This is a genomic window from Brevibacillus fortis (assembly GCF_003013395.1).
GTDB classification, from domain to species: Bacteria; Bacillota; Bacilli; order Brevibacillales; family Brevibacillaceae; genus Brevibacillus; species Brevibacillus fortis.
Map to the genome: position 1 here is coordinate 1 of NZ_PXZM01000011.1, position 56,273 is coordinate 56,273.

The 56,273-nt window shown below is 47.5% G+C and carries 60 protein-coding genes and 1 pseudogene (1 of these 61 running past the window's edge); 34 read left to right on the top strand and 27 right to left on the bottom strand.

Going from position 1 to position 56,273, the window contains the following annotated elements; all coding sequences use genetic code 11:
- Positions 1–47: 47 nt before the first annotated feature.
- From C7R93_RS07665 to C7R93_RS07675, 3 genes are read right to left on the bottom strand one after another with little or no spacing between them, the layout of a single operon-like run.
- On the bottom strand, positions 48–1,994 hold the full coding sequence (locus C7R93_RS07665) for a TRAP transporter permease (protein WP_106838264.1): 1,947 nt from the start codon (positions 1,992–1,994) through the stop codon (positions 48–50).
- Positions 1,995–2,528 carry a DUF1850 domain-containing protein gene (locus C7R93_RS07670; protein WP_106838265.1) on the bottom strand — a complete coding sequence of 178 codons (534 nt, stop codon included), beginning with the start codon at positions 2,526–2,528 and terminating at the stop codon, positions 1,995–1,997.
- Between the two features lie 6 nt (positions 2,529–2,534).
- Complete coding sequence (locus C7R93_RS07675; protein ID WP_106838266.1) at positions 2,535–3,521, bottom strand: TAXI family TRAP transporter solute-binding subunit; 987 nt, start codon at positions 3,519–3,521, stop codon at positions 2,535–2,537.
- Between the two features lie 166 nt (positions 3,522–3,687).
- Here C7R93_RS07675 and C7R93_RS07680 point away from each other — a divergent pair, with 166 nt between their 5' ends.
- The 3 genes from C7R93_RS07680 to C7R93_RS07690 all read left to right on the top strand — a co-directional run bounded on the left by C7R93_RS07680 (position 3,688) and on the right by C7R93_RS07690 (position 7,095).
- On the top strand, positions 3,688–4,971 hold the full coding sequence (locus tag C7R93_RS07680; RefSeq protein ID WP_106838267.1) for an ATP-binding protein: 1,284 nt from the start codon (positions 3,688–3,690) through the stop codon (positions 4,969–4,971).
- Positions 4,972–4,975: 4 nt separating this feature from the next.
- Positions 4,976–5,917: a response regulator gene (locus C7R93_RS07685; RefSeq protein ID WP_106838268.1), complete on the top strand. Its 942-nt coding sequence runs from the start codon at positions 4,976–4,978 to the stop codon at positions 5,915–5,917.
- Positions 5,918–6,039: 122 nt separating this feature from the next.
- Positions 6,040–7,095 carry a tetraprenyl-beta-curcumene synthase family protein gene (locus tag C7R93_RS07690; protein WP_106838269.1) on the top strand — a complete coding sequence of 352 codons (1,056 nt, stop codon included), beginning with the start codon at positions 6,040–6,042 and terminating at the stop codon, positions 7,093–7,095.
- A gap of 11 nt (positions 7,096–7,106) precedes the next feature.
- Here C7R93_RS07690 and C7R93_RS30010 read toward each other — a convergent pair whose 3' ends face one another.
- Positions 7,107–7,280: a YlaF family protein gene (locus C7R93_RS30010; protein ID WP_007722723.1), complete on the bottom strand. Its 174-nt coding sequence runs from the start codon at positions 7,278–7,280 to the stop codon at positions 7,107–7,109.
- A 119-nt stretch (positions 7,281–7,399) separates the two neighbouring features.
- Here C7R93_RS30010 and C7R93_RS07695 point away from each other — a divergent pair, with 119 nt between their 5' ends.
- Both C7R93_RS07695 and C7R93_RS07700 read left to right on the top strand, forming a co-directional pair.
- Positions 7,400–8,020, top strand: coding sequence for a PilZ domain-containing protein (locus tag C7R93_RS07695; protein ID WP_106838270.1), 621 nt, complete (start codon positions 7,400–7,402; stop codon positions 8,018–8,020).
- Between the two features lie 617 nt (positions 8,021–8,637).
- Positions 8,638–9,750 (top strand): PQQ-dependent sugar dehydrogenase, encoded by a 1,113-nt coding sequence (locus tag C7R93_RS07700; RefSeq protein ID WP_106838271.1) that lies wholly within the window; start codon positions 8,638–8,640, stop codon positions 9,748–9,750.
- On the opposite strand, the gene C7R93_RS07705 is transcribed toward C7R93_RS07700, so the two are convergent.
- From C7R93_RS07705 to C7R93_RS07715, 3 genes are read right to left on the bottom strand one after another with little or no spacing between them, the layout of a single operon-like run.
- Positions 9,728–10,984 carry an MFS transporter gene (locus C7R93_RS07705; RefSeq protein ID WP_106838272.1) on the bottom strand — a complete coding sequence of 419 codons (1,257 nt, stop codon included), beginning with the start codon at positions 10,982–10,984 and terminating at the stop codon, positions 9,728–9,730. The two genes, C7R93_RS07700 and C7R93_RS07705, sit on opposite strands and share 23 nt — an antisense overlap.
- Before the next feature lie 57 nt (positions 10,985–11,041).
- The gene (locus C7R93_RS07710) at positions 11,042–12,184 is read right to left on the bottom strand and encodes a winged helix-turn-helix domain-containing protein (RefSeq protein ID WP_106838273.1); all 1,143 of its coding nucleotides are present in this window, start codon (positions 12,182–12,184) and stop codon (positions 11,042–11,044) included.
- Positions 12,175–13,899 carry a sigma-54 interaction domain-containing protein gene (locus C7R93_RS07715; protein WP_106838274.1) on the bottom strand — a complete coding sequence of 575 codons (1,725 nt, stop codon included), beginning with the start codon at positions 13,897–13,899 and terminating at the stop codon, positions 12,175–12,177. Before C7R93_RS07715 ends, C7R93_RS07710 begins: the two co-directional genes overlap by 10 nt.
- Before the next feature lie 210 nt (positions 13,900–14,109).
- On the opposite strand from C7R93_RS07715, the gene C7R93_RS07720 reads away from it, so the two are divergent.
- The 7 genes from C7R93_RS07720 (at position 14,110) to C7R93_RS07750 (ending at position 21,124) form a co-directional block, all read left to right on the top strand.
- The gene (locus tag C7R93_RS07720) at positions 14,110–15,030 is read left to right on the top strand and encodes a proline dehydrogenase family protein (RefSeq protein WP_106838275.1); all 921 of its coding nucleotides are present in this window, start codon (positions 14,110–14,112) and stop codon (positions 15,028–15,030) included.
- A gap of 238 nt (positions 15,031–15,268) precedes the next feature.
- Positions 15,269–15,493, top strand: coding sequence for a DNA glycosylase family protein (locus C7R93_RS30575; protein ID WP_244191470.1), 225 nt, complete (start codon positions 15,269–15,271; stop codon positions 15,491–15,493).
- Between the two features lie 119 nt (positions 15,494–15,612).
- Positions 15,613–16,947 (top strand): branched-chain amino acid transport system II carrier protein, encoded by a 1,335-nt coding sequence (gene brnQ / locus C7R93_RS07730; protein ID WP_106838276.1) that lies wholly within the window; start codon positions 15,613–15,615, stop codon positions 16,945–16,947.
- A gap of 194 nt (positions 16,948–17,141) precedes the next feature.
- The gene (locus C7R93_RS07735; protein ID WP_106838277.1) at positions 17,142–17,840 is read left to right on the top strand and encodes a response regulator transcription factor; all 699 of its coding nucleotides are present in this window, start codon (positions 17,142–17,144) and stop codon (positions 17,838–17,840) included.
- The gene (locus C7R93_RS07740; protein ID WP_106838278.1) at positions 17,840–19,276 is read left to right on the top strand and encodes a sensor histidine kinase; all 1,437 of its coding nucleotides are present in this window, start codon (positions 17,840–17,842) and stop codon (positions 19,274–19,276) included. The genes C7R93_RS07735 and C7R93_RS07740 overlap by 1 nt, the downstream gene beginning before the upstream one ends.
- A gap of 155 nt (positions 19,277–19,431) precedes the next feature.
- The gene (locus C7R93_RS07745) at positions 19,432–19,803 is read left to right on the top strand and encodes a hypothetical protein (RefSeq protein ID WP_106838279.1); all 372 of its coding nucleotides are present in this window, start codon (positions 19,432–19,434) and stop codon (positions 19,801–19,803) included.
- Positions 19,804–20,104: 301 nt separating this feature from the next.
- Positions 20,105–21,124: a S66 family peptidase gene (locus C7R93_RS07750; RefSeq protein ID WP_106838280.1), complete on the top strand. Its 1,020-nt coding sequence runs from the start codon at positions 20,105–20,107 to the stop codon at positions 21,122–21,124.
- A 66-nt stretch (positions 21,125–21,190) separates the two neighbouring features.
- Here the strand turns inward: C7R93_RS07750 and C7R93_RS07755 are convergent, their stop codons facing one another.
- The 3 genes from C7R93_RS07755 to C7R93_RS07765 all read right to left on the bottom strand — a co-directional run bounded on the left by C7R93_RS07755 (position 21,191) and on the right by C7R93_RS07765 (position 23,267).
- On the bottom strand, positions 21,191–22,150 hold the full coding sequence (locus C7R93_RS07755; protein ID WP_106838281.1) for a DMT family transporter: 960 nt from the start codon (positions 22,148–22,150) through the stop codon (positions 21,191–21,193).
- Between the two features lie 146 nt (positions 22,151–22,296).
- A complete protein-coding gene (locus tag C7R93_RS07760; RefSeq protein WP_106838282.1) occupies positions 22,297–22,815 on the bottom strand; it encodes a GNAT family N-acetyltransferase in 519 nt (172 codons plus the stop codon).
- Entirely contained in the window at positions 22,812–23,267 is a 456-nt protein-coding gene (locus C7R93_RS07765; protein WP_106838283.1) for a DinB family protein, read from the bottom strand. The genes C7R93_RS07760 and C7R93_RS07765 overlap by 4 nt, the downstream gene beginning before the upstream one ends.
- 140 nt (positions 23,268–23,407) lie before the next feature.
- Here C7R93_RS07765 and C7R93_RS07770 point away from each other — a divergent pair, with 140 nt between their 5' ends.
- Positions 23,408–23,818 (top strand): acyl-CoA thioesterase, encoded by a 411-nt coding sequence (locus tag C7R93_RS07770; protein ID WP_106838284.1) that lies wholly within the window; start codon positions 23,408–23,410, stop codon positions 23,816–23,818.
- A gap of 5 nt (positions 23,819–23,823) precedes the next feature.
- Here the strand turns inward: C7R93_RS07770 and C7R93_RS07775 are convergent, their stop codons facing one another.
- A complete protein-coding gene (locus tag C7R93_RS07775; RefSeq protein ID WP_106838285.1) occupies positions 23,824–24,099 on the bottom strand; it encodes a hypothetical protein in 276 nt (91 codons plus the stop codon).
- 98 nt (positions 24,100–24,197) lie between these two features.
- Here C7R93_RS07775 and C7R93_RS07780 point away from each other — a divergent pair, with 98 nt between their 5' ends.
- Positions 24,198–24,902, top strand: a complete 705-nt coding sequence (locus C7R93_RS07780) for an HAD family hydrolase (protein ID WP_106838286.1) — start codon at positions 24,198–24,200, stop codon at positions 24,900–24,902.
- A gap of 72 nt (positions 24,903–24,974) precedes the next feature.
- Here the strand turns inward: C7R93_RS07780 and C7R93_RS07785 are convergent, their stop codons facing one another.
- The 4 genes from C7R93_RS07785 to C7R93_RS07800 are packed head-to-tail and all read right to left on the bottom strand — an operon-like array spanning position 24,975 to position 26,984.
- Positions 24,975–25,163 carry a hypothetical protein gene (locus C7R93_RS07785; RefSeq protein WP_106838287.1) on the bottom strand — a complete coding sequence of 63 codons (189 nt, stop codon included), beginning with the start codon at positions 25,161–25,163 and terminating at the stop codon, positions 24,975–24,977.
- A gap of 30 nt (positions 25,164–25,193) precedes the next feature.
- Entirely contained in the window at positions 25,194–25,391 is a 198-nt protein-coding gene (locus tag C7R93_RS07790) for a hypothetical protein (RefSeq protein WP_106838288.1), read from the bottom strand.
- Positions 25,381–26,301: an ABC transporter ATP-binding protein gene (locus C7R93_RS07795; protein WP_106838289.1), complete on the bottom strand. Its 921-nt coding sequence runs from the start codon at positions 26,299–26,301 to the stop codon at positions 25,381–25,383. Before C7R93_RS07795 ends, C7R93_RS07790 begins: the two co-directional genes overlap by 11 nt.
- Positions 26,301–26,984: an ABC transporter permease gene (locus C7R93_RS07800; protein ID WP_244191471.1), complete on the bottom strand. Its 684-nt coding sequence runs from the start codon at positions 26,982–26,984 to the stop codon at positions 26,301–26,303. The genes C7R93_RS07795 and C7R93_RS07800 overlap by 1 nt, the downstream gene beginning before the upstream one ends.
- A gap of 138 nt (positions 26,985–27,122) precedes the next feature.
- Between C7R93_RS07800 and C7R93_RS07805 the strand changes: the two genes are divergently transcribed.
- Both C7R93_RS07805 and C7R93_RS07810 read left to right on the top strand, forming a co-directional pair.
- Complete coding sequence (locus C7R93_RS07805) at positions 27,123–27,839, top strand: response regulator transcription factor (protein ID WP_106838290.1); 717 nt, start codon at positions 27,123–27,125, stop codon at positions 27,837–27,839.
- Positions 27,836–29,575 carry a sensor histidine kinase gene (locus tag C7R93_RS07810; protein WP_106838291.1) on the top strand — a complete coding sequence of 580 codons (1,740 nt, stop codon included), beginning with the start codon at positions 27,836–27,838 and terminating at the stop codon, positions 29,573–29,575. The genes C7R93_RS07805 and C7R93_RS07810 overlap by 4 nt, the downstream gene beginning before the upstream one ends.
- A gap of 54 nt (positions 29,576–29,629) precedes the next feature.
- Here the strand turns inward: C7R93_RS07810 and C7R93_RS07815 are convergent, their stop codons facing one another.
- Together C7R93_RS07815 and C7R93_RS07820 are read right to left on the bottom strand one after the other, a co-directional pair.
- Positions 29,630–30,124 carry a GNAT family N-acetyltransferase gene (locus C7R93_RS07815; RefSeq protein WP_106838292.1) on the bottom strand — a complete coding sequence of 165 codons (495 nt, stop codon included), beginning with the start codon at positions 30,122–30,124 and terminating at the stop codon, positions 29,630–29,632.
- Positions 30,125–30,396: 272 nt separating this feature from the next.
- The gene (locus tag C7R93_RS07820; RefSeq protein ID WP_106838293.1) at positions 30,397–31,278 is read right to left on the bottom strand and encodes a YitT family protein; all 882 of its coding nucleotides are present in this window, start codon (positions 31,276–31,278) and stop codon (positions 30,397–30,399) included.
- Positions 31,279–31,519: 241 nt separating this feature from the next.
- Here C7R93_RS07820 and C7R93_RS07825 point away from each other — a divergent pair, with 241 nt between their 5' ends.
- The 3 genes from C7R93_RS07825 to C7R93_RS07835 all read left to right on the top strand — a co-directional run bounded on the left by C7R93_RS07825 (position 31,520) and on the right by C7R93_RS07835 (position 33,121).
- Positions 31,520–32,005, top strand: coding sequence for an SRPBCC family protein (locus tag C7R93_RS07825; RefSeq protein ID WP_106838294.1), 486 nt, complete (start codon positions 31,520–31,522; stop codon positions 32,003–32,005).
- A 125-nt stretch (positions 32,006–32,130) separates the two neighbouring features.
- Complete coding sequence (locus tag C7R93_RS07830; RefSeq protein WP_106838295.1) at positions 32,131–32,457, top strand: YnfA family protein; 327 nt, start codon at positions 32,131–32,133, stop codon at positions 32,455–32,457.
- Positions 32,458–32,476: 19 nt separating this feature from the next.
- Positions 32,477–33,121, top strand: a complete 645-nt coding sequence (locus C7R93_RS07835; RefSeq protein ID WP_106838296.1) for a DUF2625 domain-containing protein — start codon at positions 32,477–32,479, stop codon at positions 33,119–33,121.
- A gap of 39 nt (positions 33,122–33,160) precedes the next feature.
- Here C7R93_RS07835 and eutH read toward each other — a convergent pair whose 3' ends face one another.
- From eutH to C7R93_RS07850, 3 genes are all read right to left on the bottom strand, one after another.
- Entirely contained in the window at positions 33,161–34,432 is a 1,272-nt protein-coding gene (gene eutH / locus C7R93_RS07840; protein WP_106838297.1) for an ethanolamine utilization protein EutH, read from the bottom strand.
- 373 nt (positions 34,433–34,805) lie between these two features.
- The gene (locus C7R93_RS07845) at positions 34,806–35,006 is read right to left on the bottom strand and encodes a cold-shock protein (RefSeq protein WP_007725380.1); all 201 of its coding nucleotides are present in this window, start codon (positions 35,004–35,006) and stop codon (positions 34,806–34,808) included.
- 251 nt (positions 35,007–35,257) lie between these two features.
- Positions 35,258–35,857 carry a nitroreductase family protein gene (locus C7R93_RS07850; RefSeq protein ID WP_106838298.1) on the bottom strand — a complete coding sequence of 200 codons (600 nt, stop codon included), beginning with the start codon at positions 35,855–35,857 and terminating at the stop codon, positions 35,258–35,260.
- A 204-nt stretch (positions 35,858–36,061) separates the two neighbouring features.
- On the opposite strand from C7R93_RS07850, the gene C7R93_RS07855 reads away from it, so the two are divergent.
- On the top strand, positions 36,062–36,424 hold the full coding sequence (locus C7R93_RS07855) for a VOC family protein (protein WP_106838299.1): 363 nt from the start codon (positions 36,062–36,064) through the stop codon (positions 36,422–36,424).
- A gap of 52 nt (positions 36,425–36,476) precedes the next feature.
- On the opposite strand, the gene C7R93_RS07860 is transcribed toward C7R93_RS07855, so the two are convergent.
- Positions 36,477–37,262, bottom strand: coding sequence for a class I SAM-dependent methyltransferase (locus C7R93_RS07860; RefSeq protein ID WP_106838300.1), 786 nt, complete (start codon positions 37,260–37,262; stop codon positions 36,477–36,479).
- A 149-nt stretch (positions 37,263–37,411) separates the two neighbouring features.
- On the opposite strand from C7R93_RS07860, the gene C7R93_RS07865 reads away from it, so the two are divergent.
- Both C7R93_RS07865 and C7R93_RS07870 read left to right on the top strand, forming a co-directional pair.
- Entirely contained in the window at positions 37,412–38,074 is a 663-nt protein-coding gene (locus tag C7R93_RS07865) for a futalosine hydrolase (protein WP_106838301.1), read from the top strand.
- Positions 38,071–38,916 (top strand): 1,4-dihydroxy-6-naphtoate synthase, encoded by an 846-nt coding sequence (locus C7R93_RS07870; protein WP_106838302.1) that lies wholly within the window; start codon positions 38,071–38,073, stop codon positions 38,914–38,916. Before C7R93_RS07865 ends, C7R93_RS07870 begins: the two co-directional genes overlap by 4 nt.
- A 63-nt stretch (positions 38,917–38,979) precedes the next feature.
- On the opposite strand, the gene C7R93_RS07875 is transcribed toward C7R93_RS07870, so the two are convergent.
- A complete protein-coding gene (locus C7R93_RS07875; protein ID WP_106838303.1) occupies positions 38,980–39,516 on the bottom strand; it encodes a superoxide dismutase family protein in 537 nt (178 codons plus the stop codon).
- A 167-nt stretch (positions 39,517–39,683) separates the two neighbouring features.
- Here C7R93_RS07875 and C7R93_RS07880 point away from each other — a divergent pair, with 167 nt between their 5' ends.
- From C7R93_RS07880 to C7R93_RS07920, 9 genes are all read left to right on the top strand, one after another.
- Positions 39,684–40,361: a response regulator transcription factor gene (locus tag C7R93_RS07880; protein WP_106838304.1), complete on the top strand. Its 678-nt coding sequence runs from the start codon at positions 39,684–39,686 to the stop codon at positions 40,359–40,361.
- Positions 40,358–41,761, top strand: a complete 1,404-nt coding sequence (locus tag C7R93_RS07885) for a sensor histidine kinase (protein ID WP_106838305.1) — start codon at positions 40,358–40,360, stop codon at positions 41,759–41,761. The genes C7R93_RS07880 and C7R93_RS07885 overlap by 4 nt, the downstream gene beginning before the upstream one ends.
- Positions 41,762–41,911: 150 nt before the next feature.
- Complete coding sequence (locus tag C7R93_RS07890; RefSeq protein WP_106838306.1) at positions 41,912–43,000, top strand: Fe(3+) ABC transporter substrate-binding protein; 1,089 nt, start codon at positions 41,912–41,914, stop codon at positions 42,998–43,000.
- Positions 43,001–43,002: 2 nt separating this feature from the next.
- On the top strand, positions 43,003–44,658 hold the full coding sequence (locus C7R93_RS07895; protein ID WP_106838307.1) for an ABC transporter permease: 1,656 nt from the start codon (positions 43,003–43,005) through the stop codon (positions 44,656–44,658).
- Positions 44,655–45,296 (top strand): ABC transporter ATP-binding protein, encoded by a 642-nt coding sequence (locus C7R93_RS07900; RefSeq protein WP_106838308.1) that lies wholly within the window; start codon positions 44,655–44,657, stop codon positions 45,294–45,296. The genes C7R93_RS07895 and C7R93_RS07900 overlap by 4 nt, the downstream gene beginning before the upstream one ends.
- 135 nt (positions 45,297–45,431) lie before the next feature.
- Complete coding sequence (locus tag C7R93_RS07905; RefSeq protein WP_106838309.1) at positions 45,432–46,157, top strand: DsbA family oxidoreductase; 726 nt, start codon at positions 45,432–45,434, stop codon at positions 46,155–46,157.
- A gap of 414 nt (positions 46,158–46,571) precedes the next feature.
- Positions 46,572–47,066, top strand: a complete 495-nt coding sequence (locus C7R93_RS07910) for a YcdB/YcdC domain-containing protein (RefSeq protein WP_244191472.1) — start codon at positions 46,572–46,574, stop codon at positions 47,064–47,066.
- A gap of 16 nt (positions 47,067–47,082) precedes the next feature.
- On the top strand, positions 47,083–47,622 hold the full coding sequence (locus C7R93_RS07915; protein ID WP_167402446.1) for an RNA polymerase sigma factor: 540 nt from the start codon (positions 47,083–47,085) through the stop codon (positions 47,620–47,622).
- Positions 47,606–49,168, top strand: coding sequence for a YcdB/YcdC domain-containing protein (locus tag C7R93_RS07920; RefSeq protein WP_106838311.1), 1,563 nt, complete (start codon positions 47,606–47,608; stop codon positions 49,166–49,168). Before C7R93_RS07915 ends, C7R93_RS07920 begins: the two co-directional genes overlap by 17 nt.
- A gap of 137 nt (positions 49,169–49,305) precedes the next feature.
- On the opposite strand, the gene C7R93_RS07925 is transcribed toward C7R93_RS07920, so the two are convergent.
- From C7R93_RS07925 to C7R93_RS07935, 3 genes are all read right to left on the bottom strand, one after another.
- A complete protein-coding gene (locus tag C7R93_RS07925) occupies positions 49,306–49,878 on the bottom strand; it encodes a GNAT family N-acetyltransferase (RefSeq protein ID WP_106838312.1) in 573 nt (190 codons plus the stop codon).
- Between the two features lie 68 nt (positions 49,879–49,946).
- Positions 49,947–50,915 (bottom strand): phosphotransferase family protein, encoded by a 969-nt coding sequence (locus tag C7R93_RS07930; protein ID WP_158264011.1) that lies wholly within the window; start codon positions 50,913–50,915, stop codon positions 49,947–49,949.
- A gap of 32 nt (positions 50,916–50,947) precedes the next feature.
- Positions 50,948–51,739, bottom strand: coding sequence for a nucleotidyltransferase domain-containing protein (locus C7R93_RS07935; protein ID WP_106838314.1), 792 nt, complete (start codon positions 51,737–51,739; stop codon positions 50,948–50,950).
- Positions 51,740–51,892: 153 nt separating this feature from the next.
- Here C7R93_RS07935 and C7R93_RS07940 point away from each other — a divergent pair, with 153 nt between their 5' ends.
- Positions 51,893–52,819 carry a GNAT family N-acetyltransferase gene (locus C7R93_RS07940; RefSeq protein ID WP_106838400.1) on the top strand — a complete coding sequence of 309 codons (927 nt, stop codon included), beginning with the start codon at positions 51,893–51,895 and terminating at the stop codon, positions 52,817–52,819.
- Positions 52,820–52,882: 63 nt separating this feature from the next.
- Here C7R93_RS07940 and C7R93_RS07945 read toward each other — a convergent pair whose 3' ends face one another.
- Positions 52,883–53,326, bottom strand: coding sequence for an Lrp/AsnC family transcriptional regulator (locus tag C7R93_RS07945; protein ID WP_106838315.1), 444 nt, complete (start codon positions 53,324–53,326; stop codon positions 52,883–52,885).
- Positions 53,327–53,491: 165 nt separating this feature from the next.
- On the opposite strand from C7R93_RS07945, the pseudogene C7R93_RS07950 reads away from it, so the two are divergent.
- Both C7R93_RS07950 and C7R93_RS07955 read left to right on the top strand, forming a co-directional pair.
- Positions 53,492–54,529, top strand: a pseudogene (locus C7R93_RS07950) (alkene reductase); the annotation flags it as partial.
- 163 nt (positions 54,530–54,692) lie between these two features.
- A complete protein-coding gene (locus C7R93_RS07955; RefSeq protein WP_106838317.1) occupies positions 54,693–55,436 on the top strand; it encodes a suppressor of fused domain protein in 744 nt (247 codons plus the stop codon).
- A 136-nt stretch (positions 55,437–55,572) separates the two neighbouring features.
- Here the strand turns inward: C7R93_RS07955 and C7R93_RS07960 are convergent, their stop codons facing one another.
- On the bottom strand, positions 55,573–56,273 hold the 3' portion of the coding sequence (locus tag C7R93_RS07960) for a hypothetical protein (protein WP_106838318.1). Its footprint extends 379 nt past the window's final position; only the last 701 of its 1,080 coding nucleotides appear in the window; its start codon lies beyond the right edge, outside the window — the gene reads right to left on this strand; its stop codon occupies positions 55,573–55,575.

Consider the following 56,273-nt stretch of genomic DNA (forward strand, 5'->3'; position numbering starts at 1 on the left):
ACCTGAAGGGGAGCATATCAAACGCAAAGGAGGGCTTTTGTTATGTTTCACAGTGTTGTTTGCACAGATTGTTTTTGCTTGCGGGCTTTGAAATACGACAAGGAAAAAACGAGCCCCAGTAAAATAAAACCGGCGATATCCGTTTCGATTCCAGGGATGACCGCGAGCACGCCACCTGCAACTGCGAGGATACGTTCCAAGACGTTTAGCTTGGACATCCAGAAGCCGATTAACCCTGCTCCCACGCCAATCATCCCAAGCGTTGAAGTCAGCATAACCCAAATCGATTCCAGCAAGGTGGTATTAATCAGCAGCAAGGCTGGTGAGATGACGAAAATATAGGGAGCCATAAAAGCCGCGATTGATAGCCGCGTTGATTCTACGCCTGTCCGGATTGGTTTTGATTTGGCAATGCCTGATGCGGCGAAGGCAGCAAGCGCAACTGGCGGCGTGATGTCTGCCACGATTCCGAAGTAGAACGTAAACATGTGTGCAGCGATATCTGGTACACCCAATTGAATGAGCGCAGGGGCAGCGATGGTAGAAGTGATGATGTAGTTTGCCGTCGTAGGTGTTCCCATGCCCAAGATAAGCGATGCGATCATCGTGAAAAACAGCGTAAGGAAAAGCTGACCGCCAGCCAGATCAATCAAACCGTTTGCCAGCTTCAAGCCGATCCCGGTCAACGTAATCGTACCAACGATGATTCCGGCACACGCAGTTGCGGCCACGACTCCGAGAGCCATTCTGGCACCTGAGGCAAGTGCTTCTAAAATATCAGCAATAGACATGCGGGTTTCTTTGCGGAAGGCTCCCACGATAATTGTGGAGACGATACCGATAATCGCGGAGCGTTCGGCTGATATGTTCATCATCAAGGCTGTAATAATGATCACGATGGGGAGGAGCAAGTACATTTTTTTCAAAACTTCTTTTTTGTTCGGCAACTCTTCCTTGGAGAGTCCGCGCAATCCGAGTCGCTTTGCTTCGAAGTGCGTCATAATCCAGATGCCCACGAAGAATAAAATCGCAGGAAGAATCGCTGATTTGGCAATTTCCAAGTAGGGAACACCGATGAACTCCGCCATTAAAAACGCAGCAGCCCCCATGACAGGCGGCATGATTTGTCCACCCGTAGAGGACGAGGCTTCCACCGCCGCGGCAAATTCGGAACGATAGCCGAGCCGTTTCATCATCGGGATGGTAAAGGCGCCGGAAGTAACCACATTGGCAACAGAGCTGCCGCTAATCGTTCCTTGCAGGGCGCTGGAAAAAACGGCGACCTTCGCAGGACCGCCAATTCGTCTGCCTGCAATGACCAGCGACAAATCGTTAAAATACTCGCCGACCCCTGTTTTTTCGAGAAACGCCCCAAACAGCACAAACAAAAAGATAAAGGTAGAGGAAACAGCGAGTGGTGTACCGAGAATACCCTCTAGTGTGTAGTAGCTGTGTCCGATAATCCGCTCGACATCACTGCCGCGATGCTCCAAAAATCCAGGCATGTAAGGTCCGAAGTAAGTGTATAAAAGAAAAATGGTGGCGATTAGAGCGATTGGGATTCCGACGACTCGTCGTGCAGCCTCCAGAACGAGCACGATGGCAATGCCACCGACCACCATATCCATCGTCGTATAGTTACCTGTTCGGGTCACGAGTCCTTCATAGTCAATGACCCAATACAGTGATACGAAGACACCTAACAGTGCGAGAATCATGTTCAAGATTCCGATTTTGTTATTTTTACCTTTGGATGTCCCCGCATATAACAGATAGACAAGTGCCAGTCCGAAGGCTAAGTGGATCGGACGATGAATCTGGGGAGGCAGCGTGAAGAAAAGCGTGCTGGATAACTGGTACAGAGAGAAGAGAATAAGTAGACCAAAAGAGATCCACTTCATGGGACCCGCGAGCTGGCGTGTGGCTGATTCTTTGTCGTATTGCGCGATCAGCTTATCCATCTCTTGCTGGTTCATATTCGTTGTTGTACTCATCTAGTAACCTCCTAACTCGCTAAGAATGGATCGCTTTTCTGCCTGAATCGTGATGGCTTCTCCCGGCTTGTCGATCAAGCTCAACGGAATGTCCTGTCCAGCGAAAAGCAACGTATGATTAGCCCGTACTTGCCCGATAAATAGTCGTAGAGCAGGAAAAGAGCGCTGCATATTGCGAATGTGGAATCGTCCATCAGCCAGAACCAGCTCCTCTCCAGGAGCCAATTCATTTTCCATGCCGATACCGTAGTCGTGAAAGCTCATCTCCGACAAAATAATTTGACCGTTCACGATCCGGTATTGCTCCTCGATTGTTGAGCGATGAATGGAATGAGTCCAGCGGATACCAAACGTAGCTTCATCCTGGATGTTGGCACTCCAAACCACCTGATTCGACTGTGTATCTCGGATAACCAGAGCGGGAATCAGCGGAATAGAGATGCCTGCATACATGACAATGACGAGAAGAAAGAAGGAGAAAAGGCGGAACAACGTCCGCCCTCTTCCCTTTGTTACTGCCTTTGTAAAAACCATTTGGCTTTACTTCACGCCTTTTTCGTCGAAGTACTTTTGCGCACCTGGGTGAACAGGGATGCTGACGCCGTTCTTCACGTTCTCCAGCTTGATTTCCTTGGCTTTGGCGTGACCGAGCTTGTCGCTGTTTTCAAAGATCGCCTTTGTTACTTTGTACACGAGATCTTCACTAAGATCGGAGCGAATCAAGAGCATCGATTTGACGGAGACGGTGGTTACTTCTTCCGGAACGGTTTGGTACGTATTGGCAGGGACTGTTGTTTTCACGTAGTAAGGGTATTTGGCGATGATCGCATCGATTTTGTCCGCGTCAATGGGAATAATTTTTACTCCAGTTGTCGCTGCCAGCTCCGTGATTGCAGCGGTAGGCGTTCCAGCAGTTTGGAAGGCAGCATCCAATTGACCATCCTGAATGGCTTTGGCTGAGTCAGCAAAGGAGAGGCGCTGGAGCTTGGTATCTTCAAAGGTCAAACCATATGCTTCCAAAATTTGCTGAGCATTCACTTCTGTGCCGCTTCCGGGAGCGCCTACGGATACACGTTTATCTTTCAAATCGGCAACGCTTTTAATATTGCTGTCAGCAGAGACGACGATTTGGATAGTCTCATCGTAGAGAGCGCCCAATGCTTGGAAGGCCTCAATTTTACCGTCCTGCTGGAACATGTTTGTTCCTTTTGCCGCATATTCGGCGATGTCGTTTTGTGTGAAGGCGATGTCCGCTTTTTTATCGCGAATGAGACGAATGTTTTCTGCAGAAGCACCAGTGGCTTGTGCAGTAGCGGTGATGCCAGCGTTTTTCGTAATATGGTCTGCCATGCCACCGCCGAGTGGGAAATAAGTGCCGCCTGTACCGCCTGTTGCGATAATTAATTGGGAGGGATCTGCGCTTCCTCCACCTGCACCTCCTTGTGCAGAGTTGTTGCCGCCACATGCCGTCATGAGCGACATGGATAGAAGCAGAGTGAGCGAAAGAAGAAAATGACGCTTGTTCAAGACAATTCCCCCTAGTCAAAATGTTCTGTTTATACAGCTTTCTTCGGCATTGTAAGGGGAGGTCTATAAAAAACTACAAAAATCTATAGAAAAATATAGTAAACTAAGAAATAATCGTTAACGTCTTTTTGATCAACTTCTTATGAGGAAGTGCGGGCAACCTTTTATGAGAGAGACTATTTCGATCCTGCTGCTTATGCTCATTGCTGTACCGATTGCTGGGGAGCTCAAGTTTCACCCGTTTCAAGATGATTTTCGCATCAGTTTTGGTACAACGGCTTTTTTCTTTTTTTTATTGTGGCTGCGTCCCTCTCTCCTGGCGGGGATATTAACCGGATTAATTGTTGTTCTATTTCGAATAGTCTTAGATTTCTTGTCTGGGGACGTTTTTTCGTTTCTGTCATCTTTTCAGATGCACTTCCCTGCATTTTGCTATTATGCAGCCTTTGCTTGTCTATTCTCGCTCTTTCGCGTTAATACACTACATCATCGACCGCTTTGGGTGGGACTGTTGGGGACAATCGCAGAAATAGCAGCCAATTTGGTAGAGCTGTCCTTCCGTGCTGTGTCCTGGGAGGGAGTCTTTCAGCTGGAGGTCGTAGGGCCGATTGCAGTCATCGCCTTGATACGCAGTTTTTTTGTCCTTAGTTTTTTCAATATGATTCAGCTGCGTCAGGCGAAATGGATGGAAAAACAGCAGCGCAATCGAAACGAGCAAATGTTGATGCTCATCTCCAATTTGTACGAGGAATCTGTTCATCTAAAAAAGACATTGCATCAGGTTGAGGACATCACGCGCAACTGCTATGAGCTATACCGCGAGATGAACGAGGTGGAACGCGAGGATGGGACGAGCAAGCGATACGCGAAGCGTCTGTTGTCTCTTGCCGGACAAGTGCATGAAGTGAAAAAGGACAATCAACGTATATATGCAGGCCTCTCCAAGCTGATTTCTGACGAGAACGAACGAGACTATATGCCACTGGGCGAATTGATCGGCATCATTGTTCAGGCGCAACGAAAGTACGCGAGACTGTTGGAGAAGGACATTCAGTTTGAGACAAACGTGGAGGTGCCGTATCTCGCTTGCCACATTTACACGACACTCTCACTCATCAACAATCTGGTCGGCAACAGTGTAGAAGCAATCCGTGATCGGGGGATGGTATCGATCGTTGCTTTGATTGACGAGAGTCGTGAATGGATTCATTTTGGTGTAACCGATGATGGGCCAGGCATTGCGGTGAAGGACAAGGAGCTCTTGTTCATGCCTGGGTTCACTACCAAATACGACGTATCAGGCAAGCCTTCCACGGGGATTGGGCTATCATACGTAAAGGAAGTGACAGAAAGTCTCCAAGGAATGATTGATATATCCGAGGACTCGCGCGGACAAACGACACACTTTTGCATTCGCCTGCCAATCGCAACTCTGATTCAGAAAGGGTGACCTGATGCGCTACTTCATCGTGGACGATGATCCTGCGATTCGATTCATGCTCGGTCAAATGATTGAGGATGCTGATTTGGGAGAGGTATGTGGAGAAGCAGAGGATGGCTCACAAATTAACCACGATTTTTTAAAGTGGAAGCAAGTAGACATCTTGTTGATTGATCTTTTGATGCCCAATCGGGATGGCATTGAAACCGTGCGCCAACTGGGGCGGCGTTATACAGGCAAAATTGTCATGATCTCGCAAATCGAAACGAAGGAGATGATCGCTGAGGCGTATGCGACAGGGATCGAATACTACGTGACCAAACCGGTAAATCGACTGGAGGTCATCAGTGTTCTGCAAAAGGTACGGGAACGCATATTGCTCCAGCAATCCATCGAGGGTATTCAGCGGTCACTTTCCGTCTTGTCTGGCAGTATGAACGTGACGGCAGCTCTTTCAAAAGACGCATCGTATCCTGAAAAAGGCATCTTGTCCTCCGCACGGTTTCTCTTAACCGAACTGGGGATGATTAGCGAAAAAGGCAGCAAAGATTTACTCGACATGATGGATTGGCTCTATCGCTGGGAGAAGGAAAGCGATGGGGAAGTGAATCTCCCACCTTTACGCGATATTTTTTTGGCGATTGCTGCCCGCAAGCTGGGAAAGGGAGTGACGGTCTTGATCCAAAAGGAAACGAAGGCCGCTGAGCAACGGGTTCGCAGAGCCATTTATCAGGCATTAACCCATTTGGCTTCCCTCGGGCTGACTGATTACAGTAATCCCAAATTTGAGAGCTACGCGACCACGTTCTTTGATTTTACCGAGGTGCGAAAACGCATGCTGGAGCTGGAGAATCAGATGGAAATGACAATCTCTTCTACTCGTATCAATACCAAAAAGTTTATTTTTGTGCTCTATATGGAGTCCAAAAGGCGAATTGGTGTATTTCAGGGCTGACTTTTGGAGTGGGCATCCAAATATGATAAGATGTTTCTATTGGTCATGAGCGAGGGCTACGATGTAAGCTGGTAAAAGCTTGGGAATGTCTCCGTTTACCATTTGTTTTGGGAGGGAAGTAAGTGAGCGAACTACGTAATCCATGGCAGCTACTTTACCGAGTCTATCGTCATGTGCAACCTGTTCTGGAGCGAGAGTTTGCGGCCTGGTACAAAAGAGCACAGGCGATTCCCAATCCCGAGCTGAGAAAACAGGCACAAGACAGCATGGATTCCAAAAAGTTTCACTGCCAAGGAGGATGTGTTTATGCAGCACAGGTCATCCCGCATGTAGAGACAATTGTCCCGCTGATTGTCGCCTACCAAACAATTAGTGACTACTTGGATAATCTGTGTGATCGCAGCACATCACAAGACCCGCAAGACTTCCGTCAGCTCCACGTGTCGATGCAGGATGCACTGACACCAGGCGCGCCCTTGCGAGACTATTATTTGTACCGCGAGGATAAGGATGACGGCGGCTTTTTGGCTGGGCTGGTTCAAACCTGTCAACGGCATGTCGCACAATTGTCAGCCTATGAAAAAATCCAGGCAAAGGTACTCGAGTTTTCTTGTTTGTATAGCGATTTGCAGGTATACAAGCACATTGCTCCCCATTTGCGCGAGGATCACTTGTTGACGTGGTGGGATCAATACAAGGAACGCTATCACGATTTGCACTGGCAAGAATTTGCAGCTGTCACAGGTTCGACTATCGGGATATTCGCTCTTTTTTGCTTAGCGACTGATCCAGATGTAAGGGAAGAGCAAATTCAAACGGTAAGTGAAGCTTACTTTCCGTGGCTGTGCGGATTACATATTTTATTAGACTATTTAATTGACCTGGAAGAAGATAAAATGGGTGGAGATTTAAACTTCGTGAGCTATTACGATTCAGAACGAATAGCGACTGAACGCTTGCAACTTTTCATAGAACAAGCAAAGGCAAGCGTTAAACGCTTGCCAAATCCTGCATTTCACCGTATGATCGTGGACGGGCTAGTCGCGTTTTATCTCGCGGATCGCAAGGTAAATCGGAGCCAGCCACACATTTATTCTATCGCTAGACAACTGCTGAAGCAGGCCAAGGGCTTGCCTTCTGTCCTGTTTTATGTGAACAGTTTACTTGTACGGCGATAACGGAGAAGAGGTTAGCGCATATGCTTGCGCTTGTACGAAAAGCCAAATCCCATCAACGAGAAGGCAACAACGATACAGCCAAGGATACCGAGGGGGCTTTTTTCCCCAATGGCAATGCCAACTCCGATGAGACAGGCGGTTACCAAAAATGCCAAAGCCAGTGTTACCAATTGATAACGATTCATCGGTCTGTAACCTCCTATCTGTCAATGTTCCCATTATACCTTATTTTCCGCGAAAAGCATCCAGGTAAAGATTTCGGAAATCCCGGTAATATATTTGTGCGAAGTGGTGGAGAACGCAGATGGAAAGCATAATACAAATTAGAAAAGGGAATCGAGTGATAGAAGGTCATGTTACCTATGAAGAAGGGGACTTGATCGAAGCCGTATTTCCCGGCCCATTGGATGTCACTGTAGGGGACCAGATCCCTTGTCTATTGACGGCTGATTATGAAACGATCAATACGTTTGAAGCCGTAGTCGTGGCTAAGGACAAAAATCGCTTGTTTTTGTTCCACTCTCCAACAGCTACTGAGTTTCGGGAACAGCGCAGACGCTATCCCCGTTTTGACATGGAGGTTAAGGGCTGGATCCAGTATCCGACGCAGGAGCCAGACTCATTTTTTTCTGTTTATAGTCAAATGGTGTACTTGGTAAATTTGAGCCTGGGAGGCTTGGCATTCCGCTCAGACAAACATATTCCTGCGGATCAGCAAATTGTCTTTTCCTTTGAATTGTATGGTCGCAATCGCCCGGATGGGGTAGTGAAAACTGACCTAGATATCATTCATGAACGAATAGAGGGCCCGAATTATTTTTACGGCTGCACAATCAAAGGAATCAATGCACGTCATTTTCACAATTTGCGAAAGTACATTTTGCATCGACAAATCGAGGAACGAAGACAAGTGAATATCGAGTAGGTCTTTTCGTGAATTGGTTCAATGGGGACCAATTTTTTTTTGCTCTTTTTTGGTTAGTGGCTGTAGGGGAGGGAAGAAGCGGATTTCCAGTCTACGCTTGGCCTACGCCCTGCCGGGAGGCGGGGACTGTCCGCTGCGGAATGAATGTCGGGAGCGCTTCAAACGTTGAAGTTTCAAGGGAGTATTTCATAGGTGAAGCTGAAAACCCCCGCCATTCATTCCTTCGCTAAGTAGGGCTCCAGAGGCGCTTGGACTGGAAATCCGCTTCTTCCTACGCGGCTTCAGTCAACCTTTGAAAAGGCATCAAAGAGGAAAAAAGGACAAAGAACAACGAAAAGACCTCTCTGATTAACTACACAAACGTTCTAAAAAAGCTGGACGCCCACCTCAGCTGTGGAAGCACGGTGATATGTTTGGAAGGAGACCGCCCGAACGAAGAGAGGATATAGGCGACTGGAAAACATGTCACCGGGCTTCGGCCCCACCACAACTGCTGGAAGGCATCCAGACAGGTTTTTGCGCAACGAAAAAAGGAACATAAGCGTTAATTAGCGAAACTTTGTCTAAAATGCTGCCTGATTCGTACTGAACAAATCGCGTAGGGAGGAAAACGTGGGATGTGGAAAAAGTGGATGGTGTGCGTGCTTACCTTGATCTTGAGTATGCCGATTGTGGCCTGCGAGGTGAATCCTGCAACAGAATCGCAGCCAGCTCAACAGTCTCTTCCATATCGGATGGAGGTATTGGCTGATCAATTGGATGTGCCTTGGGCGATGGATATAGCCTCCGATGGTCGGATCTTTTTCACAGAGCGACCAGGCAGAATACGTGTGATCCAGTCAGGCAAGCTGCTCCCAGAGCCGCTCATCTTATTCCCGGCCCCGTTTGTCAGTGAGGGAGAAGGCGGGTTGTTGGGTCTTGTGCTCGATCCCGATTTTGCGAATAACCACTACTTGTACGTTTACCATACATACAAAGAAGGAGGCGCGACTTACAATCGTGTTCTGCGACTGCGTGAAACAAATAATGCTGCACAGATTGACAAGGTACTCCTCAACAAAATCCCGGGAAGCTCGATACACAACGGCGGTCGAATTAAAATCAGTCCCGACCAGCGTCTCTATATCACGACAGGCGATGCGCATGTGCCGATGCTTGCGCAAGATCGGGCAAGCCTCGCCGGAAAAATTTTGCGCATCAATCTGGATGGAAGCATTCCTGCCGACAATCCTTTCTCCGGCTCCCCTGTATACAGCTATGGACATCGCAATCCGCAAGGCATCGCATGGCATCCGGCTACAGGGATACTCTACAGCTCAGAGCACGGCCAAACTGCACAAGATGAGATCAATCGGATCGAGCCGGGCGCAAATTACGGCTGGCCGGTCATTTCCGGTGAACAGCAAAAAGAGGGGATGAAAACCCCCCTCCTGCAAAGCGGTGATACGACATGGGCTCCTTCTGGCATGACGTATGTATCCAAAGGGCCGTGGAGTGGACAACTGCTCGTAGCGAACCTCAGGGGCAAGCAGTTACAGAAAATTAGCTTGGACTCTACAAGACCCGATACAGTATTGAAGGCTGCCGCTTTGTTCCCAGACGAGTTCGGACGACTGCGCGATGTTGTCGAAGGAAAAGACGGCACACTCTATTTGTTGACCAGCAACCGCGATGGTCGTGGTGATCCGAGAGAAGGCGATGATAAAATTATCCGACTCGTTCCGATCTAGCCGTAGCGATATCAACAGCCACGTCTTTTGTGCGATTCCCCCAAATCCATCGCTGTAAGAGAACAGCAGCTCCGCCAATCGCAGCGATTAACAATCCGACCCACAAAAAAGCGGTGTTTGGACCCCAGATGGTCATGATGACGCCACCGAGTAACGGAGCAATAATGAAAGTGGCGCTCGTCAATGAATCGATAATTCCCCTCACTCGGCCATGTGCTTGCGGGGGGCTTTCTTTTTGTACCAGATAATTGGCCCCGACTGAAGTCAGACCTGTTCCTACTCCAGCCAATAATGCTGGAATCAGCAGCCAATACATCCCATCACCTGGCTGGAAAAATCCAATCCACGAGAAACAAATCCCGATGAGCAAAACTCCGCCGCCCAGCACCCACCCATAGGAACGAATTTCTTTTAAGCGTTGAAGCAAGGTGACGGTGACAAGTGCGCCTAATCCAATGACACTGACCGTAAACCCGAGCATTTCCGGATTGTCGGGTAGCTTCTCGCGGAAGATCACGGGAAACTGTGTATCCGCCAACTGAATCGCCAACGAAGTAACGGTTGCGAAGATCGTGCTGAACAACAGGACACGGTTTTGCAAAAAGATGCGCCAGCCCTCTTGCCATGCTTGCAGGTAAGGGAGAGGCTGCTCCTCTGCGGATGGACGAAACAACGTATTCTCAACTTTACGAATCGTAAACAGAAATCCAGTAGAGAGAAGGAAGGTCGAAGCATTAATCATCAGACAAATGGCGGGTGCAAAAACGGCGGCTACCAACCCTCCGGCAAGTGGACCGATCAATTTCCCCATTTGGTATACGGCTCCATTCAAGGCAGAGGCTTGTAACAATTGATTTTCAGGTACGATTTGACGCGTCAAGGTCTGTTGCGCCGGATCATTGAATACAGAGGCACCTGAACGCAGGGCAATGACCACTAGGAACCAGAACGGAGTAGGCATGGCAAGCAGGAGTAGAGTGAGAGTAGCCTGAATGATATTCATAGTCATGATCATACGTACCTTGTTCACGCGATCTGCGAGCACCCCGGCAAACTGTCCGAGCAAAATGCTTGGAGCTGCATAGGCAACGGGCAGGAGGGCCATCGTCATCGGATCAACCTTCCACACAAACCCCAACAGGATGGACACCGCAATAAAATCAAACCAATCGCCAAGCGTAGACAGTCCGTAAGAGACGAATAGCGTGCGAAACGTTCTATTTTCTTTTAACAAAAAAATCCCTCCATTGATCTGTTATCTCGATGATAAAAGGGATTTGTCAGAAGAATATCAGATAGGGGAAGAGATGATGGCAAGAATCTTTTTCTGCAAGTAGTCGAACTTGTACTCATCGGATAAATCTGTCCACATTTTTCTGTATTTGCGTTCCCATTCTGCGTCATAGCTGAAGCTCTTTAAGAACAACAAAATACTTTGTACAGCATAAATCAGGTGAGGAACGAACTTGGTGGCACGGACGACTTCGAGTCCCTCGTCGACCATGCGGCGCGCTTTGGCAATCTCCTGTCGATGGTACAGACAAAGCCCGCGAGCAATGGTAAAGCTACCAAGTTCGCGCTGCATGGGGAGTGTTAGCAAGATGTCATCTGAGCGTCGAATCACTTCCTCCGCTGCATCTACCTGACCCATTAGCAGATACAGGAAGGCTTCTTCCGCTTGAAGAAAGAGGTGAAAGCCTTTTGAATTTACTTTGTCGACAACCTCTCTGGCGGGTAACAGTTGTTTTTGGGCTTGCTCCCATTGTTGCGCATGAGCGTATACGCCGACTGCATTGATCTTCATCTCATCTTGAAAAGTAGCAGGCATGCTTTCCAGATTTCTCATTGCCCATTCAAAAACTTCTATCGTTTTTTGTGAGTCCAATTGTGTCATATGGTACAAATGGAACCAATAAAACAGCTTATCTGATTTAGGAGTTGCTTGATCCTCAATAAACCAGATGAAGTCACCGACAACAAACCGCAAATAGGTAGCATAAAAAGAGTCCATTTGGAAGCCGAGCACTTGCTGATTCGCATAAAGCATCTGTAAAGCGGCCCCCATCCCCATGCCATGGTAAGTGGTTAGCATCTTCTGGATGTTCTCAGAGAAATCGCTGTTCAATACCGTTGGACTAAGCGACTGCTGCTCTTTTCGTGTAAGCCGATAGCCGACTCCTCGGACCGTATCAATCGTGAGCAGATGAGACCACTTTTGCAATTTTTTCCTCAAGCGGTAAATGTGATCGTCGACAGTACGGTCAGTAGGCTCTTCCAGCGGCCAAACGCGATCCAGCAAATCACTTCGTGAAAAGGCCCGGTTTTTCCATGTGTACAGAAATTGAAACAAGGCGTATTCCTTTGGCAAAAGGACAATCGTTTCCCCGGCATAATGGATTTGAAACGTATCATCCGACCATGTTATCAATCCCATTTGAAAGACTCCTCGTTTATATTGAACTTTTTCATTTTATTGTATAGAGTGCCGCGTGATACGCCGAGCAGCTCGGCTGCTGCTTTTTTGTTGCCGTACGTGCGCTCCAACGCTGCCAGAATGCGATCTTTTTCGTTCACAGGTTGGGAAGGGTGCGCGATCGACGGACGTATGATTGACGTCGGAGTCGGCTGCGCATACGTTCCCCCAATCGGCGTGAGTACAGAAACGTGTGTGGATTCTGCGTGACTGCGAATGACAGACGGCAGATGCTCAGGCAAAATAACGCCGTTTTCTTGCAAGATCGACAGACGTTCGATGACATTGCGAAGCTGTCGGATGTTTCCAGGCCAATGATACTCGAACAACGCTTGCATGACCTCGGGCGATATACGTGGTACGGAGTGGTCATGGGCGACCGAATACTCATGAATGAAAATTTGCACGAGCTCTGGCAAATCCTCGCGTCGTTCGCGCAGTGGCGGGATTTCCAGAGAAAAGACGTTCAGCCGATAATACAAGTCCTCGCGAAAACGACCGTCTGCAACCATTTGCTCCAGCTGTCTATTTGTCGCCGCTACGATCCGCGTGTTGACGGTGATCGGCTCTGTTCCGCCTACACGGTAAAACTGCCGTTCCTGTAAGGCGCGAAGCAGCTTGACCTGCAATTCTAGCGGCAGCTCGCCAATTTCATCGAGGAAAAGTGTCCCGCCATGCGCCAGCTCTAGCTTGCCAGGCTTGCCTTTTTTCTCGGCTCCGGTAAAAGCCCCGCCTTGATAGCCAAACAGCTCACTTTCGAACAGAGCTGCGGGAATGGCACCGCAGTTGATCGCAATAAACGGTTTCTCATGTCGGCGACTTGCCTGATGAATGGCTTTGGCAAACAGCTCTTTCCCGACGCCGCTTTCTCCATAAATCAGCACAGTCGCATCCGTCTGCGCTACTTTTTTTGCGGAACCAATAGCGGATTGAATCGAAGCGGAATGCCCCTTGATCGCATAAAAAGGATCGTCCGCTGCCTGAAACCGACTCATCTCTTGCTGTAAATTGTGGAGATGGGCAGTCGTATGTGCCAATTCTTCATTAAGACGAACCAGCTCGGTAATATCCTGTTCAATGGAAATCGCGCCGATAATCTCACCCTCGCGGCGAATAGGTGCTGCATTAATGAGTACATGACTATCTGGACGAGGAATGTGATAGACACGTTGAACAGATGTCCCTTGACGCAGCGCATCGAGCAGGCGGATCGATTCACTCTCGAAGTGCTCATCGAGAGAAGTTCCGACGACTTGGGCGCGATCGATTTCATAAATCGTTTCTGCTGCCCGATTCCAGTGTTGGACGACATTGCGAGAGTCAACGATGGTGACAGCCTCACTCATCGTATCCATCAAGGTACTGAGCAGAGCAGACTGGTTTTGGGTCAACACGACAAAGGCAGTCATGAGCTGGTATGGCTCGACCATTCCCGTCGGAGTGCCTTGTTCATCCACAATGACGAGTGTCGGCAGATCGGAAACGCTTGGGCCAGCGAGAATGTGGCTGATGGATTGTTCTAGCGTAGTGGTAGGAGAGACGATGACTACTCTGCCCTTTCGTTCTTTATCAACCCATTCACCTAGAATTTCACTTGTGCGTATTTTGAAAATATCAGGTGGAATCGGAATCGCAAAGGAAGAGAGTGTACTGTCCAGCGAAAATAACGGTTTCAAATCGTCACCTCTTATCCAAACTAACAGGAAAAGGGATCGTCCCTGTTGTAAATCGACTATATCTAATCAAAAGTGTACAAGAATAAACACGCAATGTACATATGTGTTTAAAATGTGATGTAGACATCACGATAGCGCTTACGAGAATCAGTTGGCACGGTTCATGCTAGTAGAAGTGGACAGAGTACGTTGAGGAGGAGACAGTCAACGATGGAACAAGCTATGAAGGATTTCTTTCTATTTTTATCCAAAAACAAAACCTTAAATTCTGCTGCGAAAAAGTGGGGTCTACGCTTCGGGGCGAGCCGCTTTGTATCCGGTCAAACCATTGCGGAGGCAATCAACGCCGTACGCAAACTAAACCAGCAAGGCCTCGTGTGCACGCTGGACCATCTGGGCGAATTCGTGTTCAGCGTAGAGGAAGCAAACGAGTCAGCTGACTATTGCATTAAAACGCTGGAAGCGATTCACCAATCCGGTGTTGATTGCAATCTTTCGTTGAAAATGACTTCGCTCGGTCTGGACATCAGCCGTGAGCTGTGCATGGAAAACATGAGACGCATTTTGGATTCGGCTAAGAAAAATGGAAACATTTTCGTTCGTATCGACATGGAGGACTACGCACACAATCAAGTGACCATGGAGATTCTGAACGAATTACTGCAAGAGTACGACAACGTCGGAACCGTTATTCAGGCATATCTCTACAAAGCAGCGGACGATATCGACAGCCTGAAGGACAAAAAAGTGAACTTCCGTCTCGTAAAAGGAGCGTATAAAGAGTCTCCAGAAGTCGCTTACCCGAACAAGCCAGATGTAGATGAGAACTACAAAAAAATCATCAAGCAGCACCTGTTGAATGGTGGTTATGCTGCTGTGGCAACCCATGATGACAACATCATTGATTTTGTGAAAAAGCTGGAAAAGGAACACAATATCCCGCGCACACAGTTTGAATTCCAAATGCTGTATGGTATTCGCACGCAGTCCCAAATTGACTTGGCTCGCGAAGGCTATAAAATGCGCGTATATGTACCATATGGAAATGACTGGTACGGATATTTCATGCGCCGTTTGGCAGAAAGTCCGGCAAACGTAAAATTTGTTCTCAAAGGGATGTTTACGAAATAAGGTTTGCGAAGTATACTTGACACCTTCGGGGATTCTCCGGAGGTGTTTTTATTTTATCTGGAAAGGCAATAGTCTTGCGAATTGTTCGATTATTTCGCTTACTCCTCCGTATTCTTTTGACCGATTGCTTCGGCGTCTTGAGACACATCCAGATACGCAGATACGAGTGAATAAAGAAAATCATAGCTGACCGTACGTCATCGATTTCGCTCGTGCCATTGTGAATGAAACGGTAGATTTGGAAAGACTATGGACAATGGGTGACGAGGAAATCGTTACTTACCTCACTTCGCTGCGAGGAATTGAAAATGGAATTGTTCACCTCTATGGTATGAAATCGAAGCCAAATGAAAACGATATTCGCAAGATAGGGGAAAAGTGGACTCCATGGCGTAGTATCTACAGTCTGTATATATGGGAAGCAGTGGGGGCGATCAAGAGAAAAGAGGTCTTTGAACTGTAAAAACTTTCATTTTTAACAAAAGTTCAATAATTTTAAAAAATTAAAGGTTGAATAGTGAGTAAATTTTAAGTTATACTAATGAAAATTTTATTTTATTAAACAATATTGAGAGGATTCATATGAAAGAACTTTCAACGAAAGAAACAATTACAATTGGTTTGATGCTGTTTGCCCTATTCTTTGGAGCAGGGAACATGATTTTTCCGCCAGCGCTGGGACAAGCTGCAGGAGATAATGTTTGGATCGCGATGGTCGGCTTTTTGATTACCGGTGTAGGTCTGCCTTTACTGGGAATCATTGCGGTAGGTCTGGCGGGTGGTAATTTGCAAACGATGGCGTCAAGAGTCCATCCGATGTTTGCAGTAGCGTTCACCTTTATTGTTTATCTGTCGATTGGGCCATTCATGGCAATTCCGCGAACAGGTACCGTAACGTTTGAGATGGGCGTGTTGCCATATTTGCCTGAAGCGATGAAAGGCAGTTGGATACCGCTATTTCTGACAACTATCGTCTATTTTGCCATCACCTTCTGGTTGAGTCTGAACCCGAGCAAGCTGGTGGATCGAATCGGTAAAATCTTAACACCTGCTCTCTTGATCATCATTGGTCTGATGTTTGCCAAATCACTCATTTCTCCTTTGGGTGAAGTGGGACAACCGACAGGCGCCTATCAGGATACAGCGTTCTTCAAAGGCTTTGTCGAAGGCTATCTGACGCTGGATGCATTAGCTGCGATGGTATTTGGTCTGGTAGTAACAACGGCTGTTCAGGATAGAGGCATCATCGATCGCAAAAAAGTGATGTGGTCCACGATCAAAGCCGCCGTCCTTGCTGCAACTGGACTTGGACTCGTATACCTTGCCCTCAGTTATTTGGGAGCGACCAGTGTATCGTTTGCAAAATCGGCAAATGGTGGACAGATTTTGACTGGAGTTGTGCTGCAATTGTTCGGTCCGTTAGGCTCGCTCTTGCTGGGAGCCGCTGTTACGCTTGCTTGCCTCACCACTTCAGTTGGTCTCGTCACAGCGTGCAGTCAATTTTTCTCGAGTCGTATTCCTAGCATCTCCTACAAGAAAATGGCTGTGATCCTGTGTGTATTCAGTGCTGCGGTAGCAAACGTAGGCTTAACACAGCTGATTACCTTCTCCGTGCCTATCTTGATGGCGATTTATCCGCTGGCGATCGTACTGATGCTGCTGACGTTCTGCCATCGATTGTTCAATGGACATCGTGCCGTATACGTTGGCGCGATCACTGCAACGGCTGTCATCAGTGTGTTGGATGGCGCTTCCCAGCTTGGACTGTCTATCGACTCTCTGACGCCAATCCTGGAGCAATTGCCTTTGTACAAGGTAGGAATTGGATGGCTGGTGCCAGCCTTTGCAGGCGCACTGTTAGGGTTGTTGTGGGCGAGTCTCACACGCAGTGTCCCGATTGTAAGAGAAACGAAGTAAAGAATAAGAGCGAGTGGGCTATGGGTCCACTCGCTTTTTTCATTGTCGCACACGAGTTTGTCCTTCTTTTACCAGCTAGATAGGACTTCTATCCGTCCACAACATGGGTGATCTATGTTACCATGGAAAAACGTAAATTGTCAGAACGGCATGTTTCATTCTATGTCGTTTTGGAAGAAGGGAGGTTATTGGCTATGTTCACGATGAAAGTCTTGGTTGCCGATGACGATCCAAACGTACGCGAAATTATTCGCCTTTATTTTGAAAAACAACAAATCGAGCTCATCGCAGCAACGGATGGACGAGAAGCTCTTGAGATGATGGAAAAGGAACAGCCGGATGTGGTCATTCTCGATGTTATGATGCCGCAGTTGGACGGCTTTGAAGCATGCCGGGAAATCCGCAAGAAGTGGGATACGCCGATTATTATGCTGACGGCAAAGGATGAGGAGTTTGACCGTGTACTCGGCTTGGAGCTCGGAGCGGATGATTACGTGACGAAGCCGTTTAGTCCACGCGAGATCGTTGCTCGTATCCGTGCGATTATGCGCAGATTGCAGCCAAAGCCAAAAGCGGAAGATGAAGCAGTGCTCCGTACCTTTGTATTTGATCAATTGACGATTGATCTGGATAAACGGGAAGTGATCGTGGCCGGGGAAAAAGTAAGCTTTCGCCCAAAGGAGTTTGATCTGCTCGTTCAACTCGTCAAATCGCCGGGAAGCGTATGGTCGCGGGAGCAATTGCTGGAACAAGTGTGGGGGTTTGATTATTTTGGCGATGTTCGAACGATCGATGTTCATATTAAAAAGATCCGACAGCGTTTAGATAAGCTCCCTTATGAATGTATTCAAACGGTATGGGGGATCGGCTACAAGTTTGGGGTGGATAACTGATGCTAGGCATGTCGAAGAGTATCTACCGTAGACTGCTGGTCAGCTTTTTGGCTACCGTTTTGGTGGGGCTGGGGATTACAGGTATCGTTCTCTCCTTTTTTACGAAAGAGTACATCTACAACGCGAAGGAAGAAGAGCTTTTGCGGATGGCGAAAAAAGTGAATGCCGCCATCCATAACAGCGATGAAGTAAACAAACGGCTCTTGGACAAGCTGGCGATGCTAGACGAGTCATTTGATACCCGGATCTGGTTATTTGATACAGAAGGGAAAATTGTCGCGACCTCGATGAAGGATGAGATGCTCACGGGCAAGTCCGTGGCAGTTTCCATCGCAGATAACGTGCTGAGCGGAAAAAGCGCGGTAACCGAGCTGCAAATCGAAGGTCTGGATGACCCGATGTTGTCGGTCTCCGTCCCGTGGGGCGAAGGCGAAAGCGTTTATGGCGGAATTATTTTGCACGCGCCGATTGAAGGAATTGAGAAAACCTTTGGTCAAATGCGCGAGTCGATTCTGTGGGCGACTTTGTTTGGGGTGCTTCTTTCTACGATCATGGTTTCGTATTTGTCATGGTCAATCTCTCGTCCCTTGCGAACCATCGAGAGAACAGCGGCTGAGATTGGTCGCGGGAATTATGCAGAGCGCGTCGAGGTCGATACGTCTGACGAGATCAGCGACTTGGCGCAAACGATCAATACGATGGCACAGAAGCTGGAGAAGGTCGAGCAGGAGCGTCATCATCTGGAGCAAGTGCGCAATGATTTTTTGGCGAATGTCTCCCATGAATTGCGTACGCCTCTCACCGCGATCCAAGGCTTTCTCGAGGCGTTGCAGGACGGCTTGGTAGAGGAAGAAGAGGCGCGACAGAAGTATTACGCTGTGATGTACACCGAAACGATGCAAGTGAACCGCCTGGTGGATGACCTGATGGACTTGATGAAGCTAGAGAACAACGAAGTGAATCTGGTCAAGTTTCCCGTCGATGTAGCAGATGTAATGAATCGGGTTGCTTTTTCCTTCCACCAAGAAGCAGAGGAAAAAGGGCTTCGCATGGGAGTAGAGGTGGAGGACGAGCTACCGAGAATTTATGCCGACAAGGACCGGATCGCGCAAATTCTGAAAAATCTGGTGAAGAATGCGCTCAAGTTTACGGCTGAAGGCGAAATTCGCATGCGTGCTGCAATGGAAGAGGAATATGTACAGATTCAAGTGATCGATACAGGGATAGGGATTGCAGCAGATGATCTGGACCGCATCTGGGAACGTTTTTTCAAAGTGGATCGGGGACGCTCCAAGAACAATAAAGGGACAGGGCTTGGGCTTGCCATTGTTAAAGAGCTAGTTGAGTTGCATGATGGCAAATGTAGAGTAGAGAGCACGCCTGGGAAGGGCAGTACTTTTACGATAAGGCTTCCAAGGATTAAGCCGGAGAATTAAGTCATGATTCGATCAAAATGATCATGGTCATACTTTTTTCATAATTTGATCATCGTTTTTTCCCACTTTCCTTACAGAATGGTTATCTTTACCCGTTACGATATAGGTGTGACAGCGAGAAGGTCACGAAGCCAAGGAATGAAAGGGGAATGAACATGAACAAAAAATGGTTCTCTATTGCCACTGTCGCATTACTCCTGTCTGGCAGCTTGGTTGCCTGCTCTGACACAACAGGAACACCAGAACCGGCGACACAATCAGAGGGCACGACAAGCGAAACCGCTCCGGGGTCCTCCACTTCTGATAGCGGACAATCGACCGATAGCTCGGCTTCGCAAGATCAGTCTACAACAGATGCTTCTGCGGACAGCTCTGATGCATCGACGGACACAGGTTCGTCTACGGAAGCACCTGCGACAGATGCCAATTCTAATGCAGGTACCAGCAATGGTTCGACTGGTGCTACGGGAACCGAAAGCAGCGGTTCCACTGGACAGTCTACTACGACTGACGCCAGCAAGAAGTAATCATTCACGAACTGGAAACACGTTCGTTTGAACTCCTCTACTTCCCTCCCGTTTTATATACCTTGATGACGGCTATAGGCCGTCTTTTTTTTTTGTCTAAGAAAAGTAGCCGTAGTGAGGAGAAGTGCATTTCCAGTCTACGCTTCGGCCTACGCCCTATAGAGGGTGTGGACTGTCCGCTATGAAATAAATGGCGGGAGCGCTTCAAACGTAGAAGTTTCATGAAGGATTTCATTAGTGAAAATACTTTGGAGGTATGTGGTATGATTATCCAAAATCATACCTAGCGGGAGGGAGAAGCATGATCACATATCCAACGTTGAAAAAGGGCGCTACGATAGGTGTAACTGCACCATCATCAGGTGTACCAGAGTATTTGCATGAACTAATCAATCTGGCATGCAGTCGTATGGAGAGCAGAGGATATACCATCTTCTGCAAAGATACAGTCTGGTCACAGGAAAAAGCCAAGTCAGCTCCTGCCACAAACCGCGCAGCCGAATTCAACTCACTGATGCAAGATGAAAACGTCGATATCATCATCCCTCCCTGGGGTGGCGAGCTGCTGATTGAGATTTTAGACAAGCTTGATTTTCATGCCATGCAACCAAAATGGGTGTTAGGCTATTCAGATGTGAGTGTGCTGTTGCTCGCGATTACATTAAAAACGGGGATCGCTACGGCCCATGGGACAAATCTGGTGGATTTGCGCGGAGCAGATATGGATGAGACGACGGCCATGTGGGAAACGGTTCTGTCAACGCAAAGGGGCGAGTCGGTCTTGCAGTTCTCTTCCCCGATGTATCAAAAGGAATGGCAGCATACGAATCCTTCGCCGCACATCTTTCACCTGACAGAACCGACAGCATGGAAAACCACAGAGACTACTCCCCACGTAATCATGCAGGGACGGTTACTTGGCGGCTGTATTGATAGCATTAGACATGTCATCGGTACGCCATATGGGGATGTGCAAACGTTTCAAAAAGAACAGATCGGTAATGAAGAGATCATCTGGTATTTTGAAAACTGTGAGCTTTCTACGACTGATCTGCGCAGATCATTGGTACAAATGAATCTGGCGGGATGGTTTGAGCATTGTGCCGGGATTATGTTTGGCCGCAGTCCTGCGAACCAAGCGGTCGAAGGCTATACGGTAGAAGACGTATATCGAGAGCTGGCTGCTGAGCTGCAAGTCCCTGTCCTCTACGATATAGATTGTGGGCACATGCCGCCGCAAATCACGTTTATTAATGGAGCATTTGCTGAAGTGGAGCTTTCTTTCGAAAAAGGAAGTGTACGGCAATATTTTCGTCCATAAGCATGAGAAAACGAGGGCTTCCCAACGAATGGGGAAGTCCTCGTAGCATGTAAGCATACATGATTTTTAGCCTTGCTTCTCGTTGTAATGGGGGAGAGGATGTTCCACCGTCGTTTCACGTTTCTTTTTGGCCGATTCACGTGTTCGCAGAGTGGACAAGGCGACACCGAGGAAAATAAATGCGCCGCCAGCGAAAAAGCCAACACCCAAATGCTCATGCAGCAACAGCCAGCCTAAAAATGCACCGACAATGGGCTGCACAAAAAAGAACCCGGCCCCACTCCCTGCGGGAATCAGCTCGAAGCCTTTGTTCCACAAATAAAAAGCACCTGCGGTAGAAATCATCCCGATATAGAGAACGCCTGCCCAGATGTCCCAACCAAATTGCCAGGAGACAGACGTGACAGACAGCTCCCAGAACATGAGTGGACTCGTAAAGATGATGCCAAACAATGCTACATAGGTGGTGACGAGCAGGGACGAATAGCGCTGTGTCGCCTTTTTACTGAGAACGGTATACAATCCCCAGCTAATCGCTGCTACGAACAAAATCAGGTTGCCTGCCAGGGAGGACTGTGCGTCAGCTTGATCTGGAACTCCGATGACGATGATGACACCAATCGTCGCTAACAAGATACCCATTGCCTGCTTAAAATGGATGCGCTCCTTTAATATCCAGACCGCAAAAATAGCAATAAAGGCAGGCGATGCAGAGGTTATCAATGCGCCCATGTGAGCAGTAGACAGTTTTGTACCGAGAAATTGCGCGGCGATTGAGATCGTGACCCCGACAAAGGCGATGACCATCAGCAGAGGATAATCTTTTTTCGCGACACGCTCCTTGCGAGCAACGGTAAATGCCCCCAACACGACTAAAGCAATGCAAAAGCGCAAAATCAATAGCGTGAACGGCGGAATCACTTCCAAAACGACCTTGCTTACGACATAAACACCGCCCCAGATCGCTGCGGCGAGAGCTAGGCAGACAGCCCCCAAAAACATTTGTTTCCATTGTGATTGTGACATAACAAGTCCCTCCCGGAATAATGAATCAATCATTTGAGCTTTATTCCGTAGCCGGGAGGCAGTAAGAGAACCGCTTCCTCACCGACTAGGAGAGGAGGGTGGGCACATCATTTTCAAAAAGGCGACGGTTCATGTATTTCACCTCCTTAATTTGAAGGGGTTAGCCACTTGGCTACCAGCAGCACCGGCTGTGTTAGACGACCGACTGGTGCTTCCACCTGACGATACTGCTCATAGCCAAGCCGTCCCCAGAAAAGAAGAGCGGGTTCATTATGCGCAATGACACCGTGATGAACATGCTGACTGCCGTGTTGGATGCAGTAGGCTTCCATGAGTGACACTGCTTCTTTTCCAAAGCCCTGCTGCTGGTAATCGGCATGAAGGAGCAAGAGACTAATCCAGCTTTTTGGATCGCTTTCACTGGAGAGGACGATATGGATGACTCCGATGATCGTACCTTCACGAGTAATGGCGAGCCAATGCCCGGAAGGTATAGCTATGGTGGCGTCATATTCGGCTTCCAGGTCAGCAAGACTTACTGCGCTCGTGCCGTTTCGAAGCTGATTGTACGTTGGATTACTGTTGTAGGTGGCGAGTAAGTCGGGCAAGTCATCGGGCAGCAATTCGCGAATGATGAGTCGCTCACCTGTCAGAATGAGACTCATTGAGGTCCTCCATACTTACGGATAAGTCCGATCTGTCCGCCGTGGTAGCCCATATGATAGATGAGACGACCAAGTGCCTGACGGGGAGTCAGCGTGGCGATCGGTGCTTCACAGGGGATGTCCCACACGTCTTTTGGCAGGGCAGCCAGGGAATCCAGCAAGTAAAGGAAGGAAGCCTCTTTGAAGGCAAGCAAGGTAGATAAGTCAGTAAAGTTTCCTTCATCTCGGACAGGACCAATCGTGGTCAGGGTGACTTCTGGAGGGAGCGGTCGCCCGAAAAACATCATACAAAATCGATACTCCACTTCTGCGATGTGATGAATCAAAAATCCAATGGAATTGGAGTCCGGGGCCAGCTTCCAGCCTAGCTCGGCTTCATCCAAATGGACGAGTGCATCCTGATACCGGGAGCGAGCTGTTTGCAAGGTCGGCAATAATTCTTGTTCGAACATCCAATCTTCCTTTCTGGTGTTTATCTTTATTATAGGAAAAAGATCAGGAAAGAACAGCAAGATCATTCGGAATAATTTGAATGATTATTCACTCAGTTACCTGAATTCGTTATACTGAAGAAAAACAAGGAGTGAGAACGATGGCTCATCGTTATATGCTAACTGTGCGTTCAACTGATATTGACGTAATCGGACATGTGAACAATGCCAAGTATTTAGAGTACATGGAATGGGCGCGTTTTGAGTGGATATGGGAGCAAGGATTTACGCTGGATGAATTGAGGCGACGGGCCATCATGCCGGTAGTGGTCAATATTAACATTAACTACCGTAAAGAGTTGAAGATGCGCGAAGAGGTAACGGCGATTACCACAGTGGTCAAGGTGGGAGAAAAAAGCTTCGTCATCCGCCAGGAGTTGTACAACGCCGCAGATGTTTTAGTGGCGGACGCCGATGTGACGATGGTCATGATCGATGCGAATACACGCCAATCTATTTCTTTGCCAGTTGAGTTGAAAGAGACACTGCTTGTGGAATTGCCTAAAAGCTAGAGGTATCAGGATGACTTGCGAATGAAATCGCGGCGGAAATTATTCCATTCGAGAGCACGCAGCGCCAATGTCTCCAAGATTCGCTCATGCCGATCTTGACCTTCCTTTAACTCAGCAACATCCTGCTTTAGTTCGGCAACATCGTTTTTTAACTGGTGAACTTCCATAGTCAAAGCTTCCATCTTGGCATCCAATTCGTCCTGCCGATCCATAAGAGCATGAGCAACCAAACGTAACTCATTCATACCCTCTATCAAAATATCCAGTTTTTCGTTAGACATGTTTCCACCTCCTTTTTCCGTTACAATGATCATAACAAAAGACAGAGTCATATGCACAATGAAACAGCAAGAAAAAGGGAAGGGGACGCAACTCAGCCATGTCCAAATTTACAACAATCCTATTTGATCTCGACGACACTCTCTTCGATTTTTCAGCTTGCTGGGAGAAAGGGATGCAGCAGACGATCGCGGCTCATGCACTTACAGCAGAACTAGACCAAGAGAAATTTCTTGAGGCACTACGGCGCCACGGAGATGATTTGTGGATCGAGGTGATTGCCAAACGCTACGATTTTACGCAATACAGAAGGTTGCGTTTTCAGCGGGCCATGGCTGATTGTAACCGACAAATTGAAGCGGAGCAGGTCGACGATTTTCAACGCGCCTATCAGGCAGCATGTATGGATGCAGTCCAGCTAGATGTCACTGTTCAGTCTACCATTGCCAAGTTGGCAGAAGAGCATACGCTAGGGATTGTCACCAATGGTCCTGTCGATATGGCTTTTATCAAGGTGGAGCGGTTGGGTTTGTCTGCGTATTTTCATCGGGAGCGGGTGTTTATCTCCGAAATCATCGGACATCATAAGCCTGATCTACGCATATTTGAACATGATCGTGAAAAACTCGGTGTTGAGAGCAAGCAGGTGCTGTTCGTTGGAGACACGTGGGAGGCAGATGTAGCAGGCGCGATGGACGCAGGCTTCTCAGCTGTCTGGATCAATTCACGAGGGAAGAAACCTACTTCCGAGCATCAGCCACTCGCTGTTATTGAACGACTGGATCAACTTCTCGCAATCTTGTAGAAAAAAGCAGCCCATTGCCCCATAGCCGCATAACTTGCAGGCTGTTTTCGGTGGCAATTAAGCTGCTTTTTTCTAACTATTTTCTTGCTTCTTTTGTGTCTCGCGTTTTGCGTACTGCTTTCTCATGAAAAGGATGAGAGAAACGATAATCATCCCAATTAAAATTCCGATAGCTCCTGGTGTAAGACTATCTCCCCAAAAGATTTTATACAGCAAAATCCCTGTCAAGATAATGGCGAATTCCAGATATCTACTGGCCATGCGAATCTTCCCCCATTTACATGAGCCTGATTATCGATGGTTTCTACTAACCTGATCTTTCATTTTTTCATGCTGATTCTTCCTGTACTTTGTGATGAAAAAGATGAGATTGAGGACAATCAGGCCAATCGTGATCGACATACTGCCATTGGTCATACTTTTTCCTACATAGATGTTGTAGAGCAGCATCCCGGATAGAAGTACGGCAAAAGCAAGATTAAGCTTCATGAGATTCTTCCCCCATAAATATTCGTTCGAGCGAAGGTACTTCAACGTTCACGCCATATATATCCACGCGTGCCTGGACGAGAGCACGAACGAGGGTTGCCACTTTTTGATCGCCATCGACTTGAAGAGTAAGCCGCCCTTCCTCCCAATTCGTATTGCGCCCGAGGGACTCGATAAAGGTGCGCAGGGTTACGGACTCCTCAGCAGCAAAAGCAGAGTGACGAACGTTCACGGATCGCCATGCCTGATGGGCAGCTTGCAGCTCATCGAGAGTGCCGAGTGAACTGATTTTTCCGCTTTTCATGATGGCGATACGGGTACAGATTTTCTCGACTTCATTCAAATTGTGTGAGGTCATGAAGATCGTTTTTCCTTGTTGATGAAGCTTCCGTAGCAAATTTTGAATGTGCAGGCCTGATTCGACGTCCACGCCAGAAGTAGGTTCATCAAGGAAGATGAGCTCCGGGTCACCGACTAATGCTTGGGCAATGCCCAGCTTTTTTTTCATCCCGAAGGAAAAGGTTTTGGCTTTGCGGGATGCATGCTCCTCAAGCTCAACGTCTGCCAGGATGCGCATACATTCTTCTTTTGTTAATGTGACGCCTTTGACCCGAGCGAAATAGTGCAGGTGCTCCGCAGGAGATAAATGGTCATAGAAAGTGGAGTAATCCGGCAGTACACCAATTCGTTTTTTCCATCCTTCTGTATGGGCATCCTCGCCAAACATGCGAATGGTGCCAGCTGTCGGAACCAGAATGCCTGTCAGCATATTGATAAAGGTCGATTTTCCTGCGCCATTGCGACCGAGGAAACCGAAAATTTCCCCGCTGTGCACAGTAAGACTGACGTCGTTCACGACTGTGCGATTGCCAAAGCGCTTGTTCAATTGAATGGTCTCGATCATTGCCATTAACAATCCCTCCGTCGGAATATAAACATAGAAGCGATCAGAAATGCTGCTGCGTAGAGCCAGATGAAGCCTGTCCAGGCACCGCCTTTTTCCATAAATTTAATAGGCGTCAGGTATGCGAACCATGGTGCTGCTGGGTGACTGGAAAAAGTGCTCCAGAGCCCGAGTCCTGGCAGGATCAGTGCGATCACAATTCCCAAAAACATTGTGTAGCTGGGGCGTGGTATCACGAGTGAGAGCAGCAGTGCCAGCGAGATGCAATAGATAAGCAGGGAGACGCAGAGATAAAAGGTTTTGGCGTCAAAGGTTTGCACGGTGGCGAAAACTACACCAAACGTAATAATCATGCAGGTTAGCCAGAAGAACGCGACACCGAGAAATTTCCCTAAAATGATCTGATTGCGCGAAGTTCGGGTGACGAGAAAGCGAATCGTCCTGCCCGCTAGCTCACGATTTATGACATCATGGGACAGGCTGAATACAAACAAGGGCCCGAACAGCATGATGAGTACAAAGATACCAAGCGCATGTCCTTGCGCCAGATCCTTTTGCGGGAGAAAACTTGCTGCCTGATTGACGAGATCAGAAACCAAATACGAGATGCCGACGATAAAGGCAACCGTAATCAACGACTTCATACTTTTAAACAATCGAAAAAATTCGTGTTGGCAAATAGCCCACATAGGTGAATCCGCTCCTTTCTCCTTTATCATAATGGCCATACCTTTCCCTAACTGAAACGCTACCTTACCATTTCCTTATCTTTTTCGTTGGCGACGTTTCTCATGGTAGAATGAATGACATCAAGGGAGGGAACGGACGTGGAGAAAGAAGCAAGAATCTTGCTGGTAGATGATGAAGAAGCGATTTTGCAGATGCTCCAAACCGTGCTGCAAAAGGAAGGCTTTGTCCAGATCGATACATGTACGACAGCAGCAGAAGCAATTCGTCTCGTGGAGGAGAAGACGTACGACTTGTTGATTTTGGATGTCATGCTGCCTGATAAAAATGGATTTGAGCTGTGCGGAGCGGTGCGCCAGCGAACGAAGGCACCGATCTTTTTTCTGACAGCAAAGGGCACGGATTTTGATAAATTAAGTGGATTTGCTTATGGAGCGGATGATTACATTACGAAGCCGTTTCATCCATTAGAGGTCGTTGCCCGGATGAAGGCTCATCTGCGGAGAACCTTGGGGGGAAATGCGCTAGCCCCGGAAGAAAAGCGCTTTGATTTTGGGCGTTTTCAAGTCAATGTGGAGGCAGCGGAGCTGTTCGTGAATGGAGAGCGAGTGGACTGTCCGGCGCAAGTATTTTCATTGCTCGTCTTTTTCTGCCAGCATCCGAACCGGGTATTTACGAAAGAACAAATTTACGATCACGTATGGAAAGACGAGTACGGGATGTTTGATGAAAATACAGTCATGGTGCACATTCACAAGCTGCGCCAGCGCATAGAAGAAAATCCGGGACAGCCAAAGCTCCTGGTCACGGTGAGAGGGCTGGGCTACAAGCTGGTTAGTCCAGCAAGACAGTCATGAATTTGCGTAACAAGCTGATCTTTCAATATGTCCGGCAGCTGTTCGGGTTTCTTCTCGTCTTGCTGCTGTTTCTGATTATCGCGATGCTTGGGTTAGGCTGGCGGATCATGAACGAGCAATTGTCCATTGATTTGTCCATGCTGAATGCGTCTGATTTAACATTGAAGATAGATTATGAGGGGGAGCGTATACGCGTCAATCCGGAAATCGAGAAGAGCGTGACGAAACATCAAGGCTGGCTGCAGATTATCGACAAGCACGGCAAAATCCTCTACAGCTATCGGACACCTGCTGATGTTCCCAGTCAATTTGGGCCAGGGGAGTGGATTAGTTATGTAGAAGATCGTGATGCTTCTCGCTATCACATCACGCACTGGGTCATTAACCAATCCGATGAAAACATGATCATCCTCTACGGAACTCCCGCCCCGGAAAAAGAACTGCTAAAGCGCTTGATCGAAATAAAGACTGGCGGGGGCAAGGAGACATGGGACGAGCTGAACAAACGATTTTCCCAGGATCAAGCATGGTATTTGGTATACGATCGTGCAGGAAAACTCCTCCATCAATGGAATCACCCGAACGCTTCTACCCAGCTAGACATGACGGAAGCTCTCCAGAACGGCGAGACAGCCAAAAATGTTCCTGTCCATATCACGAGTCGATATGACGCGAAGAGTGACTTGACGTACGTAGTGGGCACTCCGAATCCGACCTATCAGTCTGGTGTCCAAGAGACGTCTGAGGATGCTATGGTCAAGGAAACGTTCCTTCAGATCGGCATTCTTTTGATCTTGGTCGTTCTATTCGCGGGCAGCTGGTATGCGTGGCGGGTCGGTAAGCCGCTTTTACACATGGTGAATTGGTTGGAAAGACTGGCCCAAGGTCGCTATGAGGAGCCCACCGGGAAAAAAGGCAAACCAATCGGAAGGAATTGGCGAGGGAAAGAAAAGAAGTCATTTCGTGTATTCAAGGATGTGTTCGATGCTCTCCGGCATTTGAGTGAGACGCTGCGCTCCAATGAAAAGCTCCAGCAAGAAATGGAGCAGACGCGAGAGGAATGGATTACCGGGCTCTCTCATGATCTCAAGACACCGCTTAGCTCGATTTACGGTTATGCTACCTTTTTGGAGTCCGAGCAGTATGAATGGGAGAGAAGAGAAGTCAACCAATTTGGGAAAACGATCCGGGAAAAATCAGACTACATGAACGGGCTGATAGAGGATTTGAATTTGACCTATCGACTCAAGAACCAAGCTTTGCCGATGGTCAAACAAGCTGTCGCGATCGTAGAAACCATTCGCAGGATTGTGGTCGATATGGTGAATGACCCGAGCTCGTCTTTGCATGACATTGAATTTTCGTCGAATGTCCAATCGATAACGGCCGAGGTCGATCCAATCTGGTTTCGACGCATCATCGTCAACATTTTGACGAACGCGATCAAGTATACTCCGGCAGGTACACACGTGCTCGTAGAAGTACAGTCGATTGCAGCCGAGCGGTTTGTGGTCAGAATTGCGGACAATGGTCCGGGCATGGATGATACGACACTGGCCAATCTGTTCGAGAGATACTACCGAGGTGGGCATACCAGGGAGGATACCAGTGGAACGGGGCTAGGCATGGCAATAGCCAAGCAGCTCGTTTTGGCTCACGGAGGAGAGATTGCGGTAGAGAGCAAGCTGGGTAGCGGAACTGTTGTCGTGATGACCTTTCCTGCCGTCAACAGCTAGGTAGTTTTTATAATGAAAGCCAAGGGATTCGCGTTGTCCCTTGGCTTTTTTCTTCTAGGGTCTCGAGATGAATGTTTGTATGACTTTGCCATCCTCTATTCGCTCTTCATAGTTAGTGGCTGTGTAATCTTGGATGCTTGCTCGCCAGAAGCCGATGGCAGGCACGTTGTTTTCCAATTGAAAGACTTCCCACGCACCAGGGAACATTTGAAAGATCTGATGAGACACGGCTTTCCCGATCCCCAGTCGACGGTAGCGTTTCATGATAAAAAATTCAGCGATGGAGTGGATAGATTGCAAATCTGGATCAGAGCTGGTGAGCATGCGGACGAGGACAAAACCGGCCAGCTTACCATTTACCTTGATAAAAAAGGGATGGCGTTCTGGTTCGATCCAATACTTGTCAAAGTAGTCGTAGCCAAACAAACCGTCATCATCTACTTCGAAAGGCTCAAACTCAGTGAAGTCGTACGTATACAGCTCCAACAGTTGCTTGAGAGCGTGCTTCTGTTCAAAAGGAACTCGTTCTATCGAGAATGCTTGGTTCACTGAGAAAACCTCCTTTTCCATAGATATACGAGTATCGTACTCTATTTTCGGAGGTGTGGAAACATATGGGAGATACTTCTTTACAGTACCTCACAAAGACGTTCATTTTGCACGAGATGGTTCCAGTCAGGCGATACTCGAGTCAAACGAAAGAAATGAATATGAAGCAAGCCAGCAGGTGGCTGTAAAAGGGATATCTTTTATTCGAAATTACAAAAGTACCCTATAGACAGACGTCTTCAAACGCCTACTCTATAGGGTACATTTCCTCTTTAATGAATCGCTTTCTTCTTAAACTGCCCGCCACGCACATCGTGAATATTGCCGACAGCCAAGAAGGCATTCTCGTCAACTTCTTCCACGATCAGCTTCAGCTTGGCTTCTTCCAATCGCGTAATGATGCAGAAAATTACTTTCTTGTCGTCTCCAGTATAGCCGCCTTCACCATTCAAATAGGTAACGCCACGGCCCAGACGAGCAACAATCGCATCTCCCAAATCCTTGTGATTGTCACTAATGATCCATACCGCTTTCGACTCCTGGAAGCCTTCGATGGTCAGATCGATCATTTTGAATGCAATGTAATAGGCAATCAGCGAGTACATCGCGCGATCCCAACCGAATACAAATCCAGCACTGCTCAAAATGAATAAGTTCATGAACATTACGATCTCACCAACGGAGAACGGAGATTTCTTGTTAAGCAGTACAGCAACGATCTCTGTACCGTCCAGAGAGCCTCCATAACGGAGAACGAGTCCTACACCAATTCCGAGTAGGATTCCCCCGAATACAGCAGCAAGGAGGGGATCATCAGTCAGCCCTTGGACAGGATGAAGCAGTGTCGTTCCGATTGACATGATCGTAACCCCAAAGAGGGTTGAGAGTGCAAACGTTTTTCCGATTTGCTTGTACCCTATGATCAAGAAGGGCAAGTTAAGCACGAAAAGGAAAACGCCAAGAGGCAACCCAGACAGATGCGAGGTAATAATCGAGATACCTACGATTCCACCATCGATAATATTGTTCGGTACGAGAAAGATCTCGAGTGCTACCGAAAACAGGGAAGCACCAATCAGGATACCGAAGATCCTCTTGAGCAATTTTCCAATGGGTAATTTTTGATGAGCCGATTTTGCAAGTGGTTGTTCCATCGTTCCTCTCCCCATTGTGAAATTTTTTACTTACTTAGCTATTATAGCATTCATTCTTATGCGATTACTGCACAATTACACTTTTTAGTAAAAAATATTGCATTCAGACTTGTTCAGACTCATTCATACACTTGAAATCTCGTTCAGGCATGAATTTGGAGATAGCGAGTGTTCTGTATTGACTGGTTATACAGAAATTGCTATTTTCAAACTGTTAGGAAAATAGTTGGGGGGAAGCTTAATGGGTTTCTTGAAAGCGGAGATAGAAGTATCATCATCCATAGAGCTGGTTTGGTGGGCATGGACACGAAAGGAACGGCTTGTTCAGTGGTTTGCGCCTGATGCAACGATTGAGCCGTTTTTGGGTGGAGCATACGAATTGTACTTCAATCCAGCCAATCGCGACCAGATGGGGACGAAAGGATGCATCATTACCCATTTTGAACCGAAGGAGCGCTTGGGCTTTACATGGAAGGGACCGGATGAATTCGCACATACCATGAATCACGATGATGCCTTGACTTACGTGCTGGTCACCTTGTCTGAAGCAGAGGGGAAAACGCAAGTATTGGTCGAGCATTTCGGTTGGAAAGAAGGAGAGGAGTGGGAAAAGGCTCGGGGCTGGCACGAGATGGCTTGGTCCCATGTTTTGGGGAGCCTGAAATCTGCACTTGAATCGGGCAAAGGAGAACTGTGCTGCTCTCCACAGGCTGCCCATCAAGGATAGATTTTGAGGGTTCGTCCGTCAGGGCGAGCCGATGTGAGGATTACATATACAGACTATGAGGGACAATCAGATAATAGAAGTGATCTTTGCATTTATTCGTTTTGATAGGAAAAGAGGAGACATTCATGACAGCATCGATAGCATTGTTTATTTTGGCCGGATTGGCGGAAATCGGCGGGGGATATTTGGTATGGCTTTGGCTAAAAGAGTCCAAGCCATACTGGTACGGTATCGTCGGGGCGCTGATCCTGGTGTTGTACGGAATCATACCTACGCTTCAAAACTTCCCTTCCTTCGGGCGGGTATATGCCGCCTATGGTGGGGTTTTTATCATTCTCGCTGTTTTTTGGGGATGGCTAGTGGATAAAAAGACACCTGATTTATATGACTGGGTGGGCGCTATCATCTGCCTGATCGGAGTGAGTGTTATCTTATGGGCGCCGCGCCAATAGCTTGGGAGTGGAGACTGAAATGAAAAGCTTTGAGGAATTGTATTGCGAAGAGGATTCAGCGATTGAAGAAATAAAAAAATGGCAGTCAGCATCAGACCGGGAGATTACGATTCTTCCATCTGATCAGGAGAAAGGGAAAAAACAGCTTGTTGATTTACAAGTAACAACGAGGTCAACTCTGGGGGCTGTTGCTTTTGAAACAGGCGGGATTCTGATTCATCAAGGATGGCTGCGGATTCTTGGGTCCGGCCATCCTCATTTGCCTCGTACCATTACTTCTTGGAATCAGCAATGTGCCATGAACCAGATGCTGCTGGTAGCAGACGATGTCATAGGGGGATTTTTTGCGATCAATGGTGGAATGTTCCCGGATTCGTTAGGCGGTATCTGGTATTTTGCTCCGGACAGTCTTGCGTGGGAGGATCTTGAAATTGGCTATACCGACTTTTTGCACTGGGCAATGACGGGGGATATTCATACGTTTTATGCGACATTTTTCTGGAAGGATTGGGAGAAGGACGTTTCCAAGTTAAACGGAGATGAAATGTTCTCGATCTATCCTTTTTTGTGGTCAAAAGAAGCGCGTGAATTAACAATGGAGAGGTGCTCAAAAAAGCCGGTACCTGCATTGGAAATTTGGGAAATGAGCAAGAAAGTTGTGTAAAGGAAGAAAGAGCGGCCCACGAAGGACCGCTCTTTTACTTTATTGTTTAGTTGCTGCAACTTCAGCTTGAGCGCTGTGATGATCCAAGTACTCATCTGGACCGATAATTCCCGCAGCACGATCTTGTTTTTCAAGTTCAATTGCTTTCGGAACGGAGAGCTTGTAAGCAATAGCAATCCCGATAATCCCTGCACCCAATTTACCAATCATGACCGGCAAGATAATGTTTGGTTGGAAGTTTGCCGAGAAGGACAAGTGGTCACCCAGCAAGAAAGCTGCACAAACCCCGAAGGAAATGTTGATAACCTTGTCTTTCGGCGGCATGGAACGAATGAGACGGAACATAGCCAGGATGTTTGCGCTAGTTGCGAGCAAGCCTGCACTACCAGAAGGGCTCATGCCCAGTTTATTGCCCAATACTTCGAGTGGCTTCGCCGCATATTTACGCAGCATGTAAACCATTGGGAACGCACCTGCGAGCATGATACCGATGTAACCAGCGGTCTCCAACGCACGGTATTGGTCGGTTGGATCGGCGATGATCGGATCGAAGCCCCAAGCTCCGAAAACCTTTGTAAAGATGCCAGTAAAGTGTTGCACGATCGAGAATACGAGAACGAGCTTGATACCTGCATCCATTGTTTTTCCGAAAATCATAAAGCCTCTAATCATCAAGTCTGGCAGGAAGCGCAGACCAGCAGCAATCGCTAATACGAAGAACAAAATCGGTGATAGGTTCAGAAGTACCTGTCCGAAGCCAATAGCAAAAGCATAAGTCGATTCAGCGTTCGTCGAGATTTCATTGCGAACCTCTGCATTTGTCAAAACAAGAATGGCACTGGAGATAAAAGCACCAATCGGAACTGTCAAAATACCGGACATTACGCCAAGCGCCATGTATTTATGGTCGCGCTTGTCCAACATAGCAAGACCCATAGGGATGGAGAACACGATCGTAGCACCGGCCATCAGACCGACGATCATAGCCATAACCCATCCTTCCGTGGTGGTTTTCAGGAGGTTTGCCAACTGATAGCCACCCATGTCAGATGCGAGAATCGCAGTTGCCGCAATCGCAGGATCTGCTCCAATTTTGTTGAAGATGGGTGATACCGCTTTTTCTACGAACCAAGAGATGTACGGGAGGGACGCCATAATACCGGCAGCAGGAACGAAGATGTAACCTGTTGAGTGAATCCCTTCCATGAACTCTTTACCAAGACCTTCATCGCTGTTGCGGATCGCGGCAATGGCACCAATTACTGCACATAACATGATGATGTAAATAATAACGCTTCCAATGTGCTCCATGGATATCCCACCTTTTTGCGGATGTAAACAATAAAAGCACTTAGGATCTCATGAATGAATGAGATATACCCTAAGCGCCTTTGCTTATTTTGTATGAACTTGTTTACAGGGTATGGCAATAACAACCAGCTGGAACCGCTTTCATAGCTCGCTAAAAATAAACGAAAAATACAAATCGCGCTTATTTTATTGTGTCATTTTAGAAACTTATGCTAGAAAGCGCCGTTGCTTTACTCTGCATTATAAAGTGATTATATGGGGAGGCATGGCCAATGTCAACTGCTCTTTAGGAACAAAGAACGAATTTTGTGAGAAAAAAGAGCTGGAAAAAAAAGCCACCCTTGGTATTCGCAAGGGCAGCTTTATGTGTAATTTACAGTTTTGTTACGTTCTCAGCTTGTGGACCACGGTTGCCTTCAACCACGTTGAATTCAACGCGTTGGCCTTCTTCAAGGGTTTTGAAACCGTCGCCTTGGATTGCGCTGAAGTGAACGAATACATCGTTTCCGCCTTCAACTGCGATGAAGCCATAACCTTTTTCTGCGTTGAACCATTTAACTGTACCTGTTTGCATGGGTGTTACCTCCAACAAAATAAAATGAATATGTAACTTTTATTTTTGGATAAAATAAAATTCACACATTGTAAAAGGTTCGAACATAAGTGTAAACCCTTTACAATATGTGAACGCTTTAAATAAGAATCTTTTGTTTAAGGTAATACTATCACAGACGAAAGCGGAAAGCAATCGCTCAATACGTGAAAGGACGACCCGAAAACGAAATGTTCAGAGCCGTCCATCATGAATATTGAACAAAATGTTACTTAGGAAAAGAACTTCACTCTCTCATCCAAAGGTTGGAATTGTTTTTCACCTGGTTGAGCGGTTGGTTTGCCAAAAGGCATTTGTGCTCTCAGCTTCCATTCGCTTGGGAGCTTCCACGTTTGTTGGACTTCTTCATCGATGAGTGGATTGTAATGCTGCAAGGAAGCACCGAAGCCCTCGATTTCCAACGCAGTCCACACAACATATTGAAGCATTCCAGAAGATTGCTCGGACCAAATCGGGAAATTATCTTTGTACGCTTCGAATTTCTGCATGAGGTTTTCGACGACGCTCTGGTCTTCAAAGAAAAGAACAGTGCCGTAGCCGCTACCGAAAGCGTTCATTTTTTCTTCCGTGGCCCCGAAGTTTTCAGCGGGCACGATTTTACGCAACGTTTCTTTGGTAATGTTCCATAGCTTATCGTGCTCCGCACCCAAGAGGACAACAACACGAGCGCTTTGGGAGTTGAATGAGGATGGTGTGTACTTTACTGCTTCCTGCACGATTTCTTTAATGCGCTCATCAGATACAACATTTTCCTTGCTGATCCCATAGTACGTTCTTCTGTCTTTTACGGCTGCAATAAAATCCTTACCCACTCTGCATTCCTCCTGTAACTTGTTTCTACACTAACATGATGCATTGAAAGGGAAAAGCTTATTCAATGTTTTGTTTCTTACATTTCGTAATTAAATATAAATTCATGTGCAACTAGTGTCAACATTTGGGTGTGCTGATAGCGATAAGTAAACTTTTTTTCGGTTACAATGGCTTGATAGGTTCGTATTAGTAAGGAGGATAGTATGATAACAAAAATGGCAACGGTAGCAGTTTACGTAGAAGATCAGCAACGCGCAAAAGTGTTCTGGACAGAAAAGGTTGGATTTGAAGTCAAGCAAGAGCACCCGATGGGACCAAACAGCAGTTGGCTGGAGGTAGGACCAGCAGGTGCCCAGACTGCTTTGGTACTCTATCCGAAAAGTATGATGAGCAACTGGCAGGAACAAAAAGCATCGATCGTTTTTGAATGTACAGAAATTGAAAAGACATATGAGACGATGCGCGCGAACGGTGTTATTTTTCAAGGAGAGCTGAACAAAATGCAGTGGGGGACCTATGCGACGTTTCAAGACGAAGACGGCAACAGCTATTTGCTAAAAGGATAACTCTAGTGACAACCTCTGGCCAAATGCGGCTGGAGGTTTTTTACATAGCGAATCAAACAATAGCGCGAACGAGGTAATACATATGCGTAGTTGGCAGACCGTCAGAAGTCGCATGGTGGTCAAAAATCGGCATGACACTCTCCAGGTGTTGTTCGATGGCGGACGTGAGAATAGTGGGACTTTGCCCGAAGCAACGCATGCGAATGACATCGAGTGGGGTCTGGAAATACTCGGTGGCGATCACCGTCTGAATATCCACTCGCTGGAAGGCAGCTTGTCTGAGTCTCTCCTGCAAATTTTGCAGGATCGGGGTGTCAGCCGGACGTGAACCAAATAAATGAGGGAACCATTCGAATAATTCGGCGGATAACTGATCACCCGGGTGTAATCCGATGAATGAGCCTCCTCTTTTGACGACGCGTGCTATATCTGGATAGGCGGAGGTAGGTCCCTTGCGATTATAGGCGCAATCGAACGTATCGTCATGGAAGGGGAGGGTATATTTCGTATTGGTGACGACGAAGGAGACATTCTCGGGTGTTTGCGTACGGGCCTTTTGCACAAAGTTTTCTGTTACATCCAAGCCGACAATTTCTTTGGCAGAACGGCTCCAGTGCAGTGTGAATGCGCCGTGCCCGCAGCCAATGTCGAGAACGGATTGATTCGGAACCATGCGACTAATTTCTTCCATAAAAAGCGACTCGCCATTCGGTTCCGTAATGGTAGAGCGCCAAGGGTAGACGTATCCACCAGTCGTTTCGCCTAGCTGAGTGTACCAGGGCAAAGAGTGGGGAGCGAGCCAGTCGGGATGGGTGTTCGGATTCGGTGGATGATACATGATCGGTCACCTCTTATCTAACGAAAATGCACAACAGGTTCCATTGTAATAATTCCCTTGTCTTTTGACAAACTCTTTAAACGGCTTTACACGAACGGAAAGTAGCGATAACGTGGAAGATGGAAAGCGGTTGAAAGGAGCCAGGGCAAATGACTTTGTCACAACAATATAGAAGCATTCTCGTCGTCACCTCGGTTGACGCAGAACGGGATGCAGTGATGCGCGGCATTCAGGGGGATGAGCGTTTCACAGTCATCGCAGGAGGAGTAGGACCTGCGGCAGCCGCAGCGAGTACAGCCAGAGCGCTTGCTTGCGCGGACTACGATCTGGTCATTTGTGCAGGAATATGCGGTGGATTCGTGGGACAAGCAGAGATTGGGTCGCTGGTCATCGCGACCGAGATCGTTTGTGCCGATTTGGGTGCAGAAACGCCTGAGGGCTTTTGCAGTGTGGACGAGCTGGGATTTGGTTCAGCCCGGGTAAGTGTTGATCAAGAGATGGTCGAACGGGCCACGGAAGCAATGAAGGCGGCAGGTTTGTCCGCTAAAAAAGGCATCGTACTCACACTATCAACGGTGACGGGAACAGCGGAAACGGCGGCGGCTTTGGCACAGCGGATGCCAGACGCGCTAGCTGAAGCGATGGAGGGGTATGGCGTTGCTACTGCTGCCCAGGCTGCCGGAAGACCTGTTCTGGAAATACGCACGGTATCGAATGCAATTGGACCGCGGGATAAATCTGCTTGGCGGATAAAAGATGCGTTGGATTCTCTGGAAAAGGGAAGCTCTGTACTACGGGAGGTACTATCATGAAAATTGCGTTTTCACCATGTCCGAATGACACTTTTGTTTTTCATGCGTGGGCACATGATTTGATTCCAGGAGCGCCAAAGCTCGATATTATGTACGCAGATATTGATATTACCAATACGCTGGCTGCACAGGGGGAAGGCCCTGAAGTGATGAAAATCTCCTATGCAGCATTGCCATGGGTGATGGACAATTACTCGTTGCTCCCTTGCGGTGGTGCATTGGGCAGAGGATGCGGGCCACTCGTTTTGACCCAAGGAAATTCTGGTGAGAGTGCGAACGATCCAGCACGCCTGTCCAACAAGCGTGTAGCGGTTCCGAGTGAGCGCTCCACAGCTTACTTACTCTTCCGACTCTGGGCTGCACAAAATGTTCCAGGTGGTGTAAGGGAGATCGTCGTCATGCCGTTTCATGAGATTATGCCGGCTGTACGTGACGGCAAGATCGATGCGGGACTCGTGATCCACGAGGCGCGGTTCACATATCAAAACTACGGGCTGTCTCTCATGACCGACTTGGGCAACTGGTGGGAGTCTGATACCAATTTGCCCATTCCATTAGGTGCGATCATCGCGAAAAAATCAATGGACATCGAGGCTTTGACCAATTGGACGCGTTCCTCTGTGGAATATGCATGGGCGAATCCTACTGCTTCACAAGAATATGTCATGTCCCATGCTCAAGAGCTGTCGCTGGAGGTAGCGCAAGCGCATATTAACTTGTACGTGAATGAGTTTACGAGAAATTTGGGTGACGATGGTTATGCAGCTGTCGAGGCGTTGCTCGGTCGTGCAGCTGAGGAAGGGCTTGTACCAGCATTTGATTTGTCGACATTACGGCGATAGCTGATTCAATAATGCGAGGGGGCAGCTTACAGGGTTGCCCCCTTTTCCTGTTCGAGTGAAGCGTTATCCAGCGTAGATCACTCCACATGCCAGTCGTTTTCCGCTATTTCCTGCCGGCTGCGAATGGAAGTCATCGGGACTTTGATGGATGATGAGGGATTTGCCGACCACATCTGCTGCACTGATTTTGTTTGTGAAAAAAGTCATTCGTGCATAGCCATCATTGGAAAAAAGCACAGGGAAATCGCCTACGTGGTTGCCATGCGGCTGTTGCGTAGGGTTCCAGTGACTGCCTGCTGCGGTAAAGGGATCTTCCGAATTTCCTATCGTGCAGACCCCATGCTCATGCAAATGAAAACCAAATGGCCCGATTTGCGGTTGACTGCCGGAGGCTGGCTGGAAAGCGGGGAGACCGCTGATTTCGACAAACACTTCAGTGCCGTAGGGGACATCGGTAAACACAACGTAGCCGTGCAGGTTCGGTGCCAGTGGACCACCCTGGATTTCGGCAAACGATTGTCCTGTTCTTCTCCCGTATTGGGAAGAAACGGCCCGTAAGTCATGTTCATAGACGTATTCATATGGCTGATATCCGTACATGTTATACACCACCTTACTTCATGAACCAGGTTGCCATATCTTATGTAAGGGATGGGCGCATGGTTACTGGGCTGCGTAGGAGAACCAGCACGAGCATTGACGCTGATAATTATTTTCATCTACAATCAGGTGGAATTCCCCGGCATGGGCAAAAGGGTGGGCAAAACGTGAAAAGAGTGCTGCTGATAGAAGACGAAATCAATATGGCCCGATTTATTGAATTGGAGCTTCGCTACGAATCGTTTGCGATTACAGTCGCGCATAATGGACATACAGGACTCGAGCTTGCTTTAAAGGAAGAATGGGATGTCATTTTATTGGACGTCATGCTTCCGGGGCTTGATGGTATTGCGGTTTGTCAAAAAATACGAAGCGTGAAAAAAACTCCGATTATTATGCTGACAGCCAGAGACAGTATTACGGACCGTGTCTCAGGCTTGGACAGTGGTGCCGATGATTATATTCCGAAGCCATTCGCGATCGAGGAGCTGTTGGCACGCATGCGCGTTGTATTTCGCCGACAGGAAGAACAGGAGAATGTCCTCCAAACCTTGCTCGCGCATCGAGGACTCGTGGTCCGAATAGAGGGCCGTGTCGTCACCAAAAATAATCAACCTGTTGAGTTGACCAAAAGAGAGTATGATTTGCTCGTGACGTTCATGAAAAACATCAATCGTGTCCTGCCTCGCGAGGTGCTGCTTGATACCGTGTGGGGATTCGAGGCTGCTGTCGAGACTAATGTTGTCGATGTGTACGTTCGGTATTTGCGCAATAAAATCGATTCTCCCCATGAGGACAGCTATATCTCGACTGTACGCGGGATTGGCTACGTGATGCGAAAATGAGAGGCCCATCGAGATTCTTAAAGCTCCCGATCAAATGGAAGCTGACCCTCTGGTCATCGCTTCTGCTTTTTCTCGTATTCATTGGCTATAATAGCTTCCAATATTTTTTTGTAGAGAAGTGGATGTTTAATCAGGAACAGCAGGTTGTGCAACAGACGATGCGAGAGTTCCTCAACTACGCGCTGGAAAAAGAGCAATCTTTTGAGGAGGATGACCTAACAGAACTGCGCAGCTTTCTGGAGAAGATCAATCAACGAAACCAGATGATCCGCATACTGGACGAAGAGGGTAAACCGCTTATTGTCGTATCGGAAAATTTTCAAGATATCACACTGCCACCGCTTCCGCCTGTTCAGTCGATTCGCACTCAGATCCAAGAAGTGCGTGGTGACCTTTTGATCATGAGCAGTCCGCTTACGATCTTTCAATTTAACGGGACAGTCATGATTCTGAAGAATATGAAAGAGTTTGAGCAGTTGAGTGGTGCGCTTTTTCAGGTCATGGCAATTGGGTGCTTGACCGCTGTGATCATAAGCGGTTTGGGTGGCAGATTGCTCGCCCGACAGCTGCTTAGGCCTCTGCAATCGATGAATGAAACAATGAGCAACGTCCGGCAAAAAGGATTCCATGAACGTGTGCAGTTTCACGATAATCAGGATGAGATTGCGACCTTGATGAAAATGTTCAATAAGATGATGGATCAGGTGGAGCGTTCCTTTTTGCAGCAGAGACAATTCGTCGAAGATGCCTCACATGAGCTGCGGACGCCGATCGCGATTATCGAAGGGCATTTGGGAATGCTACGGCGCTGGGGCAAAAATGATCCAGCTGTTTTGGAGGAATCCTTGCAGACATCGATTCAAGAGCTAGCCAGACTAAAAGGACTGGTGCAGGAGCTGCTCGCTTTGACGAGAGCGGAGCATGTGGAGATAGAAGAGGATGTCACGCTCCATGATCCGGATCAGGCTGTCTGTCGCATGGTAAAGAAATTCGCAATGATTCAGCCGACATTTACGATCGAGGAAGAACTTGCGCCTTTGGCTGGAAAAATCCTTGCCATATCGGAAGAACACCTGGAGCAAGTGCTTCTGATCCTTTTGGATAATGCGGTCAAGTATTCCGGGGAGAGCAGGAGAATCCACGTGAGGGCCAAGGTGCAAGAAAATGTAGTTTGTATGGAAATCATAGATGAAGGAATTGGCATACCCGAGCAGGATTTGCCGTATGTCTTGGACCGATTGTATCGGGTAGACAAAGCAAGAAACAGCGGGGAGAGCGGGTATGGACTCGGACTGGCGATCGCCAAACGATTGCTTGCGCGCAATAACGGTAGCATAGCGATTCAGAGTGTGGAGCAGAAAGGGACGACAGTGACTGTTTTTGTGCCGCTTCGTCAGTGAATGTCATCAGATCCACATCTCGCTAAAAATAATTGGGGATGTTTTTTTATTTTCACAGCGTTTTCTCATTTTTGTTCGTTACAATAAGCCTTGTCAATTGGCAATGATATTCATTATCAATAATCAGTGCGATAGAGAGGGAGAATCAAAATGAGAAAAAAATCGATGCTGGCGGTCATGCTGAGCACAATGCTGACACTGCCTTTACTTGCTGCATGCGGAAACGGCGCGAATACTACTCAACCGCAAACAGAAGCGCCAAAGGCACAAGAGCCGGCTGCCACAGAGCAAGTCGTCAACGTATTTACTGCGCGCCACTACGATATTGATAGCAAACTGTTCGCTGAATTTACCAAGCAAACAGGCATCAAGGTAAACGAAGTGAAGGGCACAGCAGAGGAGTTGGTTGAGCGCTTGAAGCGTGAAGGAGAGAGCTCCGAAGCTGATTTGTTCATCACGGTTGACGGTGGTGTTCTGAACTACGCGAAGCAAAACGGCGTTCTGCAACCGATTCAATCTGCTGAAGTAGAGAAAAACGTACCGAAAGAACTGCGTGATCCTGACAACCAATGGATCGGTATGGCTACCCGTGCGCGTGTGATCGTCTATGCGAAGGATCGCGTGAAGCCAGAGCAGCTGTCTACGTATGAAGATTTGGCTACGGATAAATGGAAGGGCAAAGTATTGGTACGCTCTTCTTCCAACTTGTACAACCAGTCACTCGTTGCTTCCTTTATTGAGTTGAACGGCGAGCAGGCTGCATTGGATTGGGCAAAGGGTCTGGTAAACAATTTCGCGCGTAAGCCTGAGGGTGGAGACCGTGATCAGGCAAAGGCTGTCGTTGCCAAAGTCGGTGACGTTGCGATCATGAACACCTACTATGTTGGACAAATGCTGAACTCCAAAGATGCAGAGGAAGTAAAAGTCGCGCAAAACATCGGTGTCTTCTTCCCGAACCAAGAAACGACAGGCACACACTTGAACATTAGTGGTATTGGTTTGACCAAACACGCGAAAAACAAGGATAATGCCGTGAAATTGATTGAGTTCGTCACAGGTAAAGAGGCTCAAACGATGCTGACAAACGGAAGCTACGAGTTCCCTGTCAATGCAGAGGCTGACAAGCCTGCTCTTTTGAAAGAGTGGGGAGAATTCAAAACGCAAAAGCTCGACTTTGCTAAGCTTGGCGAGTATAACAAAAAAGCGGTAGAACTGCTGAATCAAGCAGGTTGGAAATAAGCATGACGGGAGCACTTTTGCGTAGAAGCCTGAGACGAAAACTGAACGGGTGGGTAACGCTGAGCGTGATAGGGGCCTTTTTGGCCCTTCTCCCGTCTCTTTATATTTTTTTCGGACTCTTTCAAAAACAGAATGAAAACTGGCAGCATATCCAAGAGTACATGCTGCTGGATTACGCGCTGCAATCGTTATGGCTCGTGCTCGGTACCGGAGCCTGTACGATCATCGTAGGTGTGACCTTGGCCTGGCTGGTCGCTGCCTACGATTTTCCATTGCGTCGCTTTTTTTCATTTGCTTTTGTATTGCCGCTGGCGATTCCTCCGTATATCGCAGCATACACGTACGGCTCCATGCTCAGCTACACGGGGAGCATTCAGACGATTTTGCGTGAAACATTCGGGGTGATGCTCGATCAACGCTACTTTGACATTATGTCGATGAAGGGCGCTATTTTTATTTTTACCCTGTTTTTGTTCCCGTACGTTTATTTGATCACGAAAACATTTCTTGAAAAACAGAGCGCTGTGTTCATCGAGAATGCTAGATTGCTCGGAAAAAACCAGACACATATCTTTTTTCGCATCGTCCTGCCTATGTCGCAAGCAGCCATCGTCGGTGGTGCAAGTCTTGTGGCATTTGAAGTGCTCAATGATTTTGGGGTGACGAAGCATTTTGGGATTCAGTCTTTTACTGCGGCGATTTTCAAGACGTGGTTTGGCATGTATGACGTAGAATCGGCGATCCGTTTGTCGGCATGGCTTATGACGTTGATTATCGGGATCTTTGTCGCCGAGCGACTCGTGCGTAAACGAAAAAAATACAGCTCACCTACGAACAGGAGCACTCCGCTCACACGTAGAAAATTGCGTGGAATCCCGATGTACGCTGCCGTAGTCTTCGGATTAGTGATTGTTTCTTTTTCGTTTGTGATTCCTGTTGTGCAGTTGATTGTCTGGGCGACGTGGACGTATTGGGAAGTGCTGAACGAGACTTTCTGGAAGCTCTTGAGCAATACGCTGTTCATCTCTTGTATCTCGATCACCATCTTGATGCTACTCGCCGTAACGGTAGCGAATGTCATCCGCTACTCCCGAGGTTCGATATTTGCCGTGGCACTGACGCGCTTGATTTCCATGGGCTATTCCATTCCGGGTGCAGTCTTGTCCATCGGTGTGATGGCGGTGGTGATGTCCGCAGATAAAGAACTGGGTTCCTTTTATAGCTGGCTGGGCTTAGGTGCAAACAAGCTGGTACTCAGCATGTCCTTATTCATGCTGACGTTTGCCTACATCATCCGCTTTCTTGCAGTCGGATTCAATGCAGTCGAAGCGGGGTTTGAGAAGACGGGAAACCGCTATTCAGAAGCGGCACGTATGCTCGGAATGAGCATGACACGAACCTTTTTTAAGGTGGATCTACCATTAATCAAAGGGGCTGTGCTCACTGGTTTTATCCTGGTGTTCATGGAAATCGTGAAGGAATTGCCGCTTACCTTGCTCCTTCGTCCCTATAACTTCGAAACGCTGGCAACAAAGGCGTATCAATATGCAAGCGATGAACAAATTCATCAGGCCGCGATTCCTTCGCTCTGTATCATTGCAGTGGGGATCGTCTCCGTTATTTTCTATCACTGGTTAGGAGAGAGACAGGCAAAATGACTTTTTTTGAAGTGAAAAACCTGACGTTTGGTTATGCAAGCGGGAACGGCAGCGTCATCCGGGATTTTTCCTTGCAGATGGAGCAGGGGGAAGTTGTCGGGCTGCTAGGGAATAGTGGTTGCGGAAAAAGTACATTGCTTCGATTGATAGCCGGACTGGAGTCCCCCAAGAGCGGACGCATTCAGATCGATGGGAAAGTGCTGGTCGATCAGGGGCAGTTTGTGGAGCCAGAGCAACGTGGGATCGGGATGATTTTTCAGGATTATGCGCTGTTTCCTCATTTAACTGTCGAGCAAAACATCTTGTTCGGTTTGCATCGCTTATCCAAAGCAGAGCGTCTGGTTCGTTTGCAAGAGATGTTGGCGCTCGTGCAGCTCGAAGGCTATGGCAAGCGATATCCACATGAGCTGAGCGGGGGACAGCAGCAGCGTGTTGCATTTGCGCGTGCGCTAGCACCGAGACCGGCTATCTTACTGATGGATGAGCCGTTCAGTAATCTGGATGCCGAGCTGAAAACGAAAATACGCGACGACTTGAAGCGAATGCTGCGAGCTGCCAAGATGACTTCGATCCTGGTCACGCATGACAAAGCAGATGCGGAAACCATATGTGATCGCATCATTCGCATGACTCGCTAAGGGCAAAGTGCAGCTTTCAGCCTCCAAAGTGCATAGTTGTACCGTACGTTGTTGTATAATGTGCATACGACGAATTTTGCAGTGTGCGGTCTGCTGTCTTTCAGTCAGCACCGTTCAAATAGAGGAGGATGGAACATGAAAATTGAAATCTGGTCTGATTTTGCCTGCCCGTTTTGCTATATCGGAAAGCGCCGTCTGGAAGGAGCGCTGTCGCAATTTCCGCATAAGGATCAAGTAGAGGTTGTATATCGCAGCTTCCAGCTCGACCCGCAGATGGAACGCGATACCGATATGGACATGCATGAGGTACTGGCAGCCAAGTACAGCATTCCACTCGCACAGGCGAAGGGGATGAATGACCAAGTAACCCAAATGGCAAAAGGCGTCGGCCTCGATTATCATTTTGACACGATGATCCCGACCAATACATTCGATGCGCATCGCTTGACGCACTATGCCCAAGCTAATGGAAAAATGAAGGAAATGAAGGAGCGACTGCTGAAGGCGTACTTTACAGAATCGCTCCATCTCGGTGACCATGAGGTGCTGGCACAGCTTGCTTCTGAGGTAGGCTTGGACAAGGAAGCGACGCTCGCCATGCTGGCAGGAGACGAATACAGAGAGCAAGTACAAGAGGACAAACAACGAGGCAACGATTTGGGTGTCACGGGTGTACCATTCTTTGTCATTAACAACAAATATGCAGTCTCTGGCGCGCAGCCAGGAGAAGTCTTTTTAGGCGCATTGAACCAGGTATGGGAAGAAGAAAGTGCCGCTCCTGCTCTGAAATTCGTGCAGAACGACGAGAAAAAAGACGAGCAATCCGGCGACAATTGCGCAGATGGCTCCTGCAAAATATAAGGTTTAGCTAGGCTAAAACCGATTCCTAATAAGGAGTCGGTTTTTTTTGTGGAAAAAATTTCATTTATCCTGAAACAAAAATTGACCTCATTCGAATAATGGTCACAGAGTAAACATCCGAGATACCAGCTGCCAAAAAATAGAGCGAGTGAGGGACGAAACATGAATAAATGGACGAAAAGAGTATTTGTACTCATGACAGCGAGTCTGGTTGCCAGTGGAAATGGAGCAGGACATCAGCAAAATTCAATTCGCTGATCCCAATAAGGTGCATGCAAAAGAAAAGGTGGCAGAGATGTTTGCTTCAGCTATGAAGCCTTACTACGGACAGAGTGCAGATGGGCAAGGCACGAAGTTCTTGTACGCTCCGTATCTCGGTGAAATCAAAGCGAGCATTGGGAGCCAGCCGCTTTCTTGGCAGCCAAGACAGGATACAATCCCACAAAAGGGCGCGCGACTTTTCAGGAAGAGAGCGATCCGAAAACCGGAATTAGCAATTACCTGTGGATGACAGAGGACGAGGTCATCGCCAATATCTTCTTCGAAACTAAGACAGGAAAGGTCACAAATTATCAAGTATTGGATAGAAAGCGGAAAAGTGAAGCAGATAAAAAGCTGAGCGAAGAGCAGGCGCTAAAAGCTGCCGTGGAAGCCATGTCAGAGTTCCTTCCTCTCACCGATAAAGAAATGGTCCTAATCGCTAATCAATATGAACCCGATCAAAATTTGTACAAATTTGATTTCACCATGCTTTACCAGGGGTACCCGCTCAAGCTGTATTACTCCGTAGATGAGAAAAATAGAAACGTAGCGGAGCTCGTTTATGTTTCTCCAATCTTTCATAGTGATGAAATTGATGCCCTGACCGGCGAGTTCTACACCTTTGGAGAAGAGGAAGAAACCGAATAAGAAAGGGGGGAGCCTGTTGTCTCCCGATTTGGCAGAACGGATAGGGGTTATTTACGAGACCCACTATGATGATATCTACTTTTTTTTGCTCTACTTTACGGGCAGACAAGAAGATGCAGAAGACATGGTGCAGGAAGTATTTTCACGACTATTAAAAATACTGCCGAGGTATGACGGGCGGGTCGGAATGAAGACATGGCTTTTTTCCATCGCCAAGCATGTCGCGATTGATCATTACCGCAAGCAAAAGTGGCAGCGTTTGTTCTCAGACAACTGGTTGGCCCTCATGAAGTCTACGGAGGGTCTTCCAGAAGAGGAGCTTGCGACAAAAGAAGAGATGCATAGAATTCAACGGGCTTTGCAAAAGCTGAAGCCCGATCAGCGTATCATTGTGATTTTGCGATACATAAAGGAGTACAGCGTGAAGGAAACAGCCGAGATTTTGGCGATTCCAGAGACAAAAGTGAGAGTGGACTGTCATAGGGGACTAAAGGCGTTGCAGAAAATACTCGGCAGCGCTTGCGAGGGGAGGATTGCCAATGAGTTTGCCAGATGAAGACCACGTAATCGAATTACTGAAGCAGGTCAGGCAGGAGAGCAACCCACCTCGTCAAGTGTGGAAGCAGATGGGCAAGGAAAGGCTCATTCGTGAGGCGTATCGCATGCAGCAGGCAGTGATGGTCAAGCGAGTTGTCGCCGGAGCAGGTTCCCTTGCTGCAGCCGTATTCATGGGTGTTTGGCTGAGCTATGATTCATCACTGAAGCCATCTGTTGATACGCAAACAACCATTTCAACCCCTGCCGTCATAACTGCTACACCACCAAATGCTACCCCTTCCCCATCAGTTGAAAGTAAGGCTAAGCCAGAGGAGAAGCAGGAAGTTGGCGCAAAAGTAGACAACAAAATCGTTCAAAACCAAGCAGTTACTCGTGATGCTCCACAGCCGCAGACAGTAGCACCGGAGGCCGCAACGAACCCGTTAGATATGAGCCGACCCACACCGACACGTGAGAAGTCGCCAATGGAAGTACAGGCAGAGGCCTATTTGCAAAAGAAGCTGGGGGTACAGAGCAAACAGTTTGAAGTGGATCATGTTCACTCGAATTTGACACAAGGAGAAGTAGCTTTTCGCAAAATCATCAATGGCATTCCTCATCAGGAGAATAGCGCGATGGTCCGTATCTCCCCAAAAACAGGCGAAATGAGCTTGCTTCTTTACCCTGATCTCGAAGATGGTGGCATAGCGTCACAGCCTACCAATCGTGACGGGAAGATCGACAAAGTGAAGGCAGCCCAGCAACTGGGGAGTACGCTTCGGCTCGTTTATGCAGGAAAGAAACAACGGGGGCTTCAATACGTAGTAGCATCAGATGTTTATGTGAACGCGAAAACAGGTAAGCTGATCGGCCAAGAGAGAGCGGAGAAAAAGTCCGTTTCTGTTTCGGGACAAGGAAAACTACTCGTGCTGAAAACTTCTGATGAGGTGGCAGAGTTGCTTGAGCGCAAGTTGGACATAAAGGTCGAACAAAAAGCATTCATCGGTGTAAATCCGCATGGTATTTCATACTCTTGGAACGATGGGCGGGGCAACGGCGTTTCCGTTGAGACGACAGATGACGGAGCATTCCTCGGGTTTTCCCAAATGGCTGCAGATGGACGTCAGAACGAACGAGAAACGACCTACGAACAGGCACAAACACTCGCGATAGCCCACTTGGAGAAATTCCTCCCCACAGATATTCGTGAGTTGTCAGTGGAAGCGTCGCAAGAGTCACCTAGCACCATTCAATTTACTTTTGCCCCGAAGGTCAACGGGATTCCCGTCATGGATCATCCTTATAAAGTGTCGGTCGAGCTGGCTAGCGGGCTTGTTACCGAGCTTACGGGCAACTTTTCAGATTTATCATGGATACAGACTGATCAGACAGCAAAAACGCTCTCTAAGGAAGAGGCACTTGATCAATTTGTGCAACATGCTCCACTGGAACTCGTGTACTTGCCAGTGGAAAAAGGGGCCGAGCCTGTACTTGCTTATCAGATCCGCTGGGATTCAGAACAGTCATGGGCAATAGAAGCTACGACAGGCAAGGTCATCAACTAAAAAGTCCGCAACGAACCTCCATGAAAAGACGCTTCATGGAGGTTTAGTTTCTTTGCTGGCGCGCAAGCAGACATATGGAGGTAGTTTGTATACGTAGCATACGCCAAAAGGCTTCGCACCAAGTCGATGCGAAGCCTTTAGCGGGAAAGCATAGGATAACTCGCGTGCACATGTTGTTTGAAGCTCTCGTAGTCCGAGGCATGTATATGAGAGTCGTGGTCGCTTATACATACATGCTTCATGCCAAGGCGATGAGCGAACCGATTGCCTGCTTCTGTGATATTATCCATGATGATCGATTGGATGCGGTAACCACTCTGTTCGACACGATCCAGTACATCGAGATAATGATGCAGCATCATGCGCACGGCAGGGCTTTTCCGATACAATGAATCAACGACGACACAGGACAGAAAATAATAGACTTGCTCTGGTGAAGTTGTTAAATCTTCGATATCCGCAGTCGTCATCAGGCTGTCCTTAAACGTCCCTTGTGCAATTTGCAGGTAGATAGGCGGCTTGACGGGAAGCAGGTTCATAAAAGCGATAATGCGCCCATTCTCTTCGATCGCAACGACCGAATCGGGACGAAACAAATACCAATTGTAGCTCTCTTGGTATGGTGTAATAAATTCAGCATCGTAGTATTGAAGCTCGAGCTGTTCCATCTGTCTAAAATGTTCGAGGTGCAAGTGCTCTATGATCTTCACAAGCAAATCTCCTTCCTTACGCAAATCGGCTTTTCCGTAGATTTCGGCTCGCTGTATGCTTTCTTTGGTTAAATAGCGAATAGCTCGTTTGCGAGCTCCTCGAGCGTGCAGATATCTTGCAGAGGCAAACGATCAGGAAGCATGTAGAAAACGTCCATGGCATAGTGCTGCGTAAGCCCGTGTGCCTGACGGTAGAGGGCTTGCGCCATTGCTTTGTGGGCAAAATCGGTGGTCAAAGGCCAATTGCTTGCCTCGAGAAATACTTTCAGCAAGGTCTTGTCACAATCGAACAAATCCAGGTGCAGCTTGGCGAACTCATAGTGCCGATCTGTCACCATCATATCGCCCCAATCGATAATCCCGCTGAGACGGCCATTCTCCACGAAAACATGACGGAACATCAAGTCACCGTGGACGACGACAGGATCAAACGGTCCGAGTCTGGCAAGATAGTCGTCGATTTGGGAGATCAACTGTAACGGCAGCGAGCTCTTTTTTGCAGCAGCCACTACATCCATGTCCGACCAGTCTGCGTGCGTAGCGATGCCGGTTGAAGGGAGTGCATGGACTCTCGCCATTTGTTTTCCCAAGTCCGCAGCGACAGAGAGTTGTTGTTCGTAAGTTAGCTTGGCATTTTGCCAGGATACGCCAGACATGCGTGTGGTAATCAAGTATGGCCATGGGTGGTTGGCGTCCTCGGACAGGTATCCTTCAGCCAGCAGTCTGGGTGCGGCAATTTCCGGGTCGTTGGCGAGCAAGGCCTGTGCAGCACGTTCAACAGAATAGCTCTTGTGCCATGGTTTTAAGTGTCCGAACAGTTTGACTACGACATCTCCGTATAGAAAGGATGGATACGTTCCGCCGATCCCAGCCACCAATTCTTGATTTGCTTCGAACAGGTCATGACGTTTCAGGATGTCAGTAATGTAGGGCATCCAGAAGCTGGTGTCGTTATTGTGCAAAATGTATTCTTGTAGAGATGGGAAAGTGGGAGGATGAACAGGTTTGTTCCTTGCTGCAAATGTTGAACCATCCATCAACATACCTCCTGGCATAGACGATTTTATTGTTATTCCGTCTTACTTGGCGACAGTTTGCAGATATGGCGTATAAATCTCTGGGTTTCTTTTGCCCGCTTGATTCTGGATGGAAACAAGGATGGTTCATTTGAGTGGTAGCGAATTCGCAATGATTCCCTCAGTAAAAGATGCCATTCACTTGGAAGTTCTTGCAAGGCTTGTTCTACGGCCTTTCTCTTCGGAATAATGTCCTCATGGATGAGCGCGTAATAGATTCGGCATAAGGTGAGAACGGCGAATTCTACCCACCCATCGAGCCAGAATTTCAGCAAGCTGTTTCCTTTCGGCGCCCAATACTCATGTACATTGTATTTCATCGTTTCCCCGACATCAAACCACTGAGTAGGGATTTGTAATTGTTCAATGCTTTTCCCCATGACGGTAATGCCCCGTTGCTTGAGGACCCACCATGTTACATGATTGACATCATAGTGGCCGGATGGTTTGAATGCGCCATTGTCACAGTAAGGATAAGGCTCCAAGGATGGATTGGTTTTTCCGATGTCATCCAGCCTTAAATACATGCCGTCCAACCTTTTTGCTAGTGGGTTGGCGTTATGGAGAGCATGATGAATGTTCTTGAGTATTTCTATTTCTGCATTTGTTAACCTTCTATGCAAGAGTGTTACAAAATCAATATCACTGTTATCTTCCTCGAAGCCTGACAGTGCAATAGAACCATACAAATACACACCGTAGATCGCATCTGGCAGTTCAGTCAGAAGCCGTTGCGTATAGTCGCGTAATAAAGGTCTAACACTTTCCGGGATACTCGTGTCCATAAGGAATCTCCTTTTTTATGTAAATGAGGTAAAGTTTACTTGGTTTTTGATTTTCACGCAATGAATTCTTACCTGATGGGAAAAATGGTTTGTTAGCCGAGAAGGGACACGGTATGATAATTCTGATGGGAACAATTGTTAAAGGAGGCGTTTATTGTGAGTCAATTATCAACTGGTATGATTGTTCGGAATTTTCAAAAGGAAGACTTCCCATTACTTGGCGAGCTATATCAAGCTGTAACTGCAAAAGTAAACACCACGTTTTGGTGGGTCGGTGAAGAAGCAAATTGGCGTAATGTCTTTTGTGCCTTTGAAAATGGGAAAATGATCGCGAAGGGTCAAGTCGGTATCATCAATACGATCTCTCCCGGACGTTCAGAGGAAAACAAGCATTCGATCTATGTAAATCTGAAAACAGTTCCGGAGCGAGACAATGACGACGATTTGCTAGAAAACGTGTATCAGCATCTTTTTCAAAGAGCTCTGCAATTAAAAGAAAAGTTGCCCGGTACGTACCAAACGATGCTATGTGTCGGCAACGATTCATCCGAAACAGAGAACAACCGATTTTTCACGCAAATGGGCTACAAGCATTTGAATAGCTTGTTTCAAATGAAGCGCGATTTACTAGAGCCCATTCCTGTGTTAACGCTGGATGAAGATTTTGACTTTTCGTATTGGAAAATGGAGAGCCCAGAGGAAGAAAAAGATTACTTGAATGTGGAAGCCACCATCTGGCCGGATGCTCCATTAGGACTAGAAAGACTTTCTGCATACAAGAAGAATGCGCTCTGGACATCGATGGTCATTCGTCATAACGACACAATTGCTGCTGGCTTGATGGCATGGCGGGAGGAAGACGAGGGAGTAGTCGAGGATGTTTTCGTTCAGGAACCCTGGAGGCAGCGTGGGTTTGCGAAGTTTTTACTGACGCAAGCATTGGGATATCTAAAATCGCATGAGCTGAAATCCGCGTATCTCATGGTAGAAACGACGAATCAATCTGCTTTGGCTCTGTACGAATCGGTTGGATTCCAGATAGATAAAGAAGAGATCAGGTACTATACAATATTGAAATAAGAAACACGAAAAGAGGGGAGCGCTCGAGAGGCGTCCCTCTTTTGCTATAACAGTGATGGATGTTTAGCAATCTTCGATAATACAAGGGACGATCTTTTTTTGTTCGATTGGTGAGGACATGACGATTAACGTCGTGGAATCTCCGTGTTCCCCGCTAGCATTGATAAACGCCTCTAAGGATTGCATGGAATCAGTGACGACCTTCAGCAGGTAATTATATTGTCCGCTGATTCTGTGCAGCTCCAACACATCTGGATATTCGTTGCAAAACTCGATGAATTTTTCGCAGCGCTTTGTATGAAAGAGCAAATAAGCACTGATTTGTTTATTTGCTTTTTCTGGAGCGAGGATGGCTCGATATTGCTTGATGACGCCTTTGTCCTCCATCCTGCGGACTCTTTCCGTGGCAGCCGGTTGAGACAGGCTGACCATTTTCCCCAATTCCGTCATGGAAATGCGGGCATTGTCCTGCAAAATCATGAGAATTTCCTTATCGACTTGATCCATTTGCATGTCCCCTTTACTTTTCGATTATTATCTTTATATTACCTTTGTTTTCTAAGGGAAGTCAGCATAATTCCTTTAATGTCATCTGTATAAGCGGTTGGTGATCTTTTAGTATGTAAGTAAATGACAGTAAAGAATGGAGAGAGGAAAATGGGAAACCAAGTATTGCTGCAACCAATTAGCATGGGAGCTTGGAAGCTTCGCAATCGAATAGCAATGGCCCCAATGACGCGCACCTTCGCAGATGACCAGACGGGAGTAGTTGGTCCTGATGTCGTCGAGTATTATCGGAAGCGAGCAGCAGACGGTGTGGGTCTGATCATTACAGAGGGAATCGTCATTAGTCCTCGTGCAAAAGGAACGAAGGGTGTTCCAGGCTTGTTTACCATGGAACAAATAGAAGGCTGGAAAAAGGTCACAGAGGCCGTACATCAGGCAGGGGGAGTGATTGTTGCGCAAATTTGGCATGTCGGGCGGTTGTCACACCATGAGATCGCTGGAGGATTACCCCCGCAAGCTCCTTCTGCACTGCGAGCAGAGGGTCATGTCCATCGCTTGGGCAAACCTTACGATACCCCAGAAGAAATGTCGCTTGCCGATATTCAAGAAGTGATTCAGCAGTATGTGCAGGCTGCGCGCCATGCAAGGATGGCAGGCTTTGACGGCGTTGAGATTCATGGCGCACACGGCTATTTGATTGATCAGTTTCATTCAGATACATCCAACCATCGCCAAGACAAATACGGCGGAGATTTGCGCCAGCGCTTGACCTTCATGAAAGAAGTGACGAAAGCGGTTATTGCCGAAGTGGGCGCTGATAGAACGATCATGCGCTTCTCTGCGTTGAAGGATGATCAGCGTGAGTATATGTGGGAGGACCCAGTCGCGGCTGTTCAAACCTTTGTAGAGGCATTTAAAGAGGCGGGATTAACGATGCTTCATCCTTCCACAATGAATTTTGATCAAGTGATAGCAGAAGGCAAAACACTGCATGAGCTCGTCCGCGAATACTGGGATGGCAGCATCATAGGCGTGGGCAACTTATCTCCTGCTCGCGCAGAACAGGCTGTACAGGATGGAATTATGGATGTGGCGGCATTCGGACGTCCATTCCTTGCCAATCCTGACTTGGTCAGTCGCGTTACGCAGGGAGAAGACTTGGTCGCTTATAATGGACGGGAGCATTTGCAAGTGTTAGTGTAATAAGAATTATCAAGAGGGGGCTAATAACCTCCTCTTTTTTCTGCAAGCTGATTCGGATTACTCTTGTAAGATATACAAAGATGAGGTGAAACTTGGATGTATCTCATGCCGATACAAATAGAGAGGACCAAGCGTCTGAAAGATAAGAAGGTGAGGATCTGCGATGAACTTTTTCAAAAAGCTATTCGGCGGCACGAACAACGGAGAAAAGGCAAAGGACGGCACTACGATTTACACATATGACCAGCAGGCAACTTCTGAACCCCCAGCGCCCATGGAATATGTGGAGGAAATTGGGAAACATTTTGAAACGGTATTTGCGGGAAGAGAGAGCAGTGTTTTTCACGAAATCATTTCCGATACGATCCATATTGATGTGAATGTAATGAGCCCTACAGAAGAAGAGCCATTTTGGGTTCTGTATACGAATGGGATGAGTGATTTACCGATGACGATCCCGGATGAAATACAGGAGCAGATGGAAGAGAGTATCGATCGAGCGGAACTGATGATATTTTTGCCGGCTTCCTGGGAGCTAACACAAGAGTCGCTAGAGGATGAAAATAACTACTGGCCAATCAGACTGATGAAGCAGCTGGCACGGTTTCCTCATCAGTACAATACGTGGTTGGGATACGGACATACGATACCGAATTATCAGGAATATGAACCATATGCGGATGGCACGGGTTTAAATGGAGTCGTTTTGTTTCAGCTATCCGAGGAGATCAGCGTTATTCCCACCAAGGACGGGAACAACATTCATACCTATTTCTTGATTCCTTTGTATAAAGAAGAGATGGAATATAAATTGGAGCATGGCATGGATGCGCTATTGGATAAATTGTTTGAGCTGGACGATGATGCGCTGATTTTGAATCCGAATAGAAGAAATACGTGCAAGTAAAAATATGCGAAGGTAAACGATGATTCATTTTCGAGTCGCAACAGCAAAAGACCTGAATAGACGAGCGTGTAACAAAACGGGTTCCATATACGATATAGAACCCGTTGCTCCTTTGCTGTGACCAACCCGCCCAAAGTCAGTCCCTTTCAATACCGATCCCATAAATTGTTCCAACATCCCTATCAGAGAGTTTTATGGATAAACGTGGTTTCCCAGGACTGTCGCTTCTCAATATATAGCCACCCCAATCCCTTCCGCCGTACGCCTTATACCCAGTAGTGTCTATGCCAAAAATATCTTGAATAAGCGGCTTCGTGACGGGAATCGCTTCATCGATTGATTTGATGATAATATGCTCCGTTACGTACTTCACATCATATACTTGGCCTGTTTGTGCTCCGATTTCAACCGAATATCTCTCGTGTTCATTGCGAAATGTCCACTTATCTTCTTTCTCATCTGATGATATTGTGGCTAGGGTGAAGGAGAGATCATTTTTATTGGAGAAGTGTCTCAAAGCTTTTTGCGCGATGTCCAGAGACTTTTGATCCACATCCTTAGGGTCGTAATTCAAAGTATAATCAAGAATTTTGTTTGTAGATAAATCTACACTGACATCCTGATCTTTTTCCAATTCAAAGCTTAGCAGGGTTAAGTCTTTTCTTTTATAGAATTCGGCTGCTTCGAAGTTAGCCGGTTGTTTCGTAACCCTATAGGCTTCACGTGCAGTCTCTACATATGTTTGATAAGGTTCCGTCAATTCATGGATGGCAAAAGTTGCTTTGACGGCAATAACCTCTGTCGTATAAGGCTTAAAATATACCCAGGTTTCTTCAT

What these genes read in the sequence shown, in the direction of transcription:
- C7R93_RS07665 (WP_106838264.1), bottom strand. Translation starts at nt 1,994, where the DNA reads ATGAGTACAACAACGAATATGAACCAGCAAGAGATGGATAAGCTGATC.
- C7R93_RS07670 (WP_106838265.1), bottom strand. Translation starts at nt 2,528, where the DNA reads ATGGTTTTTACAAAGGCAGTAACAAAGGGAAGAGGGCGGACGTTGTTC.
- C7R93_RS07680 (WP_106838267.1), top strand. Translation starts at nt 3,688, where the DNA reads ATGAGAGAGACTATTTCGATCCTGCTGCTTATGCTCATTGCTGTACCG.
- C7R93_RS07685 (WP_106838268.1), top strand. Translation starts at nt 4,976, where the DNA reads ATGCGCTACTTCATCGTGGACGATGATCCTGCGATTCGATTCATGCTC.
- C7R93_RS30010 (WP_007722723.1), bottom strand. Translation starts at nt 7,280, where the DNA reads ATGAATCGTTATCAATTGGTAACACTGGCTTTGGCATTTTTGGTAACC.
- C7R93_RS07695 (WP_106838270.1), top strand. Translation starts at nt 7,400, where the DNA reads ATGGAAAGCATAATACAAATTAGAAAAGGGAATCGAGTGATAGAAGGT.
- C7R93_RS07700 (WP_106838271.1), top strand. Translation starts at nt 8,638, where the DNA reads ATGTGGAAAAAGTGGATGGTGTGCGTGCTTACCTTGATCTTGAGTATG.
- C7R93_RS07710 (WP_106838273.1), bottom strand. Translation starts at nt 12,184, where the DNA reads ATGGGATTGATAACATGGTCGGATGATACGTTTCAAATCCATTATGCC.
- C7R93_RS07720 (WP_106838275.1), top strand. Translation starts at nt 14,110, where the DNA reads ATGGAACAAGCTATGAAGGATTTCTTTCTATTTTTATCCAAAAACAAA.
- brnQ (WP_106838276.1), top strand. Translation starts at nt 15,613, where the DNA reads ATGAAAGAACTTTCAACGAAAGAAACAATTACAATTGGTTTGATGCTG.
- C7R93_RS07735 (WP_106838277.1), top strand. Translation starts at nt 17,142, where the DNA reads ATGTTCACGATGAAAGTCTTGGTTGCCGATGACGATCCAAACGTACGC.
- C7R93_RS07740 (WP_106838278.1), top strand. Translation starts at nt 17,840, where the DNA reads ATGCTAGGCATGTCGAAGAGTATCTACCGTAGACTGCTGGTCAGCTTT.
- C7R93_RS07745 (WP_106838279.1), top strand. Translation starts at nt 19,432, where the DNA reads ATGAACAAAAAATGGTTCTCTATTGCCACTGTCGCATTACTCCTGTCT.
- C7R93_RS07750 (WP_106838280.1), top strand. Translation starts at nt 20,105, where the DNA reads ATGATCACATATCCAACGTTGAAAAAGGGCGCTACGATAGGTGTAACT.
- C7R93_RS07755 (WP_106838281.1), bottom strand. Translation starts at nt 22,150, where the DNA reads ATGTCACAATCACAATGGAAACAAATGTTTTTGGGGGCTGTCTGCCTA.
- C7R93_RS07760 (WP_106838282.1), bottom strand. Translation starts at nt 22,815, where the DNA reads ATGAGTCTCATTCTGACAGGTGAGCGACTCATCATTCGCGAATTGCTG.
- C7R93_RS07765 (WP_106838283.1), bottom strand. Translation starts at nt 23,267, where the DNA reads ATGTTCGAACAAGAATTATTGCCGACCTTGCAAACAGCTCGCTCCCGG.
- C7R93_RS07770 (WP_106838284.1), top strand. Translation starts at nt 23,408, where the DNA reads ATGGCTCATCGTTATATGCTAACTGTGCGTTCAACTGATATTGACGTA.
- C7R93_RS07775 (WP_106838285.1), bottom strand. Translation starts at nt 24,099, where the DNA reads ATGTCTAACGAAAAACTGGATATTTTGATAGAGGGTATGAATGAGTTA.
- C7R93_RS07780 (WP_106838286.1), top strand. Translation starts at nt 24,198, where the DNA reads ATGTCCAAATTTACAACAATCCTATTTGATCTCGACGACACTCTCTTC.
- C7R93_RS07785 (WP_106838287.1), bottom strand. Translation starts at nt 25,163, where the DNA reads ATGGCCAGTAGATATCTGGAATTCGCCATTATCTTGACAGGGATTTTG.
- C7R93_RS07790 (WP_106838288.1), bottom strand. Translation starts at nt 25,391, where the DNA reads ATGAAGCTTAATCTTGCTTTTGCCGTACTTCTATCCGGGATGCTGCTC.
- C7R93_RS07795 (WP_106838289.1), bottom strand. Translation starts at nt 26,301, where the DNA reads ATGGCAATGATCGAGACCATTCAATTGAACAAGCGCTTTGGCAATCGC.
- C7R93_RS07800 (WP_244191471.1), bottom strand. Translation starts at nt 26,984, where the DNA reads ATGTGGGCTATTTGCCAACACGAATTTTTTCGATTGTTTAAAAGTATG.
- C7R93_RS07810 (WP_106838291.1), top strand. Translation starts at nt 27,836, where the DNA reads ATGAATTTGCGTAACAAGCTGATCTTTCAATATGTCCGGCAGCTGTTC.
- C7R93_RS07820 (WP_106838293.1), bottom strand. Translation starts at nt 31,278, where the DNA reads ATGGAACAACCACTTGCAAAATCGGCTCATCAAAAATTACCCATTGGA.
- C7R93_RS07825 (WP_106838294.1), top strand. Translation starts at nt 31,520, where the DNA reads ATGGGTTTCTTGAAAGCGGAGATAGAAGTATCATCATCCATAGAGCTG.
- C7R93_RS07830 (WP_106838295.1), top strand. Translation starts at nt 32,131, where the DNA reads ATGACAGCATCGATAGCATTGTTTATTTTGGCCGGATTGGCGGAAATC.
- C7R93_RS07835 (WP_106838296.1), top strand. Translation starts at nt 32,477, where the DNA reads ATGAAAAGCTTTGAGGAATTGTATTGCGAAGAGGATTCAGCGATTGAA.
- eutH (WP_106838297.1), bottom strand. Translation starts at nt 34,432, where the DNA reads ATGGAGCACATTGGAAGCGTTATTATTTACATCATCATGTTATGTGCA.
- C7R93_RS07845 (WP_007725380.1), bottom strand. Translation starts at nt 35,006, where the DNA reads ATGCAAACAGGTACAGTTAAATGGTTCAACGCAGAAAAAGGTTATGGC.
- C7R93_RS07855 (WP_106838299.1), top strand. Translation starts at nt 36,062, where the DNA reads ATGATAACAAAAATGGCAACGGTAGCAGTTTACGTAGAAGATCAGCAA.
- C7R93_RS07860 (WP_106838300.1), bottom strand. Translation starts at nt 37,262, where the DNA reads ATGTATCATCCACCGAATCCGAACACCCATCCCGACTGGCTCGCTCCC.
- C7R93_RS07865 (WP_106838301.1), top strand. Translation starts at nt 37,412, where the DNA reads ATGACTTTGTCACAACAATATAGAAGCATTCTCGTCGTCACCTCGGTT.
- C7R93_RS07870 (WP_106838302.1), top strand. Translation starts at nt 38,071, where the DNA reads ATGAAAATTGCGTTTTCACCATGTCCGAATGACACTTTTGTTTTTCAT.
- C7R93_RS07875 (WP_106838303.1), bottom strand. Translation starts at nt 39,516, where the DNA reads ATGTACGGATATCAGCCATATGAATACGTCTATGAACATGACTTACGG.
- C7R93_RS07885 (WP_106838305.1), top strand. Translation starts at nt 40,358, where the DNA reads ATGAGAGGCCCATCGAGATTCTTAAAGCTCCCGATCAAATGGAAGCTG.
- C7R93_RS07890 (WP_106838306.1), top strand. Translation starts at nt 41,912, where the DNA reads ATGAGAAAAAAATCGATGCTGGCGGTCATGCTGAGCACAATGCTGACA.
- C7R93_RS07895 (WP_106838307.1), top strand. Translation starts at nt 43,003, where the DNA reads ATGACGGGAGCACTTTTGCGTAGAAGCCTGAGACGAAAACTGAACGGG.
- C7R93_RS07900 (WP_106838308.1), top strand. Translation starts at nt 44,655, where the DNA reads ATGACTTTTTTTGAAGTGAAAAACCTGACGTTTGGTTATGCAAGCGGG.
- C7R93_RS07905 (WP_106838309.1), top strand. Translation starts at nt 45,432, where the DNA reads ATGAAAATTGAAATCTGGTCTGATTTTGCCTGCCCGTTTTGCTATATC.
- C7R93_RS07920 (WP_106838311.1), top strand. Translation starts at nt 47,606, where the DNA reads ATGAGTTTGCCAGATGAAGACCACGTAATCGAATTACTGAAGCAGGTC.
- C7R93_RS07930 (WP_158264011.1), bottom strand. Translation starts at nt 50,915, where the DNA reads ATGGATGGTTCAACATTTGCAGCAAGGAACAAACCTGTTCATCCTCCC.
- C7R93_RS07935 (WP_106838314.1), bottom strand. Translation starts at nt 51,739, where the DNA reads ATGGACACGAGTATCCCGGAAAGTGTTAGACCTTTATTACGCGACTAT.
- C7R93_RS07945 (WP_106838315.1), bottom strand. Translation starts at nt 53,326, where the DNA reads ATGGATCAAGTCGATAAGGAAATTCTCATGATTTTGCAGGACAATGCC.
- C7R93_RS07955 (WP_106838317.1), top strand. Translation starts at nt 54,693, where the DNA reads ATGAACTTTTTCAAAAAGCTATTCGGCGGCACGAACAACGGAGAAAAG.